General features: G+C 27.3%; 48 protein-coding genes. 27 read left to right on the forward strand and 21 right to left on the reverse strand.

Going from position 1 to position 50,260, the window contains the following annotated elements:
* Together CRU91_RS09860 and CRU91_RS09865 are read left to right on the forward strand one after the other, a co-directional pair.
* Window positions 1-1,091 (forward strand): TonB-dependent siderophore receptor (locus tag CRU91_RS09860; RefSeq protein ID WP_113895055.1); only part of this gene is annotated, 1,091 nt, incomplete at its 5' end.
* A gap of 73 nt (window positions 1,092-1,164) precedes the next feature.
* Entirely contained in the window at window positions 1,165-2,790 is a 1,626-nt protein-coding gene (locus CRU91_RS09865; protein WP_113895056.1) for a PepSY-associated TM helix domain-containing protein, read from the forward strand.
* Between the two features lie 29 nt (window positions 2,791-2,819).
* Here CRU91_RS09865 and lpdA read toward each other — a convergent pair whose 3' ends face one another.
* From lpdA to aceE, 3 genes are read right to left on the reverse strand one after another with little or no spacing between them, the layout of a single operon-like run.
* The gene (lpdA, locus tag CRU91_RS09870; protein ID WP_113895057.1) at window positions 2,820-4,253 is read right to left on the reverse strand and encodes a dihydrolipoyl dehydrogenase; all 1,434 of its coding nucleotides are present in this window, start codon (window positions 4,251-4,253) and stop codon (window positions 2,820-2,822) included.
* A gap of 10 nt (window positions 4,254-4,263) precedes the next feature.
* Window positions 4,264-5,922, reverse strand: coding sequence for a dihydrolipoyllysine-residue acetyltransferase (locus tag CRU91_RS09875; protein WP_113895058.1), 1,659 nt, complete (start codon window positions 5,920-5,922; stop codon window positions 4,264-4,266).
* Window positions 5,923-5,932: 10 nt separating this feature from the next.
* Window positions 5,933-8,605 (reverse strand): pyruvate dehydrogenase (acetyl-transferring), homodimeric type, encoded by a 2,673-nt coding sequence (gene aceE, locus CRU91_RS09880; protein ID WP_113895059.1) that lies wholly within the window; start codon window positions 8,603-8,605, stop codon window positions 5,933-5,935.
* A gap of 104 nt (window positions 8,606-8,709) precedes the next feature.
* Here aceE and CRU91_RS09885 point away from each other — a divergent pair, with 104 nt between their 5' ends.
* The 3 genes from CRU91_RS09885 (at window position 8,710) to CRU91_RS09895 (ending at window position 12,122) form a co-directional block, all read left to right on the forward strand.
* Window positions 8,710-9,423 carry a lipoate--protein ligase family protein gene (locus tag CRU91_RS09885; RefSeq protein ID WP_113895060.1) on the forward strand — a complete coding sequence of 238 codons (714 nt, stop codon included), beginning with the start codon at window positions 8,710-8,712 and terminating at the stop codon, window positions 9,421-9,423.
* Window positions 9,424-9,429: 6 nt separating this feature from the next.
* Window positions 9,430-10,323 (forward strand): lipoyl synthase, encoded by an 894-nt coding sequence (lipA, locus tag CRU91_RS09890; protein ID WP_235826993.1) that lies wholly within the window; start codon window positions 9,430-9,432, stop codon window positions 10,321-10,323.
* A 152-nt stretch (window positions 10,324-10,475) separates the two neighbouring features.
* The gene (locus tag CRU91_RS09895; protein ID WP_113895061.1) at window positions 10,476-12,122 is read left to right on the forward strand and encodes a bifunctional diguanylate cyclase/phosphodiesterase; all 1,647 of its coding nucleotides are present in this window, start codon (window positions 10,476-10,478) and stop codon (window positions 12,120-12,122) included.
* A gap of 1 nt (window position 12,123) precedes the next feature.
* Here the strand turns inward: CRU91_RS09895 and CRU91_RS09900 are convergent, their stop codons facing one another.
* Entirely contained in the window at window positions 12,124-12,381 is a 258-nt protein-coding gene (locus CRU91_RS09900) for a helix-turn-helix transcriptional regulator (RefSeq protein ID WP_113895062.1), read from the reverse strand.
* A gap of 89 nt (window positions 12,382-12,470) precedes the next feature.
* On the opposite strand from CRU91_RS09900, the gene CRU91_RS09905 reads away from it, so the two are divergent.
* Window positions 12,471-12,836, forward strand: a complete 366-nt coding sequence (locus CRU91_RS09905; RefSeq protein WP_113895063.1) for a PAS domain-containing protein — start codon at window positions 12,471-12,473, stop codon at window positions 12,834-12,836.
* Between the two features lie 80 nt (window positions 12,837-12,916).
* On the opposite strand, the gene uvrA is transcribed toward CRU91_RS09905, so the two are convergent.
* From uvrA to CRU91_RS09950, 9 genes are all read right to left on the reverse strand, one after another.
* Entirely contained in the window at window positions 12,917-15,733 is a 2,817-nt protein-coding gene (uvrA, locus tag CRU91_RS09910) for an excinuclease ABC subunit UvrA (protein WP_113895064.1), read from the reverse strand.
* Between the two features lie 111 nt (window positions 15,734-15,844).
* Window positions 15,845-17,848 carry an AAA family ATPase gene (locus CRU91_RS09915; RefSeq protein ID WP_113895065.1) on the reverse strand — a complete coding sequence of 668 codons (2,004 nt, stop codon included), beginning with the start codon at window positions 17,846-17,848 and terminating at the stop codon, window positions 15,845-15,847.
* Between the two features lie 40 nt (window positions 17,849-17,888).
* Window positions 17,889-18,626: a sulfite exporter TauE/SafE family protein gene (locus CRU91_RS09920; RefSeq protein ID WP_113895066.1), complete on the reverse strand. Its 738-nt coding sequence runs from the start codon at window positions 18,624-18,626 to the stop codon at window positions 17,889-17,891.
* Window positions 18,627-18,628: 2 nt separating this feature from the next.
* Window positions 18,629-19,378 carry a serine O-acetyltransferase gene (gene cysE, locus CRU91_RS09925; protein ID WP_222718453.1) on the reverse strand — a complete coding sequence of 250 codons (750 nt, stop codon included), beginning with the start codon at window positions 19,376-19,378 and terminating at the stop codon, window positions 18,629-18,631.
* Window positions 19,368-21,182: a biosynthetic arginine decarboxylase gene (speA, locus tag CRU91_RS09930; RefSeq protein WP_113895067.1), complete on the reverse strand. Its 1,815-nt coding sequence runs from the start codon at window positions 21,180-21,182 to the stop codon at window positions 19,368-19,370. The genes cysE and speA overlap by 11 nt, the downstream gene beginning before the upstream one ends.
* A complete protein-coding gene (gene hisS, locus CRU91_RS09935; RefSeq protein WP_113895068.1) occupies window positions 21,172-22,413 on the reverse strand; it encodes a histidine--tRNA ligase in 1,242 nt (413 codons plus the stop codon). The genes speA and hisS overlap by 11 nt, the downstream gene beginning before the upstream one ends.
* Window positions 22,403-22,972, reverse strand: a complete 570-nt coding sequence (gene tmk, locus CRU91_RS09940) for a dTMP kinase (RefSeq protein WP_113895069.1) — start codon at window positions 22,970-22,972, stop codon at window positions 22,403-22,405. Before tmk ends, hisS begins: the two co-directional genes overlap by 11 nt.
* Window positions 22,963-23,454 (reverse strand): pantetheine-phosphate adenylyltransferase, encoded by a 492-nt coding sequence (gene coaD, locus CRU91_RS09945; RefSeq protein ID WP_113895070.1) that lies wholly within the window; start codon window positions 23,452-23,454, stop codon window positions 22,963-22,965. Before coaD ends, tmk begins: the two co-directional genes overlap by 10 nt.
* 2 nt (window positions 23,455-23,456) lie before the next feature.
* Window positions 23,457-24,011, reverse strand: coding sequence for a UbiX family flavin prenyltransferase (locus CRU91_RS09950; RefSeq protein WP_113895071.1), 555 nt, complete (start codon window positions 24,009-24,011; stop codon window positions 23,457-23,459).
* A gap of 176 nt (window positions 24,012-24,187) precedes the next feature.
* On the opposite strand from CRU91_RS09950, the gene CRU91_RS09955 reads away from it, so the two are divergent.
* From CRU91_RS09955 to CRU91_RS10030, 16 genes are all read left to right on the forward strand, one after another.
* Entirely contained in the window at window positions 24,188-24,823 is a 636-nt protein-coding gene (locus CRU91_RS09955; protein WP_113895072.1) for a recombinase family protein, read from the forward strand.
* A 57-nt stretch (window positions 24,824-24,880) separates the two neighbouring features.
* Window positions 24,881-25,327 carry a 50S ribosomal protein L9 gene (rplI, locus tag CRU91_RS09960; RefSeq protein WP_113895073.1) on the forward strand — a complete coding sequence of 149 codons (447 nt, stop codon included), beginning with the start codon at window positions 24,881-24,883 and terminating at the stop codon, window positions 25,325-25,327.
* Between the two features lie 2 nt (window positions 25,328-25,329).
* Complete coding sequence (hslV, locus tag CRU91_RS09965; RefSeq protein ID WP_113895074.1) at window positions 25,330-25,866, forward strand: ATP-dependent protease subunit HslV; 537 nt, start codon at window positions 25,330-25,332, stop codon at window positions 25,864-25,866.
* A gap of 7 nt (window positions 25,867-25,873) precedes the next feature.
* Complete coding sequence (gene hslU, locus CRU91_RS09970; protein ID WP_113895075.1) at window positions 25,874-27,202, forward strand: ATP-dependent protease ATPase subunit HslU; 1,329 nt, start codon at window positions 25,874-25,876, stop codon at window positions 27,200-27,202.
* A 50-nt stretch (window positions 27,203-27,252) separates the two neighbouring features.
* Window positions 27,253-27,558: a hypothetical protein gene (locus CRU91_RS09975; RefSeq protein WP_113895076.1), complete on the forward strand. Its 306-nt coding sequence runs from the start codon at window positions 27,253-27,255 to the stop codon at window positions 27,556-27,558.
* A gap of 9 nt (window positions 27,559-27,567) precedes the next feature.
* The gene (locus CRU91_RS09980; RefSeq protein WP_113895077.1) at window positions 27,568-28,356 is read left to right on the forward strand and encodes a TatD family hydrolase; all 789 of its coding nucleotides are present in this window, start codon (window positions 27,568-27,570) and stop codon (window positions 28,354-28,356) included.
* Between the two features lie 37 nt (window positions 28,357-28,393).
* Window positions 28,394-29,641: a lytic transglycosylase domain-containing protein gene (locus CRU91_RS09985; RefSeq protein WP_113895078.1), complete on the forward strand. Its 1,248-nt coding sequence runs from the start codon at window positions 28,394-28,396 to the stop codon at window positions 29,639-29,641.
* Entirely contained in the window at window positions 29,625-30,518 is an 894-nt protein-coding gene (locus CRU91_RS09990; protein WP_306458745.1) for a septal ring lytic transglycosylase RlpA family protein, read from the forward strand. Before CRU91_RS09985 ends, CRU91_RS09990 begins: the two co-directional genes overlap by 17 nt.
* An 8-nt stretch (window positions 30,519-30,526) precedes the next feature.
* The gene (gene hisB, locus CRU91_RS09995) at window positions 30,527-31,099 is read left to right on the forward strand and encodes an imidazoleglycerol-phosphate dehydratase HisB (RefSeq protein ID WP_113895079.1); all 573 of its coding nucleotides are present in this window, start codon (window positions 30,527-30,529) and stop codon (window positions 31,097-31,099) included.
* Window positions 31,096-31,593, forward strand: coding sequence for a KdsC family phosphatase (locus tag CRU91_RS10000; RefSeq protein WP_113895080.1), 498 nt, complete (start codon window positions 31,096-31,098; stop codon window positions 31,591-31,593). Before hisB ends, CRU91_RS10000 begins: the two co-directional genes overlap by 4 nt.
* On the forward strand, window positions 31,584-32,126 hold the full coding sequence (lptC, locus tag CRU91_RS10005) for an LPS export ABC transporter periplasmic protein LptC (RefSeq protein WP_113895081.1): 543 nt from the start codon (window positions 31,584-31,586) through the stop codon (window positions 32,124-32,126). The genes CRU91_RS10000 and lptC overlap by 10 nt, the downstream gene beginning before the upstream one ends.
* Window positions 32,123-32,608, forward strand: a complete 486-nt coding sequence (gene lptA / locus CRU91_RS10010) for a lipopolysaccharide transport periplasmic protein LptA (RefSeq protein ID WP_113895082.1) — start codon at window positions 32,123-32,125, stop codon at window positions 32,606-32,608. The genes lptC and lptA overlap by 4 nt, the downstream gene beginning before the upstream one ends.
* A 1-nt stretch (window position 32,609) precedes the next feature.
* The gene (gene yihA / locus CRU91_RS10015; protein ID WP_113895083.1) at window positions 32,610-33,212 is read left to right on the forward strand and encodes a ribosome biogenesis GTP-binding protein YihA/YsxC; all 603 of its coding nucleotides are present in this window, start codon (window positions 32,610-32,612) and stop codon (window positions 33,210-33,212) included.
* Window positions 33,202-33,663: an N-acetyltransferase gene (locus CRU91_RS10020; RefSeq protein ID WP_113895084.1), complete on the forward strand. Its 462-nt coding sequence runs from the start codon at window positions 33,202-33,204 to the stop codon at window positions 33,661-33,663. The genes yihA and CRU91_RS10020 overlap by 11 nt, the downstream gene beginning before the upstream one ends.
* Before the next feature lie 67 nt (window positions 33,664-33,730).
* Window positions 33,731-34,990: a putative Na+/H+ antiporter gene (locus tag CRU91_RS10025; protein WP_113895085.1), complete on the forward strand. Its 1,260-nt coding sequence runs from the start codon at window positions 33,731-33,733 to the stop codon at window positions 34,988-34,990.
* Window positions 34,991-35,002: 12 nt separating this feature from the next.
* Entirely contained in the window at window positions 35,003-35,491 is a 489-nt protein-coding gene (locus CRU91_RS10030) for a hypothetical protein (protein WP_113895086.1), read from the forward strand.
* Window positions 35,492-35,504: 13 nt separating this feature from the next.
* Here the strand turns inward: CRU91_RS10030 and CRU91_RS10035 are convergent, their stop codons facing one another.
* Window positions 35,505-35,762 (reverse strand): hypothetical protein, encoded by a 258-nt coding sequence (locus CRU91_RS10035; protein WP_113895087.1) that lies wholly within the window; start codon window positions 35,760-35,762, stop codon window positions 35,505-35,507.
* A gap of 86 nt (window positions 35,763-35,848) precedes the next feature.
* Between CRU91_RS10035 and thiI the strand changes: the two genes are divergently transcribed.
* From thiI to CRU91_RS10050, 3 genes are read left to right on the forward strand one after another with little or no spacing between them, the layout of a single operon-like run.
* Window positions 35,849-37,315: a tRNA uracil 4-sulfurtransferase ThiI gene (gene thiI / locus CRU91_RS10040; protein ID WP_113895088.1), complete on the forward strand. Its 1,467-nt coding sequence runs from the start codon at window positions 35,849-35,851 to the stop codon at window positions 37,313-37,315.
* Between the two features lie 45 nt (window positions 37,316-37,360).
* Entirely contained in the window at window positions 37,361-39,295 is a 1,935-nt protein-coding gene (locus CRU91_RS10045) for a hypothetical protein (protein WP_113895089.1), read from the forward strand.
* An 11-nt stretch (window positions 39,296-39,306) separates the two neighbouring features.
* Window positions 39,307-40,665, forward strand: a complete 1,359-nt coding sequence (locus tag CRU91_RS10050) for a YdgA family protein (protein ID WP_113895090.1) — start codon at window positions 39,307-39,309, stop codon at window positions 40,663-40,665.
* 17 nt (window positions 40,666-40,682) lie between these two features.
* On the opposite strand, the gene CRU91_RS10055 is transcribed toward CRU91_RS10050, so the two are convergent.
* The gene (locus CRU91_RS10055; RefSeq protein WP_113895091.1) at window positions 40,683-40,982 is read right to left on the reverse strand and encodes a DUF3817 domain-containing protein; all 300 of its coding nucleotides are present in this window, start codon (window positions 40,980-40,982) and stop codon (window positions 40,683-40,685) included.
* 105 nt (window positions 40,983-41,087) lie between these two features.
* Between CRU91_RS10055 and CRU91_RS10060 the strand changes: the two genes are divergently transcribed.
* The gene (locus CRU91_RS10060; RefSeq protein WP_113895092.1) at window positions 41,088-41,789 is read left to right on the forward strand and encodes a DUF481 domain-containing protein; all 702 of its coding nucleotides are present in this window, start codon (window positions 41,088-41,090) and stop codon (window positions 41,787-41,789) included.
* Between the two features lie 14 nt (window positions 41,790-41,803).
* On the opposite strand, the gene CRU91_RS10065 is transcribed toward CRU91_RS10060, so the two are convergent.
* From CRU91_RS10065 to CRU91_RS10080, 4 genes are all read right to left on the reverse strand, one after another.
* Window positions 41,804-42,658, reverse strand: coding sequence for a hypothetical protein (locus CRU91_RS10065; protein WP_113895093.1), 855 nt, complete (start codon window positions 42,656-42,658; stop codon window positions 41,804-41,806).
* Between the two features lie 50 nt (window positions 42,659-42,708).
* Window positions 42,709-43,812 (reverse strand): DUF808 family protein, encoded by a 1,104-nt coding sequence (locus CRU91_RS10070; protein WP_113895094.1) that lies wholly within the window; start codon window positions 43,810-43,812, stop codon window positions 42,709-42,711.
* A gap of 76 nt (window positions 43,813-43,888) precedes the next feature.
* On the reverse strand, window positions 43,889-44,653 hold the full coding sequence (locus CRU91_RS10075) for a polysaccharide deacetylase family protein (protein WP_222718452.1): 765 nt from the start codon (window positions 44,651-44,653) through the stop codon (window positions 43,889-43,891).
* A gap of 182 nt (window positions 44,654-44,835) precedes the next feature.
* Window positions 44,836-46,875 carry a TonB-dependent receptor gene (locus CRU91_RS10080; RefSeq protein ID WP_235826994.1) on the reverse strand — a complete coding sequence of 680 codons (2,040 nt, stop codon included), beginning with the start codon at window positions 46,873-46,875 and terminating at the stop codon, window positions 44,836-44,838.
* A 111-nt stretch (window positions 46,876-46,986) separates the two neighbouring features.
* Here CRU91_RS10080 and CRU91_RS10085 point away from each other — a divergent pair, with 111 nt between their 5' ends.
* Window positions 46,987-47,934, forward strand: coding sequence for a helix-turn-helix domain-containing protein (locus CRU91_RS10085; RefSeq protein WP_113895097.1), 948 nt, complete (start codon window positions 46,987-46,989; stop codon window positions 47,932-47,934).
* A 75-nt stretch (window positions 47,935-48,009) separates the two neighbouring features.
* Here the strand turns inward: CRU91_RS10085 and CRU91_RS10090 are convergent, their stop codons facing one another.
* Together CRU91_RS10090 and CRU91_RS10095 are read right to left on the reverse strand one after the other, a co-directional pair.
* Window positions 48,010-48,903 carry a DUF4198 domain-containing protein gene (locus CRU91_RS10090; RefSeq protein ID WP_113895098.1) on the reverse strand — a complete coding sequence of 298 codons (894 nt, stop codon included), beginning with the start codon at window positions 48,901-48,903 and terminating at the stop codon, window positions 48,010-48,012.
* A gap of 23 nt (window positions 48,904-48,926) precedes the next feature.
* Window positions 48,927-50,260, reverse strand: a 1,334-nt coding sequence (locus tag CRU91_RS10095; RefSeq protein WP_113895099.1) for a TonB-dependent receptor, incomplete at its 5' end; no start/stop codon positions are given.

The following is a 50,260-nucleotide window of genomic DNA, read 5'->3' on the forward strand; positions in this document are numbered from 1 at the left end:
TAAAACTAAATGGTAGTTTTGAACTATTTGGTCAAACTCATGATTTAGTAGCTGGATTTAATGGACAAAAAAGCAAAAGTCCTTATACATCTCTTAATAAATCAAATATATCTCTACAAGATATTAAGATGATTAATAATAAAGTTGTATTTCCTGAACCAACTTGGGGTGGAATATCAGGTACAGGTAATACTGAAACACAACAATATGGTGGGTTTATATCAACTAAATTAAATTTTACAGATGATTTATCAGCAATTTTAGGTGGAAGATATAGTGAATGGAAAACTAAATCTATTAGTAATAGTACTAGGGTTACAGATGATAGAAAATTTGATAATTTCTTACCATATCTAGCATTAACTTATGATCTTACAGATAACTTAACTACATATGCAAGCTATACAGAGATATTTAATCCACAAAATGCAAAAGATAGAGATGATAAATTTCTTGATCCTGAAACTGGATTTAACTATGAAGTGGGTTTAAAAGGCGAGTGGTTTGATGGAAGATTAAACTCTAGTATTGCACTTTTCCAATCAGGTAAAGATAATCTTGCCGTAACAGATGAAGATGCAAATGGAATTTGTTATAAAATTACAGATACTAATATTTGTGCTTCTAAAGCAGAAGATGATACAAAAAACAGAGGTTGGGAGTTTGAAATTGCAGGAGAGATTACTCCATATTGGCAAATTCAAACAGGGTTTTCTTCATCAATTCTTAAAAATAGTGATAAACAAAGATTAAATGCTGGTTATTTACCTACTAGGACTGCAAATCTATTTACAACTTATAAAGCTACACCACAATTAACTTTAGGTGGTGGAGTAAGATGGCAAAATGAAACTGGAGTTAATGGTACGAAAAATACTTATATTAGGCTAGGTCGTGAGGATTTAGTTGGAGAAGCTAAACAAGATGATTTCTTTGTTGTAGATTTGATGGCAAATTATGAATTCAATAAAAACTTAAGTTTACTTGTAAATATTAAAAATGCTTTAGATAAAGAGTATAAAACTAGCTTTGGAACATACTCTTATGGAGAAGAGAGAAATTGGATGGCTACTTTAAAATATAAGTTTTAAAGCATCTTATTAAACCTACGATTTTTTTATAAATCGTAGGTTGTGACTTACAATTTAAAGGAATAAAATAAATATGAATATAAAAATATCATGTAATGAAGAGAAATTAAAAGAAGAAGAAAATAAAGAGAATAGTAAACTTTTAAAACAAAGATTACAAAGAGTACATGTAGTAATAGGAATATGGTTTTCAGTATTTATGTATATAGCTTTGTTTTTTGGAATATTTGCAATATTCTTACCATATATAGCAAATTGGGAAAGACCATCTAATCATAAAAAAATAGTAAATATCGAAAATATAGATTTTGATAAAACTATACAAAAAGTTTTAGATGATAAGGAGTATCCTAAATATAATACTATTTTTGTAAACTTACCAAATAAATCTCCAAATTTAACTATATCTACTCAATTTATGGAAAGAAAAGTTTTTAATCCAAATACAAATGAAGAAGTAGAAAAAGTAAAGGAAGAATCAAATCTAGCTTGGTTCTTAAATGGTATGCACTATGGAGCACCTTTGTATAAAATATATATGACACAAGTTTTTGGCTTTGTTGCACTTGCAGGAATATTTTTAATTATTGGTGGATTGATACAAGTAAGTATTATAAAATATCAAAATGGTGGGAAAAGTGTATCAAGTAAGTTTTCAAATTGGCATAGAAAAATATTTATTTGGTTATTTTTGCCTTTTTTACTTATTGTTTGGAGTGGAGCAAACTTAAATGTTCCTATGCATTATGTTAAACAATCTTCCTTTATGACTTATGTAGTTTCAAAAGGAGAATTTAGTGACTATTGGGAATATAAAGAGCATCTCAATGAGTTAGAAAACCCAAAAAAAGAAGAAGTAGAAATAAGTGGAATAGAAGCTTCAATGCTAAGTTTAAATGAACTTACAAATAAAGCTTTACAAATAAATAAAGATATAGAGTTTAAATGGATAAGATTGACAAATTGGGAAGATAAAGATGCAAAAATAACATTTAGAGGACATAATCAATATGTACCATTTTTAAAAGATGAACAAACTTTTCCAAGTATTACTTTAAGTGCTGTTGATGGAAGTTTAATAGAAGAGAAGTTATTTGAAAATAGACATTATAGTTTTATAATATCTGATAGTATACATTATTTACATATACTTGTTAATCATGGAATTTGGTTGAGATTGTTTGTATTTATAACTATGCTTTTGTGTACTTTAGCTGTTGGATTTGGAGTATTGTTATATTTAGAAAAACAAGCTAGAAAATTTCCAACTACAACTCCTGTATATAACTGGGTTTCAAAGTTTTGCTTAGCTGGGATGGTTGGAGTTATTCCTGCAACTGCACTTTTATTTTTCTTACAATGGATACTTCCATTTGATATGGAAGATAGAGTAGCTATTCAACATGGACTATTTGCAACTTTTTGGATAGGAACTTTAACTTATTCTTTTTATAAGTTAAACTCTTATCAAACAGCTAAAGAGTTTTTATATATTGGTGGAGTATTGTTTGCTTTAAGTCCAATTGTTCACTTTATATTTAGTGGATTTAGTCCTATTAGACTTTTGAATGAAGAAATATATACAGTTTTAGCTGTTGATATAGGACTTTTTATCTTTGGATTGATATTACTTTATGTTGCTAAGAAGTTACCAACGGATAGAATAAAAATCCAAGAGTTTTGGAGTAAGAGATTGTAAACTAAAATCTTACAATTTGTAAAGAGAAATTATTTTCTCTTTACAGCTTTTGCGTTTGGTAAGTCTGTGATTGTTCCTTCGAAAATCTCAGCAGCCATACCAATAGACTCGTGAAGTGTAGGGTGAGCATGAATTGTAAGAGCCAAATCTTGCGCATCACAATCCATTTCAAGTGCTAAAGAGATTTCTCCTAAAAGTTCTCCAGCATTTTCTCCTACAATTGCTCCACCAATTAGTTGATGTGTATCTTTATCAAAAATTAGTTTTGTAAGACCAGTAGTTGAAACATCACTTGCTAGTGCTCTACCACTTGCACTCCAAGGGAAAGTTGAAACTTCATAGTTTATTCCAGCTTTTTTAGCTTCAATCTCTGTCATTCCTGCCCAAGCAATTTCAGGGAAAGTATATGCAATAGATGGAATTTGTTTTGGTTCAAAGAATACTTTGTGACCTGCAATAACTTCAGCAGCTACATGACCCTCATGAACAGCTTTGTGTGCAAGCATAGGTTGTCCTATAATATCTCCAATAGCAAAGATATGAGATACCTTTGTTCTCAGTTGATTATCAACTTTGATTAAACCTTGCTCATTTACTTCTACATTTGTATTTTCAAGTCCGATTTTATTTCCATTTGCACTTCTTCCAAGAGCAACTAAAACGGCATCATATAAAATTCCTTCTTTTGGAGCATTTTCACCTTTAAACTCTACATAAATTCCTTCATTTTTTGGAATTATACTTTGAGTTTGAGTTTTATACATGATATTAAATCTATTACTATTTGCTTTTGTATAAAGTTTTATCAAATCAGCATCTGTTCCTGTCATAAGTTGATCTCCACGAATTGCAACATCAACTTGGCTTCCTAAAGTTGAGTAAACTGTACCCATCTCTAACCCTATGATTCCACCACCAAGAATTAAAAGTTTTTTTGGTACTTCTTTTACTTCAAGTGCATCTGTTGAATCCCAAATTCTTGGATCTTCATGTGGAATAAATGACATTTTAGAACTTTGACTACCAGCTGCAATAATACAATACTCAAAAGTGATTTTTGTTTTTTCATCACTATTTGTAAGAGCTACTTCAACACTATGTTCATCTAAAAATTTTGCATATCCTTGAACATGGTTTACTTTTCTCATTTTAGCCATTGCATCTAAACCACCAGTTAGTTTTTTTACAACTCCACTTTTATATTCTGCAACTTTTTTTATATCTATTTTTGGTTCTTCATAAAAGATACCAGCTTTTTCTATATGTTTTGCTTCTTCTACAACTTTTGCAACGTGAAGTAGGGCTTTTGATGGAATACAACCAACATTTAAACAAACTCCACCTAAAGTTGAGTATCTCTCAACTATAGTTGTTTCTAATCCTAAATCAGCACATCTAAAAGCAGCTGAATATCCTCCAGGTCCTGCTCCTATTACTAAAACTTGAGTTTTTATTTCTGTCATAATAAACTCCTTATAGACTTAATAGTCTAATATCACTTAAAAGTTGTGATACTGTTGTAGTAAATCTAGCACCATCTGCACCATCAATTACTTTGTGGTCATAAGATAAACTTAATGGTAAAATCAATCTTGGTTTAAACTCTTTTCCATCATAAATTGGTTTTATTGAAGATTTTGAAACACCTAAAATTGCAACTTCAGGGGCATTTATAATTGGGGTAAAGTATGTTCCACCAATTCCACCAAGACTTGAAATTGTAAAGCATCCACCGCTCATATCTGCACTTGTTAATTTTCCATCTCTTGCTTTTTTAGAAATTTCAGCCAACTCAATAGCTATATCTTTGAAACCTTTTTTATCAACATCTTTTATTACTGGAACTAATAAACCATTTGGTGTATCAACAGCAACTCCAATATTGAAGTATTTTTTCATAATCAATTCTTGCCCATCACTACTCAAACTTGAGTTGAATTTTGGATGAATTTCTAAAGCTTTTTGAACAGCTTTAATGATAAATACTAAAGGAGATAGTTTAAAATCAACAGCTTTTGCATTTTGTGATTTTCTAAACTCTTCAAGTTCTGTAATATCAGTTTCATCAAATTGTGTAACATGAGGCATTGATAGATAGTTTTTATGTAAAAATGGTCCAGAAACTTTTTGAACACGGCTAAGTTCAACTCTTTCAACTTTACCAAATACAGAGAAATCTATCTCTTTTGATTCTGGTAAATTAAATCCAAAACCAATACTTGAAGCAGATGCAGGTTTATTTAGTTGTTCTTTTACATAAGCTTTGATGTCATCTTTTAAGATTCTTCCTTTTTCACCACTACCTTTTACAAATCCTAAATCAACGCCAAACTCTCTTGCTACTTTTCTAACAGATGGTGAAGCATAAACTTTTGTAGCTTTTTTAGATAAAACTTTACTATCTTCTTTTTCTATACTAATAGCAGCAACTTCTTGAATTGTAGGAGTTGAACTTGTAGCTTTTTCAACTTTTGTAGGAGTTGAGTTTGCTGCAAATGCTGGAGTTGGAACTTTGTCTTCAACAACAACAGTTTTAATAACTTTTGCTATTAAATCTCCACCATTTATTTTTTGTCCTTTTTGCACAAAAATCTCAATAACTTCTCCACCAAATGGTGCTGGAACATCCATAGAAGCTTTTTCAGTTTCTAAAGTGATGATACTATAATCTTTTACTATAATATCTCCAACATGAATCATAATTTCTATTAAATCAACATCTTTTTCTGCACCTAAATCAGGTACTCTTACTTCTTCAACAACTGATTTTATAGTTTGTTCTTTTACAAATTGTGTTGGAGTTTGAACAGCTACAGCTTCAACTTTAGGTTCTTCAACTTTTACAGCAGGAGCAACAGTTTCAGATTTTGGTTCATCAGCAACTGAATCATCTTCTACTTCAACTCTAGCTATTAAGTCACCACTATTTGCTTTATCACCAACTTTTACTAAAATCTCTTTAATAATTCCTGCATGAGTTGTAGGAACATCCATAGAAGCTTTTTCTGTTTCAAGAGTTATAAGTCCATCTTCAACTTCAACTTTATCACCAACTTTAACCATAATATCGATTAAATCAACATCTTTATCAGCACCTAAATCAGGAATAAAAATATCATAAACTTTTGCCATTATTTACTCCTTAAGCATTTCTTGGAGAGATTCTATTTGAATCAATCTCATATTTTTTCATAGCTTCAAGAGCAACTTTTTTATCTAATTTTCCAGCTTTTGAAAGTTGTGCTAAAGTTGTATAAACAATAAAGTTTGTATCAACTTCAAAGAATTTTCTCAAATTCGCTCTGCTATCACTTCTACCAAAACCATCAGTTCCTAAAGCTTTGAAACTTCCTTTTACATAAGGTCTTAATTGTTCTGAATATGCTTTCATATAATCTGTTGCACTAATAACAATATTGTCATCATTGCTTCCTAAAACTTTTTCTATATAAGGAACTTTTGCTTCTTTATCTAAATTTAAAAGATTTTCTCTTTCTGTATCTTGAGCTTCTCTTGTTAATTCATTGTATGAAGTAACAGAGTAAATATCTACTTTAATATCATATTCACTTGCTAAAATTTCTGCTGCTCTTATAGCTTCTTGGAAAATAGTTCCTGAACCTAAAAGTTTAACTTTGAAATCATTTTTTGCTTCAAAAGTTTTTACTTTATAAATTCCTTTGATAATTCCTTCTTCTGCACCTTCAGGCATTGCTGGTTGTACATAGTTTTGATTTAAAGTTGTGATATAGTAGAAAATATCTTCTTGGTTTTCTCCATACATTCTTTCAACACCATCTTTTACAATAACTGCAACTTCATATCCATAAGTTGGGTCATATGATATACAATTTGGAACAGTATTTGCTAAAATATGTGAGTGTCCATCTTCGTGTTGTAGTCCTTCACCATTTAGTGTTGTTCTTCCTGAAGTTCCTCCAACTAAGAATCCTCTTGCTTTTTGATCTCCAGCTGCCCAACATAAATCTCCAGTTCTTTGGAATCCAAACATTGAGTAGAAAATATAAAATGGAATCATAGGATAATCATTTACTGAATATGATGTCGCAGCTGCTATCCAAGAACTCATAGCTCCAAGTTCATTAATCCCTTCTTGTAAAACTTGACCTTTAATATCTTCTTTATAAAATGCAACTTGGTCTTTATCTTGAGGAATATATTTTTGTCCAGCACTTGAATAAATTCCATATTGTCTAAACATACCTTCCATACCGAAAGTTCTAGCTTCATCTGGAACTATTGGAACTATTTGTTTACCAATATTTTTATCTTTTAATAAAACATTTAAAACTCTTACAAATGCCATAGTTGTAGATATTTCTCTATCTCCACTACCTGCAAGAATACTTTCAAAATCACTTAAAGCAGGAATTTGCATTTTATTTGTGAATTTTTCTAATCTTTGAGGTACAAATCCACCTAGAGCAGCTCTTTTTTCTTTTAAGTATTGAACTTCAGGTGAACTTTCTTCTGGTTTATAGTATGAATATGATTCAACAGCTTCGTCACTGATTGGTAAATCAAATCTATCTCTAAATGCTTTTAGATGATTTACATCTACTTTTTTTACTTGGTGAGCGATATTCATACCTTCAGCAGCACTTCCCATTCCATAACCTTTTACAGTTTTTGCTAAGATTACAGTTGGTCTTCCCGTTGTTTCAGTTGCTCTTTTAAATGCAGCATAAACTTTTACAGGATCGTGTCCACCACGATTAAGTTTCCAAATATCATTGTCACTTAAATTTTCAACTAATTTTGCAGTTTCAGGGAATTTATTAAAGAAATTTTCTCTTGTATATGCTCCACCTTTTTGTTTGAAGTTTTGGTATTCTCCATCAACTGTTTGTTCCATTAGTTCAAGAAGTTTTCCTGATGTATCTTTCTCAAGTAGACTATCCCATAGTCCACCCCAAATAACTTTAAGAACTTCCCATCCAGCTCCTCTAAATTCACCTTCAAGTTCTTGGATAATTTTTCCATTTCCTCGAACTGGTCCATCAAGTCTTTGTAAGTTACAATTTATAACAAAGATTAAGTTATCTAAACCTTCACGTGCAGCCATTCCAATAGCTCCAAGAGATTCAGGCTCATCACACTCACCATCTCCCATAAAACAATATACTTTTTGTGCACTACAATCTTTTATTCCTCTATTTGTAAGGTATTTTAAAAATCTTGCTTGATAAATGGCTTGTAGTGGTCCAAGTCCCATAGAAACTGTTGGGAATTGCCAATAAGAAGGCATTAATTTGGGGTGTGGATATGAAGATAATCCATCATTAAATGCTTCTTGTCTAAAGTTATCCATTTGATTTTCAGTGAATCTTCCCTCTAAGAAACTTCTTGCATAGATACCAGGGCTTATATGACCTTGAAAAAATATTAAATCTCCACCATCTTTTTCATTTGGTGCTCTAAAAAAGTGGTTAAAAGCAACATCATAAAGTGTAGCAGATGATTGGAAAGATGCAATATGTCCTCCAAGCTCTAAACCTTTATTTGAAGCTCTTTGTACCATTATTTGTGCATTCCATCTAATAATAGATCTTATTTTTCTCTCCAAATCCATATTAGCTGGCATTTTAGGTTCTTCACTAGTTGGAATTGTATTAATATAAGCAGTTGTAGAATTATATGGTAAATGTGCACCATTTCTTCTTGATTTATCAATTAATTTCTCCAATAAAAAGTGAGCTCTCTCAACACCTTCTTCTTCAATAATAGCTTCTAAAGCTTCCATCCACTCTTGTGTTTCAAGTGGGTTAATGTCTTCTAATTGTTTTTTAGGCATAAATATCCTTTATAAAAGTTTTCTTAATTTTTAAAATTAATTTGCAATTTTAATCTATTATAAATTATAATTCACTTATATAAATTTTTTTAGGATAAATATAAATGATATTCAATAATAAATTTAGATTGATTATATCACATAATCTTAGTGCAAAGGTTAATTCAAATATAGATAATGCACTATTTAAAAACTTTAAAGATAATGATTTACCAATTTTAAGAATATATTCTTGGCAAGATTCTGTTACCTTTGGTGCAGGGCAAGATCCACAAGATTATAAAAATTTGATAGAAGATTATAAAAACAATTATTCAAAAAGGATAACTGGTGGTGGAGTTTTATTTCATGGACATGATATTTCATACTCTTTGATAGTTCCATCAAAAATGATTGAAGATAAAAACGTAAAAGAAACTTATGAATTGATATGTAAGTTTGTACTTGCTTTTTATGAAAATTTAGATTTTAAAGCATCTTTTGCAAAAGATATAAAAGAGATAACTTTAAGCAAAAGTAATTTTTGTCAAGTAGGATTTGAAGCTTATGATATTATAATTGATGGGCAAAAAATAGGTGGAAATGCACAAAAAAGAGCAAAGAAAGTAATTTTTCAACATGGTTCTATTCCCATAAAAAATGTAAAAAATGATAAAAAATATGGTAGTAGTTTGGAAAGTTTTGGTGTAAAATTAGATTTTAAAGAAGCAATAGAAAAATTAAAAATAGCATTTACTAAAACATTTAACTCGGAATTTATAAATTCTGAATTAAATGAAGATGAATTAAAAATATATAATGAATTATGTAAGGAATAAACTATTATGACACAACAAATGAATTTTAAGCAATCAGCAAATTTTAAAAAACCAGAATGGTTAAGAAAAAAATTAACTCCACATACACAAGTAGAAATGGAAAATTTACTTAAAGATGTTGGTGGACTTCATACTATTTGTCAAGAGGCAAAATGTCCAAATATAAGTGAATGTTTTGCAAATAAAAATGCAACTTTTTTAATTTTAGGAAATATCTGTACAAGAAGATGTACTTACTGTAATGTTACAACAGGACGACCAACTGAAGTTGATTTAAGTGAAATACAAAAAGTTACAACTTCAGTTTTAAGACTTGGGCTTAAATTTGTAGTTATTACAAGTCCAGCAAGAGATGATTTACCTGATGGTGGAGCAGAACAATTTTATAGAGTAACACAAGATATTTTGGAAAAATCACCACAAACAAAAGTTGAGATTTTAATTCCTGATTTTAAAGGTAAAGAAGAGAGTCTTAAAAGAGCTATAGAATCAGGTGCTACAATCATAGGACATAATGTAGAAACAGTTCCAAGTCTATATAAAATAAGAAGAAATGGAACTTATGAAAGAAGTTTGGAAGTATTAAAAAAATTGAAAGAACTAGGTGGCGATAAAGTTAAGACAAAAAGTGCTTTGATGGTAGGACTTGGAGAAACAGAAGAAGAAATGGTTCAAGTATTTAAAGATTTATTAAATGTTGGTTGTAAATTTTTAAGTATAGGACAATATCTTGCTCCTAGTGGAGATTTTGAAAAAGTTATAGAGTATGTAAAACCTGAACAGTTTTTAAGATATGAAAAGTTAGCTTATGATTTAGGTTTTGAGTTTGTAAAAGCAAGTCCTTATGCTAGAAGTTCTTATATGGCTCATCACTACTTGAATATGGCTTCGGCTTTGTAATTAATAATAATTTACAAAATATTATAATATAATCCCAACTCATTAAGTAATTTAAAAATTAATGATAAAGAAGATTTTTGTCTTCTTTATCTTAAAGCTTTTTTTTAGCTAAAATTTTTAAATTTAGATATTAAAAACCGTAAGGGGTCTTTTTGGGTGAGATAATAGATAATAAGACTCTTTTAAATGAAATTGAAGAGATTTTAGATAAGTTTACTCTTTTAAATCAGTATAAAAAAGCCTTAGATGAGAGTTCCATAGTTTCAAAAACTAATAAAAATGGTGTGATAACCTATGTTAATGATAATTTTTGTACTGTTTCTGGATATTCAAAAGAAGAGTTAATAGGTAAGAATCATAATATTATAAGACATCAAGATATGCCAATAGAAGTCTTTAAAGAGTTATGGACAACTATTTTAGATAAAAAAGTATTTAAAGCAATTATTAAAAATAGAAAAAAAGATGGACAATCTTATTATGTAGATACAACGGTATTTCCAATATTTGATGATAAAGATAATATTATAGAGTTTATGGCAATAAGATATGATATTACAAAAATATACGAACAAGAAAAGATAATTCAAGAACAATATTTAGATGAACTTACTAATCTACCAAATAGACAAAAACTTTTAAAAGATATCAAAAAATCTGAATTTTCAAAAGTAGCGGTTATAAACATAAATAGGTTCAGAGATATAAATAATTTTTACGGTTTTGAAACTGGAGATAAAGTTCTTCAAAAATTTGCAGATATTCTTAAAAAACTGACTCCTTCAAATTTGATTTTATATAAATTATCAAATGATATTTTTGCAATATTATCTAATGATAAAAATAGTTTAGATGATTTAAAGTATCTTTGTAAAAATATTATAGAAAATATTGCACAAAAACCAATTTTAGTTGCTAATAATAGTTTTTATATAAATGTTGCGATAGGAGTTGCTTGTAACTGTTTAGATAATAGTTCTAATTTACTATCAAAAGCTGAATTTGCAGTTCGGATTGCTAGAAAAAAAGATATATCAATACTATTTTTAGATGAAAACATAGAGTTATATAATAAATTGCAAGAGAATAGAACACTTGTAGAACAGCTAAAAAGTGTTTTAGAAAATAACAATTTATTATTGTATGGTCAAAAAATGATAAATAACTTTACAGGTGAAGAAAAATATGAAACTTTAATGAGATTGAAATTAAATGATAATACAATTTTATCTCCCTTTAAATTTTTGGAAGAAGCAAAAAAATCAAAATTGTATCTCAATATGACGCGAATGTTGGTTAAAAAAGCATGTGAATATTTTAAAGATAAAAATATACATTTTAGTATAAATTTAACATTAGAAGATTTAAAAGATACATATACTATGGATTTTATATACAACACACTTCTTAGAACAAAAACAGCTGAATTTATAGCTTTTGAGATAGTTGAAAGTGAAGGAATTGAAAACTTTGAAGAAGTAGGTAACTTTATTCGAAAAGTAAAACATTTAGGTTGTAAAGTTGCTATTGATGATTTTGGAACTGGATACTCAAATTTTGAATATATTATAAAGCTTGATGTTGATTATGTAAAAATAGATGGTTCTTTAATAAAAAACATTCATAAAGATGAACATCTTTATCTTACAGTTAAAACAATCGTAGATTTTGCAAAGGCTTTGAATATAAAAACTGTTGCTGAATTTGTACATAATAAAGAGGTTTTTGATATTGTCCAAGAACTTAAAATCGACTATTCTCAAGGATATTATCTTCACGAACCAGAAGAGTTAAAATAGTTTACTCTTCTTTAAAAAATTCTTCCATTGGTGTATCAAATAATTTTGATAATTTTAGTAAATGAACTAAATTGAAATGTTTTCCATGTGCATTATTTTCAGTATTTGCATAAAAACCTGAAGATTTTTGTCCAATAGACAAAGCAACTTCTAGCTGACTTAAATTTTTCTCTTTTCTCAATCTTTTAACATTTTTAGAAATTAGTTTAAAATATTCTTCAATCTCTTCTTCTGTAACTATCTCTGGTAAATTTAACATATTATTCCTATAGAAATTATTTCTATAAGAGTATTTTAAAAAGAACTTATATACAATCTTCTCAAGAAATCATTTCTATAGGAATAAATATGAATGAAAAAAAAGAGACAATTTTAGATGACTATGCTTTTTTAGTTAGTCAAACAGATGAAAAGGGAGTAATACAGTTTGCAAATGACGATTTTTGTGAAATAGCTGAATATAGTATAGATGAATTGATTGGAAAACCACATAATATTGTAAGACATCCTGATATGCCAAAAAGTGCATTTGAAGATTTATGGAATACTATAAAAAATGATGAAATTTGGACTGGTTATGTAAAAAATTCTACAAAATCTGGTGGATATTATTGGGTATTTGCCACAATTTATCCAACTATATTGAATAATGGAAAAAAAGGTTATCTATCTTGTAGAAAAAAAGCATCAGAAAAGAGATTGTTAAAGCTATAAATTTATATAAAAATATGCATTAAATACTAAATTTTTAATGATGCTATTTTAATAAACCAGAAGAGTTAAAATAAACTCTTCTAGTTTTTGTTTATCTCTTTATCTAAATAATATCCAGTATATGAACCACTATTTTTATGATTTGTTGCCATAAATTCAGGTGTTCCTTCATCTACAACTTTACCGCCTTTACTTCCTCCTTCAGGACCTATATCAATAACCCAATCAGAGTTTTTTATAACATCAAGATTATGTTCAATTACAAGAACAGAATTTCCTAAATCAACTAAATGATGAAGAACTCGTGTTAATCTATCAACGTCAGCAAAATGAAGTCCTGTTGTAGGCTCATCTAATACATAAAGAGTATTTCCTGTATCTTTTTTACTTAACTCTTTACTTAATTTTATTCTTTGTGCTTCTCCACCAGATAGTGTAATGGCATTTTGTCCTAAAGTTATATATCCCAGTCCTACATCACTTAAAGTTTGAAGTTTTGCTTTAAGTTTAGGAACTTTAGTGAAAAATTCTAAAGCTTCATCTACACTCATATTTAGAACATCAGATATATTTTTACCTTTGTACATTATCTCTAAAGTTTGAGCATTGTATCTTTGTCCATGACAAGCATCACATTTAACCATAATATCTGGTAAGAAGTGCATTTCTATTTTGATTTCACCTTCTCCTTGGCATTTTTCACATCTTCCACCTTTTACATTAAATGAAAAACGACCTATTTTATATCCTCTTAGATTTGCTTCTTTAGTTTTAGCAAATAAATCTCTTATTTCGTCCATCAGTCCAGTATAAGTTGCAGGATTACTTCTTGGAGTTCTTCCTATTGGGCTTTGGTCAAGATAAATAACTTTATCTAGCTTTTCTAAGCCTTCTATTTCTACTCCATCAACTTTTTTTACTTTTCTTGCACGATTTAAAAGCTCTTGGGCAACAGGAAGTAATGTTTGTAATATAAGTGATGATTTTCCACTTCCACTAACTCCTGTTATTGAAACTAGATTTTTAAGTGGAATTTTCACATCAAGATTTTTTATGTTATTTATATTTACATTTTTTATCTCTATAAACTCTTTTTGTGGGCGATTGTGAGCATACTCAATTTTTTTTGCTTCAGTTACATATTGTGCTGTCAATGTTTTTGCTTTTTTCATCTCTTTTAGTGTTCCAGCAAATACAACTTCTCCACCAAATTTTCCAGCATTTGGACCAATATCAACTATAAAGTCAGCTGATTGTATAGTCTCCTTATCGTGTTCTACAACAATAACTGTATTTCCTTTTTGTTGTAATGCTCTTAAAGTGTTTATTAGTTTATTGGTATCTCTTTCGTGAAGACCAATAGATGGTTCATCAAGTACATACATAACTCCTGTTAGTCCACTACCAATTTGTGAAGCAACTCTTATTCTTTGTGCCTCTCCCCCACTTATTGTTCTTGCATCTCTTCCTAATGTTATATATCCTAAACCAACATCAAAAAGAAAAAATATTCTCTCTTTTATCTCTTTTAAAATGGGAGCAGCAATCATTTTATTTTGTTCAGATAAGTAATCAAAGTTTTTTTCATCTTGAAAGAATTTATGTGTATCTTCAATAGGAATATTTAATAAATCTGGAATATTTTTTTGTGCTACAAAAACACTTTGAGAAGATGGTTTTAATCTGTTTCCAGAACAAGAGTCGCATTTTTTCTCTGTCATATATTCAGCCATCTCTTTTTCATCTTTTATCATATCATAGGCTAATTTTATGATACCTTCCCACTTTCTAGAAAGTTTGTGTCTTTTCCAAAAAAATGAGAACTCTTCAGCACTTCCATGTAAAATTGCTTTTTTTTGATGTTCTTCGAGCTCTCCAAAAGGTATTTTTATATTTATTTCTTGACTTTCACAAAATGCTATAAGCATTTTAAAGTAAAATCCTTTGTTAAAACCATAAATTATTTTTATAGCTCCATCTTCAATAGGTAAATCTTCATTTATAATCTTTTTCATATCAAGAGTGTATCGAATACCCAATCCATCACAAGAACTACATGCCCCTTTTGGTGAGTTAAAAGAAAATGACAATGGTTCAAGTGGTTCAAATGATATTTTACAGTCAAAACAAGCCATATGTTCAGAGTAATGAATACTTTTTTGAGTACCTAGATCTTCAAAATTTGCTATTTCAATTTCTAGTTCTCCAAAACTCTCTTTTAGCCCTTTTTCAACATCTTGAGCTATTCTATCACGGTTTTCTTCTTTTACTGTAACTCTATCTATAACCACTTTTATAGTGTGCATTTGTGTTTTTGATAACTCAATATCTTCATCAAGTCTTACCATAACCCCATCTATCATAGCTCTAACATAACCTTTATTTCTAAGGCTTTCTAGTAAATCTGCAAAGCTTCCTTTTTTTCTATTTATAAGTGGTGCTAAAATGATAAGTTTTGATTCGTCTGGTAAAGATAAAACTTGCTCTATAATATCACTAACGCTCATTTGTGAAATTGGCTTTCCACATTGATGACAGTGTTGTTTTCCAACTCTTGCATATAAAAGTCTAAAATAATCATAGATTTCAGTAATTGTTCCAACAGTTGAACGAGGATTTTTTGATGTTGTTTTTTGGTCAATTGCAATTGCTGGAGTTAAACCTTCTATTCTTTCAACATCAGGCTTTCCAACTTTGTCTAAAAACTGTCTAGCATAAGAAGATAAAGACTCTATATATCTTCTTTGTCCTTCTGCATAAAGTGTATCAAAAGCTAAAGTTGATTTCCCACTTCCACTAAGTCCTGTAAATACTATAAGCTTATTTTTTGGGATTTCTAAGTTAATATTTTTTAGATTATTCTCTTTTGCATTAAAAATTTTTATTGTATCACTCATATATTGCCTTTAAAATTTTAAAGCCATTATTATAGGATAGTTTTGTTTAATAGTTTTGAAGTTGCAAATTATAAAATTATAATTTCATATATTTTTATAAAATAATTACTTTTAATTCTCTCCCAATTCTGTAAGACATAATTCAGCATTTGCTAATTGTTGAATCCAAAATCCATGTGCTAAACCATTTGAATAACTTGGAGTTTCTGTTCTGATTCTTTGAATTTCAGTTCTAGCAGATTGTTTTAATTCTTTCAAAGCCTCTTTTATTGTATCTATTGAAATATTTGTTAAATATGATTGAGGAATTAAATGTGCCATTAATCTTCCTCTTTGTTCAATTGAATCAAATCGTGCATCATGTTTTATAAAATTAGTGTCATCTGCCCGAATTTTCAATAATTTCATCAAGTGTAATGTGTTAAAAACAATAAAACCATTACTATGAGGTAGTTCACCTATTGGAATTAAACAATCTTCAATCAATAATAAATAACCATCACTTTTAAGTAATTGTTTTATATTAGAAAAAATTGAATGCCATTGTGAATGTGGTATTTCATGGAGAACATTACTTAAAACTACTACATCAAAGTAATTATCATCTACTTTTGTACGAAGAGTTTCTATTGAAGTATGATATCTATTTTCTGCATCATCATAGCAAAGAGCAATATTTTTTAGGCAATCATCTTTATTTGTATCAAATGGTTCAAAAGCATGATAATTAAGAGTTTCTTTTGATACAGTTGGATAATCAGATAAATTAGCAATCATACGACCTTTACCCGCACCAAAATCTAAAAGATTAATTGAATTTTTGTTATTCCAGATAATTTTTAATTGTTCATTTAATTGTTTTGATTGAGGGTCTCTTGAATCTGTTTCTAGAACCATTGGCGGGCATAAACATTCAAAAGTAAAACGATTTCTTGCTAATTCACTTGGTAAACTTGTAAAATCTCTTAATTTTTGGATTCTATCTTCATCTCCAAGAAGACTTTTTAATACAAGTTCAGGTTTTTTCCCTGAATGTTTTACAATACCATCTTCTACAAACCAAAGAGAAGAAGCATCAAAATGTGAAAGTAAAGGAATAGAATGAGTTGCTATCCATATTTGACCATTTGGATTATGTTTTTTTATAGTATCTAATAAATCAATTACAGCAGATGGATGTAGATGATTTTCTGGTTCATCCATAAAAATAATATAATTTGATAAATTTCCACCTTGTGCAAAAATTGCAACACAAAGTTGTAGTAATACTCTTTGACCAGCAGAAAGTTGCGCTTGAGCGATAGGTTTACCAAACAAAGTAGAATAACCTTCTTTATTCCATCCGATTTCTGCACCTATAAATGATTTGATTATACTTTGAAGTCTTTCATACTCTGCAACAGCAAAATCTTTTTCTTCTTGAGAAATTTCTGTCATTGGGTGAGTAGTGTTAAACCAAGTTTCCATGACTTTTTGAATTAAAGGTATTGTTGATTGATCTAAATGTAAAACTCCAATATTTGTTGCTTGATTTGCTATTTGCATCCAAGATTGTTTGCTTTTATTAGCCCAGTCTTCTAATTGAATTCTATTTGGAACAAAATCAACAACAGCAACATTTAGTTGGTCATTTTCAAGAATGATAGGAATAGGAGTTTTTAATAGTTCATCTAATTTTGCAATTTCTTTTTCCCATTTTTCTTTTTCTTTAGGTTGATTTTCAATTTGTTGTTTAGAACTATTAATACTATTCTCATATTGTTGGATATTTAATTTAAGTTGCTGTCTTTGTCCAACTTGATTTTCAATTTGTTGTTTTAAAGTATTAATACTATTCTCATATTGTTGGATATTTAATTCAAGTTGTTGTTTTTGTCCAACTTGATTTTCAATGTTTTTTCGATATAAATCAATATTCCTTTTTGCATTATTTCTTTGATTTATTTCATTTTGAATATTTTCTGCTTGACTTCGTATAATATTAAGTAATCGAGTTTTTCCAGAACCATTTTTACCAGCGAGTAAAACCATATTCCCAATTTTTTTCATTGAAATTGGATTTAATCCAACTGGATTTGTAATATTTTCTATTAAATTAACTTCAGTTATTTTCATAAATTTGCTTTTTATTATTTTTTCTTTGTATCTTATAATATTAAAATACAGTTTTATATATAGTTACTACCAAAACAAGAAGATTTAAAAGTAAAACAAAAGTTTTGTATGAAGTTGCTTGTGTTTTTTCTTTTATTTTTATACCAAAATATACACCAATTAGTGAACCAATACCTATTATTGCACCTTCATAATATAGCATATTCCCATATATTGAAGTAGATATAAAACCACCAATAGAAGAAAAAATCACAAAAAATAACCCTAAAGCAGTTGCAATTTTTAAATCATATTTTAAAAATCCAACTAAAATAGGAAGTAATACTAGTGAACCACCAATTCCTATACTCATAGCTAAAATACCAACAAAATAACCAATAGCTAAAAGTACATATACACTTTTATCTTCTTTTTGTATATTTGAAGATGCAGGAGCTTTAAATAGAGTATATATTGTATATAAAAGTGCTGTTATGAAAAGATATTGAAGATAAATATCTGGAACTTTTGGTAAAAAGTAACCACTTGTAGCTCCACCTAAACTAGCCCCAATACCTAATATAACACCATCTCTTACTAAACCTTTTATTTTTTTTGAGTTTAAAAAAGAGCCATAAATAGATGAAAAAACCATTTGCATAATAGATATTGCAACAGCTTCTTTCATACCATAATTAGCAAGTAATAACATAGGAATCAATATACTTCCTCCACCAATTCCAAAAAAACCTGATGTAAAACCAGTAATTAATCCAAATGCTACTAGTTCAAATTCCATTATTAACCTTTTTTATTTGTTTTTAATGTTTCAATAAAAGATTGGTATTCTTTTTCTAAAACTTCATTTTTTTCATTTATATTGCAATTTTCATTTTTTACATTACTTTCTAAAATAGAAATTCTTTCAATTAGATATTTAAACATCTCTTTATTTATATCTGGTAATTCATTGTGAGCTAGTTTATCTTTAGAGTTGTCTTTTTTGATAATTCTTGCAGGAACTCCAACAGCTGTTGAATTTTCAGGTACATCTACAACCACAACAGAGTTCGCTCCTATTTTTGAGTTTGCCCCAATAGTAATATTTCCTAAAACTTTTGCTCCACTACCTAAAACTACATTTGATTTAACTGTTGGGTGACGTTTACCTTTATTTAGGCTAACTCCACCTAAAGTTACTCCTTGATATATCAAAACATCATCTTCAACAATAGCAGTTGATCCAATAACAACTCCAATAGCATGATCAATAAAAACTCTTCTTCCTATCGTTGCAGCTGGATGTATATCTGTTTTTGTACAAATAGAACAAATACCAGTAAGAACTCTTGCTAATTTTTTAAAACCTTTGTAATATAGTCTATTTGCAATTCTATGATTTATGATAGCCCAAACACCAGGATAATTAAAAAATATTTCAAAATTTGATTCTAAAACTGGGTCATTTAGCTTTGGAACAGAAAAATCTTCTTTTATTTGTTGCCATAAAGATAATTTTTCACCATTTTTTATCTCTTCTTCATTCATCATCATAATAACTCCAAATAGTTTTTAAGTAACTATTGTCATTTAGATATTTTTGTAATACTTCATAAGTTTCAAGAGGTAAACTTCTTCTTAAAATTGTTTGTATCTCTTCTGTGTCATAATCAATATCTTCTAAAATATCGATAATTTTTTGAGATTCTAAAATCTTTTCAAGTTGAACTTCTCCATCTTTAAATACAACATTTACTTCTGTTGGATGTGAAAATAAGTTGTGTTTCATTCCTAAAGTATCTTGATATGCTCCAACATTAAAAAATCCTAAAAAGTAATCTTCTTTATTTAAATTTACATCATGTAAATATAGAGGTTTTTTCATATCAAATGGTATCTCTCCATCACTATCACAAGTAATATCCCATAAAGATGCACTTCTTGTTGGTTTTTCATCAAGATGTGTTATTGGCATAATTGGAAACTCTTGATTTATTCCCCAATAATCAGGTAATGATTGAAATAAAGAGAAATTTAGAAGATACTTTTCTTGAATATTTTTATCAAATCTTTTTAACTCTTCATAATCATCAATTTGAAGTAATGAAATAGCTTTTTTTATGATTTGATGAGTTAATATTTCAGCATTTGATCTATCTTGTAAATCAATATATCCTAAATCAAATAATGTTAGCAATGATTCTAAGTGGTCGATACTATCGTGCATAAACTCATAAGCTGTTTTTTTAGTCATATCTTTATATAATTCATTTAATTCTGCAATTAAAGGAGGATTTTTCTCTTTTAATTTTAGATGATTTAACTCATATTCTGCTGAAAAGAGTTCTAAAACAGGAGTTATAAGTACAGTTGAAGCAGCACTTATAAATCTTCCTGATTCGGTAAAAATATTTGGCTCTTCAACGCCTTTTTGTCTTGCAATCTCTTTTAGTGTAAATACAACATCACTTGCAAACTCTCTTAGTGAATAAAATCTAGTTCTTTCATAAGAACTATATTCTACACTTAATCCACCACCAATATTGATTGAAGATAGATTTTTTGCACCTAAATTTTTAAGTTCTGCATAAATATGTCCAGATTCTCTTAGAGCTTTTTTAAGAGGTTTTATAGAGTTCATAGCTGAACCTATATGAAAGTGAATCATTGTTAGTAAATCTTCAAGGTTATTATCTTGCATAAGTTCAAAAGCTTCTAAAATTTCTGTTGAAGTTAAACCAAATTTAGAGTCAATTCCACCACTTTTTGCCCAAACACCACTTCCTCCACTGTGAAGTCTTACTCTTAAACCAACATTTGGAGCTTCAAGTTTTGTTTCTTTTAAAACTTCCACAATCATCTCAAGTTCATTTAAACCTTCAATTATAACTGTAATATCATGTCCCATACTTTTTGCTATAAAACAAAGGTGTATCATCTCTTTGTCTTTGAAACCATTGATAGTTATTGGACTTCCCATATTGTTATAAGTCATAGCAATGATTAATTCTGCTTTACTTCCTGCTTCAAGTCCATAATTGTATTTTTTACCAGCACTTATTAATGGATGAATAAAATTTGGTAATTGATTTACTTTTAAAGGAAAAACTGCATTAAAAGTTCCTTTATAATCATATTCTTTCATACTTGCATTAAAATTACTAAACAGAGTTTTTATCTGTTTTTTTGTTATATGTGGAAATCTTAGAAGTAAAGGACCTTTAAATCCTTGTTTTCTTACATTTTTTACGATTGATATTAAAGATGGATTACTATCATAATCAACTTTTACAACTCCATCTTCAATAAAAAAATTATTATCAGACCAAATGTCTATACCATATTTATTCTTCAACTAAAAACTCCTCTAATGCAATGTTTTTTTCTTCTTTTGTATCTAAATTTTTAATAAAAATTGTACTATTTTTTAACTCATTTTCTCCAATAAGTGCAACAATATTACAATTTAGTTTCTGTGCAATTCCAAAGTGTTTTCCAAAACTTCTAGGATTGTACTCTATATGAGTTTTTGTATTTTTTCTTTTATTTATTGCTATTTTGAAAGCTTCATTTAAACAATTTTCATCTAAAGCACCAATATATACAAAATCTTCTTTAAACTCTTTTATTTTTACTAATTCAAGCAATCTTTCTATTCCTATTGCAAAACCAATTCCAGCTGTACTTTTACCACCTAGAAACTCAACCAACCTATCATATCTTCCTCCACCAGCTATTGCACTTTGTGATCCTATTTCATTGCTTACAAACTCGAAAGCAGTTTTGTTATAGTAGTCAAGTCCTCTTACTAAATTTGAATCAATTTCATAAGAGATATTGTTAAAATCTAAAATCTCTTTTAATTTTTCAAAATCACTATTGCAAGAATTACACAAATTATTTGTTATTTTTGGTGCATTTATCAATAAACTTTGGCATTTTTCATTTTTACAATCCAAAACTCTAATTGGATTTGTTAAAATTCTTCTATTACAATCTTCACAAAGTTCATTTACAAAAGTTGATATATGTTTTACTAAATTTTCCTTATATGATGGCATACACTCTTTGCAACCTAAAGAGTTTAATTTTAAAGTAAATCCTATGCCAAAAAAATCTAAAATCTCTTTTATCAGCATTATGATATTTGCATCTTCATAAACTGAGTCTATTCCAAAAACTTCACAACCAAATTGGTGAAATTCTCTAAGTCTTCCTTTTTGGGGTCTTTCATATCTAAACATTGGTCCATAATAGTACCATTTATAAGTTCCACCTGCACGGTCAAGTTTCTTTTCTACAAAATGTCTTACAACTCCAGCTGTTCCTTCTGGTCTTAAACAAACATCATTTTCACCTTTATCGATGAATTGATACATCTCTTTATTTACAATATCGCTACTTTCACCAACACTTCTTTTAAATAAAGCAGTTTCTTCTAAAAGTGGAGTTTCAATATATGAAAAACCATATTTTTTTGCAATTTTAGAAGCATTTTCTATAAAATATGTAAATAAAACACTCTCTTCATTTACAATATCTTTCATACCTCTTAAACTTTGAATATTTTTTGTGCTACTTTGCATCTACAAAATCCTCTATTTGTTTTTCAATAACTTCTATTTTTTCACTTGCATCAATGATTATATGATTGATATTTATATTTTTTATAACTTCTTTCATTCTACTTTGAATTGATAGTAAATAATCAATTCCTCTTTGTTCTATGCTATCGTTCTTTTTTTTTGAAAGTCTATTTATCAATTCATCTTTACTTAATTCAAGTAGGATTATTTTATTTGGAAAATTATTTTGAGTTGCTAATTTATTTAATTCAATTAATTTTTCTATATTTTCTTCTAGAGCATAAGCAATTCCAGAAATAAATGATCTATCTGAAATGATAAGTTTGTCTAAATTTGGAATAATAATCTCTTTTGTATGTTCAGCACGATCTGCTAAAAATAAGAACATTTCAGCAATATTTGAATTTGCTTCTCCATTTAAAATCATTTGTCTTAATTTTATTCCTAATGCTGTTCCACCAGGTTCTTTTGTGAAAATTGCATCTGGAAATTTATTTCTTAAAATATCTAATTGTGTTGATTTTCCAGCTGTATCAATTCCTTCTATACTTACATACATTCAATAATCCTTTTTGGAACTAAATGTTCAAAATTCCCTTTAAATCTGATGATTTCCCTAACTATTGTAGAACTTACAAAAGCATGTTCAAGAGTTGGCATCAAATAAACAGTTTCCAAATTTTTATTTATCGATGAGTTTGCATATCCCATTTGAAGTTCAAATTCAAAATCACTAACAGCTCTCAATCCTCTTATTATAGTATTTATTTTAAGTTCACGTGCAAAATCAACAAGTAGTGTATCAAAGCCAATAACTTGCACATTATTTAAATGTTCCGTTGCAGCTTTTACAAATTCTACTCTTTTTTGATGATTAAACATTGGCTTTTTTAGTTCACTTTTTGCAACGCTTATTATAACTTCATCAAATATTTTTGTTGCTCTTTCGATAATATCTAAATGCCCAATAGTTATAGGGTCAAAAGTTCCACTATAAATAGCTTTTTTATATGAGCCTGTATAATCATATTTATTTTTCATATTTATTTCCATCTTTTATATAAATTATTCTCAACTTTTAGTAAATCAAGCCATTTACCAATTATAAAATTTTCCATCTCTTCTAAACTTTGTTGAGAACTATAATATCCCAAAATTGGAGGAGCAATAGTAACTCCTAATTTTGATAGCTTTAACATATTTTCCAAAGAAATAGTATTAAAAGGAAGCTCTCTAGGAACTACTATAATTTCTCTTTTTTCTTTTAGCATAACACTAAAAGCTCTTGTTATCAAACTATCAGCTATTCCTATTGAGCATTTTGCTAAAGTATTTTGGCTACATGGAATAATAATCATCTTATCAATTTTAAATGAGCCAGATGCTATTGATGCACCAATATTTTTATCTTTAAAAATTGTAATATTTTCACAATCTTTAAAAATATCTTTAGAATTTATTCCATTTTCAAGTTTTAAAGCTTTTTTTGCACTTTTTGAAATCACAACAAAAAGTTCAATATCTTTAGGAATTTGTTTTATAAATTTTAGTGCAAGATTGACTCCACTAGCACCACTAATTGCAACTGTTAATCTCAAAAAAACCTCTAAGTTTATTAAATTATAAAAACATTGATGTTATCAAAAAAAAGCTTTGAGTTTTATTTATATTACAATTTTTTAAATAGTCTGTGTATAAGCTTTTGCTAATGAATAAATAGATAACATTTTGTATAAATTAAAATAGTAATATTTTATAAAATTAGGAGAAAAATATGTCTAAAATATTTACCTATATAAGAAAAAATCAAAATAATGAAACTTATACAAAAGAACAAAAAGATTTTATAGATAGCTATGTCAATAAAAATAAATTAGTTATAAGTAAAAATATTGAAATAGAGATAAATCGCCCTTCACAAGAGAAAAATATTGTACATTTTTTGGAAAATTGTGAGAAAAACTCTACTATAATTATTTCAAATTTAAATGTGTTTGGTAGAACAATTGATAGGATTTTAGAAATTGTAAAATTTTTACTTTCAAATAAAATTAGAATAGTTGTTGTTGAACAAAATTTAGATTTACTTGATGACAATGACAAACTTACACAAATGATTTTAAATATTATCTCAATAACTGTAAATTTAGAAAAAGAGCTTATGAGTTTACGAACAAAAGAGGCTTTGAATGCTAAAAAACAAGATGGAATAGCTTTGGGGAAACCAAAAGGAACTATACAAAAATCAAAATTTGATACTCAAAGAGAAAAAATTGAAGAGCTTTTAGGTGTTGGTTTGAGTGTTAGAAAAATAGCTAAACTTCTAGGTTATAACAATCATATAGGATTAAACAACTATGTTAAAAAAAGAGCTATAAAAGAGCATGTTAAGGCTTCTAAAGAAGCCTAAAATACTATTTTTATTAAAAATAGTGTAGAATTAAATATCAAATTAAATGGAGTTTTTATGAAAGTATTATTGTTAAAAGATGTAAAAAGTTTAGGAAAAGCTGGAGAAGTAAAAGAAGTAGCTGATGGTTATGGTAAAAACTTTTTAATTGGTAAAGGATTAGCACTTCATGCAACTACTGAAGTTTTAAATAGACATAAATCAGAACAAAAAAAATTAGCTTTAAAAGAAGAAGAAGAGATTGCAAAAGCAAAAGAGTTAGCAGAGAAATTAAACTCAACAAAACTAACAATTAGACACAAAGTTGGGGCAAACGACCAACTTATTGGAAGTATTACAAATAAAGAGATCAGTGAAGAACTTGAAAAACAGTTTTCAATTATGATTGATAAAAAAAATATAAGTATAGATAACAAAATAAAACATATAGGAATTTTTGAAGTATCTTGCAAATTGGGACATTCTATAAGTGCCGTTTTAAAAATTGATGTTATAGCAGGTTAAAAATGTTTCATGCAACTACAATACTTGCCTATAAAGGTGCAAATAAAGCTGTAATTGGTGGTGATGGACAGGTTACTTTTGGAAACTCTGTTTTAAAAGGAAATGCAACAAAAATAAGAACACTTTATCAAGGAAAAATTTTAGCTGGATTTGCAGGAAGCACAGCAGATGCTTTTAATCTTTTTGATATGTTTGAATCACACTTAGAAGCTTCAAAAGGAGATTTGCTAAAATCTGTTATCTCTTTTTCAAAAGAGTGGAGAAAGGATAAGGTTTTAAGAAGATTAGAAGCTATGATGATAGTTTTAAATAAAGAAAAAATATTTATTTTAAGTGGAAATGGTGATGTTGTAGAACCTGAAGATGGAGAAATTGCAAGTATAGGAAGTGGTGGTAATTTTGCAATTTCTGCTGCTAGAGCTTTAGCTAAACACTCAAATTTAGACGAAGAAGATTTGGTTCGTGAGAGTTTAATGATAGCTGGAGAGCTTTGTATATATACAAATCAAAATATTAAAATATTAAAATTAGAGGAATAGATATATTATGGATATGACACCAAAGCAAATTGTTGCTTACTTAGATGATTATATCATTGGTCAAAAAGATGCTAAAAAAACTATTGCATTAGCTTTGAGAAATAGATATAGAAGGATGAGGGTTGAGCCAAAACTTCAAGAAGAGATTATGCCAAAAAATATTCTAATGATAGGAAATACAGGAGTTGGTAAGACAGAAATTGCTAGAAGATTAGCAAAAATGATGGGATTACCTTTTGTAAAAGTTGAAGCTAGTAAATATACTGAAGTTGGTTTTGTAGGACGAGATGTTGAATCTATGGTTAGAGATTTGGTTTATGAGTCGATTGCTCTTGTTACAAAGGAGTATGAAGAAAAAATAAAAGATAAAATAGATTCAGAAGTTACTAAAAGAATAGTTGAAAAATTAGTTCCACCTTTACCTGAAACAGCAAGTGATAGTGCAAAAGAGTCTTTTATAAAAACTTATAATTTAATGGAAACAAAGTTATTAAGTGGTGATTTAGATGATAAAAAAATAGAGATTGAAGTCCCTAAAAAAGCTCATGTTGAGATAATAGATTCAAGTATTCCATTTGATATGAGTTCAATGCAAGAAAGTCTTAATAAAATGCTTGGAAGTTTAAATAAAGATAAAATTAAAAAAGAAGTTACAATAAAAGATGCAAAAGTTTTATTAAGAGATGTTGCAAGTGAAGGTTTACTTGATACTGAAGCTATAAAAATAGAAGCTATAAAAAGAGCTGAAAATGGTGGAATTATTTTTATTGATGAGATAGATAAAATAGCAACAGGAAAGAAAAATAATGGAAGTGATCCATCAAAAGAAGGTGTTCAAAGAGATTTACTCCCTATTGTTGAGGGAAGTAATGTTCAAACAAAATTTGGACAAGTAAAAACTGACCATATATTATTTATTGCTGCTGGTGCTTTTCATGTTTCAAAGCCAAGTGATTTAATCCCAGAGTTACAAGGAAGATTTCCTTTAAGGGTTGAGTTGGAATCTTTAGATGAAGAGGCTTTATATAAAATATTGACAAATACTAAAAATTCACTTTTAAGACAATATAAGGCTCTTTTAGCTGTTGAAGGAGTTGAATTAGATTTTGATGATGAAGCTATAAGAGCTTTTGCTAAATACTCTGTTTTAGCAAATGAAAAAACTGAAGATATAGGAGCAAGAAGGCTTCATACTGTTATTGAAAAAGTTATAGAAGATATATCTTTTGATGCAGATGAAAAAAATGGTTCAAAAGTGACTGTAGATAAGGATTTAGTTTCACAAAAATTAGAAAAAATTGTGGATAATGTTGATATTACTAGGTACATATTGTAATTTAATAATATTTTGATAAAATACATCTTAATTAAAAAATTGGGGGATATATGAAAATAATAACTTTTTGTCAAATTGATGAGACAATTTTTAATCCAGATTTTAGTGTGGAGTCTTTTCACTCTAAAAGTGAAGATAAAGCTGATATAGCAATTTTAGATATTGAATCAATATTTGAATATGAAGAGAATAAGCATAGTGTTTGTAAAGATAAGTTTGTAAGTATTGCTGTTATTGAAGATGAAAGTGACTATGATGCCTTTAAAAATTTCGGAATTGATGCTTGGATTAAAAGTGCTGATATATCTCAAATAAATAATCTTATAAATCTTTTAAATAAAAGATTTTTATCATAAGGATTTTTCATTATTATTGATACACATTGCCATTTAGATAACTCTCAATATTATAATGATATTGATGAGGTTATCAAAAAAGCTTTAGAAAATGGTGTAAAAGCTTTTTTAATTCCAGGTGCTGATTTGAATGATTTACCAAGGGCTGTTGAGTTGTCTGAAAGGTATGATGAAGTTTATTTTGCTGTTGGAGTTCACCCTTATGATATAGATGGTTTTGATGAAGAGATTATGGAAAAATATGTAACACATCCTAAGTGCATAGCTATTGGTGAGTGTGGTCTAGACTACTACAGATTAGCTGAAAATGAAGAAGAAAAATTAAAAAATGTAGCAAAACAAAAGGAAGTTTTTATTTCTCAAATAAAATTTGCTATAAAATACAATAAACCTTTGATTATTCATATAAGAGAAGCTTCAAATGATTCAAGACAAATTTTAATAGATAATGATGCAAAAAAAGTAGGTGGTGTTTTACATTGTTATAATGCAAGTGAACATCTACTTATGTTATCTGAACATAATTTTTATTTTGGAATAGGCGGAGTCTTGACTTTTAAAAATGCAAAAAAGCTAGTTGAAGTTTTACCAAAAATACCACAAGATAAATTACTAATAGAAACAGATGCTCCATATTTGACTCCACATCCATATAGAGGTATAAGAAATGAACCTTATTATACAGTTTATGTAGCAGACAAAATGGCCGAACTTTTGGATCTAAGTAAGGTTGAAATAGAAGATCTTACAACAAAAAATGCTAAAAAATTATTTAAAGAATTTTCTAATATTTCTTAGATATAATCTAAAATATTTAAAATAAAGAGAGGTAGTTTTGAAAAAAATATTCTTTATAGTGTTGTTTTTAACTACTTTACTTTATTCAAATTCATTTCAAAATGAAGATATTAAGGTTTTGGATGAAATAGGAGTGCCCAAAGAATTTTTAAAGGAATCATCTTTTCTTTTAAAGTACAAAGACCTATCCTCACAAAAAAAAATCAGATATTATGATAATATAATAAAAAAATCTATCTTAAATGCAAAAATAGTAAGAGAAGAGTTAGAGTATGAAAAAATGCCTAGCTTTTTATTTTTTGTACCATTAATTGAGTCAAGTTATGTTAATCAAATAAGTAAAAAAGGACCTTCAGGTCTTTGGCAAATTATGCCACTTACTGCAACTAACTTAAAATTGAGAAGAAATGATTTTGTAGATGAAAGGCTTGATCTAATAAAATCAACTCAAGCAGCAACTTCTTACTTACAAAAGTATTACAAAAAATTTGGTGAATGGTATTTGTCTGTATTAGCTTATAATGCAGGTGAAGGAAGAATTATTCATGGTTTAGCACGAGCATCTTTAGATAATTATTTAGAAAAGAATCCAACAATGTATCACGATAAAGTTATAAAACTTTATAATATTTATATAAATGATTATAGAAAAAGTAAGAAAGGAATAGATAATCTTTTCACTATTTATAGAGATTTAGGTAAAAAGAATGGACATTTTGACTATATGTACCTCCTAAAACATAACAATAAAAGAGATTATCTTCCTAAAACAAGTATAAACTACATTAATACCCTTGTTGCATTTTCTATTTTGGCAAACAATGATAAATTTAAAAATTTAGATAAAAATTCAAGATATGAGCTCGAAAAGATAACTGCTTCTAAAGGATTAAGATTAAAAACTATTTCAGATGCAATATCTATGGATTATAATGAATTAAAAGGTTTAAATAAACATCTTTTAAAAGAAGTAATACCAACAGATAAAAATAACTATAATTTATATATTCCTCATACAAAAAGTGAACTTTTTAATTTAAAACTAACAAATATTAAAAGTTTGGTGGCTACTGATGAAAAAGTTGTTGTATCGAAAGATGCAAAACAAGAAGTAGCTAAAAAGAATTTGCCTAAAGCTAATAAAACTATACATATTGTAAAACAAGGGGATACTTTAGAAGCAATATCAAAAAAATATAAAGTAAGTGTAAAAAAGATAAAAAGTGATAACAAAAAGAAGACAAATATGTTGAAAATAGGAGAAAAGATTGAAATTTACAAATAGAATGATATATTTTATAGGAGTATTGTTATGTTCAGTTTTTTTATTTACAGGTTGTTCAACAAAACAAAGTGCTGATTATAGGACTTTTCATAAGCAAACAGGAAATACAAATATAAATAATTCAGATGCTATGCATAGGGCTACTATGCGACCTTATGATGTATTTGGCGTTCGATATTATCCATTTGTTGCAAATGTTGGTGATGTTTTTGATGGTATTGCATCTTGGTATGGTCCAGATTTTCATTCAAAAAAGACTTCAAATGGTGAGATTTACAATATGTATGCAATGACAGCTGCCCATAAAACTTTACCTATGAACACTGTTGTTCGAGTTGATAATTTAGACAATGGAAGATCTACTATTGTAAGAATAAATGATAGAGGACCTTTTGTTGCGGGAAGGATTATAGATTTATCAAACAAAGCAGCACATGAAATTGATATGATAAGAAAAGGAACAGCCAAGGTTAAAGTTACTGTTTTAGGGTACAATGGCTTAGTAGATGATAAAAATGCGCCATCTGTTTCAACTGTTGAGAAAAAACCAAAAGTAGAGCAAATAGATGTAGTTGAAGATGTTATTGTAACAACAGATGTTAATACAAATGTTGGGGTACCAATACCAAATCAAAATTCTACAAAACCAGTTGTAGGTAAAGGAAAGTTTAGTATTCAAGTTGGGGCATTTAGTTTACAAACAGGTGCTTTAAAAACTGTAAATGACTATAAGATTAAATTCCCTTCAAGAAAAATAGAATATAGTGAAAATGGTGGAATATATAGAGTTTATATTAGAGGTTTCTCATCTTATGAGGATGGACAGAAATTTAAAGAAAACAATAGTTTAAATAGTGCAATTGTAGTACAAAATTAGGATTTAAAATGGTAGAAATAAATAGAGTTACAAAAGAGACAGATATTAAATGTCAATTGAATTTAGACGGTTGTGGACAATTCTCTATAAATACGGGAGTTGGCTTTTTTGATCATATGCTAGAAGCTTTAAGTAAACACAGTGGAATAGATATAAATCTTGAGTGTAAAGGGGATTTACATATAGATTATCATCATACAGTTGAAGACTGTGGAATTGTTTTGGGACAAGCTTTAAAAAAGGCAGTTTTCCCTATAAAAGCAGTTGAAAGATATGGGAATGCAACAGTTGTAATGGATGAAGCTGCAGTTTCATGTGCATTGGATTTATCAAATAGACCATTTTTAGTTTATGAAATAGATGTAAATGAAAAAGTAGGGCTTTTTGATGTTGAACTTGTAGAGGAATTTTTTCATGCATTAAGTGGAAATTTTGGGATAACTTTACATTTGATACAAGATAGAGGAAGAAATAAACATCATATTATTGAAGCTACATTTAAAGCTTTTGCCGTTGCATTAAGACGAGCATTAGCTAAAAATGAAAAGATAGGTATTCCTAGTACAAAAGGTGTTTTATGATAGAACTTTTAGTTTTTGATGTAGATGGAACTCTTACAAATGGTGATATTATGTATTCAAGTAGTGGAGAAGAGTTCAAAACTTTTAATGTAAATGATGGATTTGGAATAGTTTTTTGGACAAAGTATTTAGGTAAAAAAGCAGCTATTATTACTGGAAGAAACTCTGTTATTGTTGAAAAAAGAGCAAAAGAGTTGAATATCTCTCATCTTTATCAAGGTGTAAAAAATAAACTTGAAGTGCTAGAAGAAATTTTAAGAAAAGAGAGTTTAGAACTATCTCAAGTTGCTGCTATTGGAGATGATTTAAATGATGTTAGGATGCTTAAAAGTGTAGGGATCTCTTTTGCTCCACAAAATGCTATACAACTTGTAAAAGATAGTGTAAATATAGTTTGTGAAAAAAATGGTGGTAGTGGAGCTGCAAGAGAAATGATAGATTATATACTAAAAAAAGATGATTTAGAAGAGGAGTTTTTAAACGCATGGGTTTAAAAATATTTATTACCTCTATTTTTTTTATAGCAATATTTTTCTATTTTTCTCCTATACAAGATACAAAAAAAGATATTAAAAATGAAGATATACCTTTATTTATTTTTGAAAAACCAGTTATGTATAGTTTTGATGAAAGTGGTTTAAATAGAATAATTATTGCAAAACAAGCAATTAGATATGAAAATAGAGATGAAATGTATTTTGGGGATATTACTTTAAATAATAGTAACGAAAAAAAAGAGTTTAATAAAGAAAATATTAAATCAGATTTTATAGTAAAAAGAGGCGGGATATATACTCTAAAAGAGAATGTTGAATATAAAAGAGATGATTTTATTAAAATATATACAGATCATTTAATTTATGATGATTTAAATAAAATTGCAAAAAATAGTAAACCATTTAAAGCAGAGTATTATACTCATAGATATAATGGAGAAAATTTATATTTTGAAATAGAAAAAAATATTATAAATTCAAAAAATACACATTTTGAGATAGATATGAACAATAAAGAGGTAAAGAGATGAGAATTTTAGCTGGATTATTTATTTGTTCTATACTTTTGTTTGCACAAAGTGAAACTTTAGTAATAGATGCCCTTGATTTTAAAGCAGATGATAATAAAGGAATATCTACATTTACAGGAAATGTAAAAGTAAGAATGGGTGAAGATAAATTAAATGCAAATAGAGTAGATGTATTTTTTGAGAATGAAAAAAATTCAAAAAATAAAATTGCTACAAAATATGAAGCAACTGGAAATGCAGATTTTGAAGTTATTTCAAATGATAAACATTATGTAGGAAAAGGTGATAAAATAGTTTATAGCCCAATAAAAGAAGAATATACTATTATTGGTAATGGTTTTGTTCATGAAAAAAATGATGATAGAAAAGTTTATGGAGATAATATATATATAAATCAATTAACAGGTGAAGCAAAAGTAAAAGGAAGTGAAAATAAACCTGTTAAATTTATTATAAATGTAGAAAGAGGAGATAAGAATTAGTATGAATTTAATTGATGCTACATTTTTACAATCAGCCCAAAGTATAGTGGACTCTCCTGCTCCAAATATTGCTGAAGTTGCTTTTTTAGGTCGTTCTAATGTTGGAAAATCTTCTTTATTAAACTCTTTAACAAATAAAAAAGGTTTAGCAAAATCTTCTTCAACACCTGGAAAAACACAATTAATAAATTATTTTGATATTAAGTTTAAAACAAATAGTGAAGAAATGCCATATTTATTTGCTAGATTTGTAGATTTACCAGGATTTGGTTATGCAAAAGTTGCAAAAAGTTTAAAAGCTGCTTGGAATAAAAATTTAACTGGATATCTACAAGATAGACCTAATTTACAAATCTTTGTACATTTAATAGATTCAAGACATCCAGAACTTGAAATAGATAAAAATGTTGATGAATTTTTGAAAGATATAAAAAGAGGTGATCAAATAATAGTAAATGCTTTTACAAAAACTGATAAGCTAAATAGTAGTGAATTAAATAAATTAAAAAGAGATTATCCTAATGGAATTTTTATATCAAACCTTAAAAAAAGAGGTATAATAGACTTACAAAATAAAATTACAGGACATTTGTTTGGAAATTAAATTTTATAAACCTACAGTTATTGATATACCAAAAATGCAAGAGCTTGTAAAACCTGAAGTTGAAAGTGGAAAAATTTTACTTAGAACTGAAGATGAGATGGCTACAACAATTCGTTCTTATACTATTGTTGAAGTTGATGGAGAAATGGCTGGGTTTACTGCAACGCATATTCATTCTCCAAGACTTGCTGAAGTAAGAAGCTTGATAGTGAAAGAAAAGTTTAGAGGTTTAAAACTTGGTAAAAAACTAGTTGAAGCCTGTGTTGAAGAAGCAAAATTTTATGGAATCAAACAAGTTTTATCATTAACATATGAAAAAGAATTTTTTTTAAGATGTGGTTTTATACAAATAGAAAAAGAAGATATTCCAGAACAAAAGATTTGGGCTGATTGTATTCGCTGTAAACTATTTCCAATCTGTAATGAAATTGCAATGGTAAAAGATATTTAATATGGTTAAGGTTATATTAATTTTTTTTTAGTAAAATCGGGCAAAATTCAACCTAAAGGAATACTTTATGCCACCTACTACCTTGCAAATTATCGCACTTGTTATTTTTATTCTAGCAATTATACATATATTCTCAGTTAAATATTTTGAACATTTATCACATAGAAGCCAAAAACACTCTGGACTTTTTCACTTACTTGGTGAAATAGAAGTTGTTTTTGGTATTTGGGCTATGTTTTTAGTAATGTTTATGTTTTTGTTACAAGGAAAAGAAACTACAGTTTCTTATGTAAATAGTAGAAATTATATCGAACCAATGTTCGTTTTCGTAATTATGGTTATTGCTGCAACACGACCAATTTTGCATACTGTTATTGCTTTTGTTAAACGATTATCAAATATATTACCTGCAAAGGGTGCAACAGGATTTTATTTTGTTGTATTAGCTATTGTCCCACTTTTAGGTTCTTTTATAACTGAACCTGCTGCTATGACTTTAGCTGCGCTTATTTTGAGTGATAAACTATTTTCTCAAGGTATTTCAACTAAATTTAAATATATGACTTTAGGAGCATTATTTATAAATATATCTATTGGTGGTACATTGACTAATTTTGCTGCTCCTCCAATATTAATGGTTGCTCAAACTTGGGATTGGAGTACTTCATTTATGTTTACTACTTTTGGATGGAAAGCTATGATAGCTGTATTTATAAATACAAATCTTATGATAATCTTATTTTATAAAGAGTTATCAAAAATAAACATAAGAACAACAGTTAGTGATAGAGAAAAGATTCCTTTTGGTATAGTTTTAGTACACTTTACTTTTTTAATATTAGTAGTATATTTCGGACATTATCCAGCATTTTTTATGATTTTATTTCTACTTTTTTTAGGTGTAACTTATGCTTATCAACAATATCAAGATAGATTGATGTTAAGAGAAGGTCTTTTAGTTGCATTTTTCTTAGGTGGGCTTGTAATTCTAGGTGGACAACAAGAGTGGTGGCTAACAGGTATTATATCAAGTTTAAGTAATATTGAAGCTTTTGTAGGGGCTATTACTTTAGGAGCTTTTACAGATAATGCTGCTATTACATATTTAGGTTCATTGGTTCCAAATCTAAGTGATGAATTTAAATATTATTTGGTTGCAGGAGCTGTATCTGGTGGTGGATTAACAGTAATTGCAAATGCACCAAATCCAGCTGGTGCAGCTATTTTGAAAAGTCATTTTGAAGATAATACTATAGATCCAAGATATCTATTTTTAGGTGCATTAGTACCGACAATAATTGCTAGTATATGTTTTATAATTTTATAAGGGAAATTTTATATGATTACACATTTTGCCAAATTTGCAAGAACTAATAAGAGTTTGATAGTTTTTTCAAACTCTTTTAGCCATATAGAGGTTTTTAAAAAGTTTTATAATGTAAGGGTTAAGCCAAAAGAATTTGGGTTTTTAAAGATAAATGAAGATAGAGTCTGTTTATTAGAAGAAGATTTAAAGTGCGATTTAATTCAAGGTAAAACGGATGCCTTAATTAGAAACAAGCTTCTATCTTCATTTGCAGTTGAATCAAGGTATATAATAACATCTACAAAGTTTATAATTTTCCCTAGAAAATTTTCTTTTAAAAGAGTAGCAAATAGACTTTTTACAGACTATGTTATACAAGGTGCGGGAGAAGTGACTTTTGAAAAAAATGATAACGAAATTTTAATCAAATGTTTTGGTGGTGCAAAGGATTTAAATATTAAAAGTAGAGAAATTGATGCTTTAATTTTAAAAGATGAATTAGAAGCAAATTGCGATGAATAAGTGATAAGGAGCTTTAGTACTCCTCTTCATCCTCGGCTTCGCTATCAAAACAATAAATACACTCTTCATCAAAGAATGAATATTCATCATAACAATAAAATCTCTCACAGCTATCACATTTAAAGCAATCGTACTCTTTTGCTAATTTATGTTCTAACTCTTCGCTTGTTAAGTTGTTCTTTGTAGCATAGTCATCAAATATTTTATAAACATTCTTGTTTTTGTCAGATTTAAGCTCTTTTGCTAAATCTTCTAGATTATCTATATCCATACTTTTACCTTTAGTTTTTTGTGAAAGCTATATTATCTCAAAAAATGGTATAATCACACCTTAAAAAATTTAAGGCTTTGGAAAAAATGGTTGAAAATGATATAAAAACACAAAAATTTATAGTTAAATACTTCACTGAAATAATGATAAAAGGTGACAGTGCTAAAAAACAGATGATAAATCAGCTTTATCAAAATTTACAAAAAATATCTTCAAATATCTCAAAAGATATACAAATCAAGAAATTTTTTGACAAGATTGAACTTGTAACACCTTTACAATTTGTAGATGATTTAAGAGTAAAACTTTTAGAAACTTCAGGAATTGAACAAGTTTTAGAAGCAATACAAGTTGATAATATGGAAACACTTGATGATATAAAAATAAAAGTTGATGAATTTATGCGTCATACAATAGATAATAAGACTTTTGTTGTAAGAGCAAAAAGAGTAGGAACTCAAGATTTTAAATCTACAAATATAGAGCAAACTGTTGGTGGATATATGTTGGCTATGAATAAAAATAGTAAAGGTGTTGATTTAAAAAATGCTGATGTTACTATAAACTTGGAGCTTGAACACAAAAAACTAAATATTATTACTAAAAAATATTTCGGTATGGGTGGATTTCCATTGGGGACACAAGGAGATATTTTATCTTTGATGTCTGGAGGATTTGATTCTACTGTTGCTTCATATTTAGCTATAAAAAGAGGGGTGAAAACTCATTTTATATTTTTTAATTTGGGTGGATTGGCTCATGAAATAGGAGTTAAACAAGTTGCTTGGTATTTGTGGAATAGGTTTGCAAGTTCTCATCAAGTATCTTTTATAACTGTACCTTTTGAAGATGTTGTTTCTCAAATATTTAAAGATATAAGCCCGTCATATATGGGAGTTATGCTTAAAAGGTTGATGATACAAGCTTCTCAAAATATAGCAAAAGATTTAAAAATTGATGCTCTTTTAACAGGTGAGAGTGTTGCTCAAGTTTCTAGTCAAACTCTCAGAAATTTAAGTTTGATTGATAGTGCTTCAAATATGTTGATTTTAAGACCTTTAGCAATGATGAGTAAACCAGATATTATAGATATTGCTACAAAAATAGGAACTAGAAAATTTGCAGAAGCTATGCCTGAATATTGTGGAGTTATATCTCAAAATCCAGTAACTTTTGGAAGTTACGATAGAGTTGAAAAAGAGGCTAAAGCTTTTGATTATTCTGTTTTAGATGAAGCTGTAAAACAAGCAAAAATAAAAAATATAAATGAAGTTTTAGATGATATTTGTGAGATTGGAAGTTTGGAAGTTGTAACAGAACCAAGTAAAGATGATATTGTAATAGATATAAGGCAAAATATTGATTGTATAAAAACTTCTGTTGAAACTTTGAAAATACCATTTTATAATTTGAAAAAAGAGTTTAAAACTCTATCAAAAGAAAAAACATATCTTTTGTATTGTGATAAAGGAGTTTTAAGTCAGCTTCATGGACAGTTTTTAAAAGATAGTGAGGGATACTCAAATATAAAGGTTTATCGACCAAAACAATAAGTTTAATAATGATAAAATCAATTTTAATTTTATAAAAGGATATAAATGAAAAAAATAGTTATTTCAATAGTTGCTATCTTTATAGCACTATTTCTAATTTGTTTTATGATTACTAGTTCAGCAAAAAGTAGTATTCAATCTAAAGTAGATGAACTAAATTCAAATGGTTTTTATGTAACAAATAAAAATTATAGTGGATTTTTCAAAACAAAAGGTAAAGGTAAAATAGAAGTTTCAAATGCTTCAAAAGCTATTGAATATTTTATGAATAAAAAAGAAAATTCTCAAATGAAAGATGAATTTGAAACGCTTTTAAAACTTTTATCAAAAGAGGATAAAGATAGTTTGATAAATGGATTAACTTTTGATTATGATTTTATAGTATCAAATTTTAGTTCAAAAATGAATTTAAATTTATATTTAACAAAATTACCTATAAAAAATACATATAATTTGATGAAAAATTCTTATGCTATTTCAACTATAAATGAGATGTTGAAAAATAAAGAAATTCAAGTAAATATAGATGAAAAAGGTAAATTTAAAGTTTCTGATTTTACTTTTATTGCACAAACAGGTGGAATATATACAGTAAGAGGTATGAAAGGTGATGATAAAAGTTTACAAATATCTTTTATTGATTTTGAAATAGGAAACTACTATTTGGATGATAAAATAGTTATGGAAGATATTAATTTCTTTTATAGTGAAGATAAAAATAAGAAAATTGATTCAAAATTTGATATTGGAAATCTTAAATATAAAAATACATATACTCTAAATGAATTTGATATAAAAAATTTAGAAATATCATCTTTTTCTATTCCAAATGGAGATTATTTAAAAGGTGATACAAAAATATCTTTTGATTCTTTAAATTTTAAAAATACAGATTATTATACAAAAGAAGATAAAAATAGTACAAATTTAAAAAATACATCTTTTTTTGTTGCTTATGATAAGTTGCCATACAAAGAGTACAAAGAATTTACAAAATCTTTAGGGATAGAAGCATATTCTTTAACACCTACGACAAAAACTCAAGAAGCTGATAAAAAATTCTTTGAAGTTTTAGCAAAATCTGATTTAACTATAAATATAAATGGTGAATCAAAAGATTTAGATGTAGATAAAAATAGTTTGTATAAAAGCTTGAAATTATCTGGAAATCTTGTATTAAGTAAAGAATTTGATTTTAATAAAATTGATATTTTAAATGATATTTTTAGTGTTTTAAAAGCTGATATTGAAATAGATAAGGAATCAGTAGATAAATCTTTACAAAGTCTTGATGAAAATTTGAAATCTCAACTTAAATTTGAGAATGCTAGTGATGAAAATTTCAAAAAATTACAAGTAGAATTAAAAGAAGATGGATTATATACGAATGGTATTTTGACTTTACCAAAGTCTGAATTAAAACTATTTCCAAACAAATATAAACCTTATGCTTATGATACAAATAGTTCTTATGATGGAAAAGAGTCTAGTATGGATAATGTATCTTATACTTATGAGTTAGTTTCACCAAATCTTTTAAGAGTAAATTTTAAATATAAAACAGGTTTGAAAGATGTATCTTCTGGTGGAATTTCTGTATCTTTCCCTCAATTTAAAGATGATACTAGAGTAAAAGCTAAAAATACAAAAACATTTGAGAAACTAGATGTTTACAAAAAAGGTGATACTCTTTATAGTGGATTGTTAAAAGAAAATGTAACAGGTGAGTATTTGATGATTGAAGGTTGGGATGCTTCTTGGAGTGATAAAAATATAGAAAAAGAGTTTAGTGTAGATTTAGATATTACAGATTTAAGTAATGTTTTAGAGATAAATTTAAGAGGGTATTCAACACAAGCTAATAAAATAGATTATGAACTTATCCCAAATCAAAATCAAAGTTTTACTCAAGATCAACAAACATATCCTATAAAAATAGCTGATATAGATTTGTATTCTTTAAAAAATAAGAAAAAATAAGAAAGGTTTGAATGAAAAAAATATTATTAGGGCTTATCGCCCTTATTGTCGTTGTAGTTGCTGTTTGTTTCTTTTTAAGAAATAGTGTTAGTTCAAAAATTGAAGCAAAGATTGAAGAACTTAAATCAAATGGATTTAATGTAACTTACAATGAAAAATTTGTACCACTTAAAATAGTTGGAGATGGTCAAATTGAAGTTGTTGATTCTTCAAAAGTTACTCAATATATAGTGCAAAGCCAAAAAGGAGAAGCTAAAAAAGCTTTAGAAAGACTTGTAGATAATGAAAAGTTATTTTTCCCAGATGTTGATTTGTCAAAGCTTATTTTAGAAGGTGCAGTTTTTGACTATGATTTTAGTTTGACTCTTTTAACTGCAAATCTTGATTTGAACTTTTATTTAACAAAATTTTCAACTAAAATGATGGAAGATTTACCAAAAACTTTTGATGATATGTTAAAGAATAGAGATTTTCATGTCAATATAGATGAAGATTATAACTATAAAATTAAAGATATCAATATTGTTGCTCCAGATAATGAAGCTAAATTTAGTCTTCTTGGAATGACTGGAAATAAAACAGTTTTTGATATGGAAAGTTTTAAATTTGATGTTCCAAAAGATAAGATTTCTATTAGTTTATATGGAATAAAAACTTCTTATGAAGAACAAGCTAATAAAACTATTGATTCAAGTTTTGATATTAAAACTATACAATTTGGTGATGAAAAAGCACAATTAGATATAAGTGGTTTAAAAAGTTCATCTTCTCAGAAAATTTTAAATGATTTGTTAGATGGAAATACAAAAATATCTATTGATTTATTATCTTTTAAAAATAATCTTACAAGTGTAAATTTAAAAGATACTTCTTTTGGTCTTGGAATTGATAAGCTACCTATGAAAAAATATGAAGAGTTTATCGATAGCTACTATAATGTTTCTGAAGATATCAACAACGAAATGCATAATAAATTAAAAGAACTTTTAAAAGAGATTGCACAAAATGGTTCAGAAATTAAAATAGATGCAAATTCAAAAAATCTTAATTTCTTAGGTCAAGATTGGTTTGAAGAAATTGACTTAAAATCAAATATTACTTTTAGTAGTAAATTAGGTGATATGCAATTCCAAACTATTGATGATGTTGTTAAAACTGTAAATGTAGATTTAAAAATTGATAGTAAATCGGCTCAAAATATTTCAAATATAATTGGATTAAGTAGAATGGGTATAGATTTAGTTGATTCAGATGATAAAAAATTTAAAGTTTTAAAAGCTCAACTTAAAGAAGATGGTGTTTATGCAAATGATGTTTTAATTTTACCAAAAGCTATGCTACAAATTCCACAAGGAATGGAAATAAAATAAATATTTAGGCTTTTTGCCTAAATATTTTCTCTCTTTTTTAAAATCTCTTTTTCTATTAGTATAAAGAAAAATGGAATTAAAGAGTATATAAATAGTCTTAAACTAAATAAAAACTCCCATTTGTATTGTCTCATAGCATTGAGTAATGCTATACAAAAAAGAATAAAAAATATACCATGCATCATTCCAAATATTTTAACAGCAAGTGGTTCTGCAAAAAAATACTTTAATGGCATTGCTATAAATACCAATATTAAATAAGATATTCCTTCAATTATTGATATTGCTCTAAATTGAGAAAATTTTGTTCTTAACATATCTAACCTTTTGATTTTTGTCCAAGTATAGTAAACTATTCTTTATAAAAGGTTAATATAACACCACTTTTAGTAAAATCCAAAAATTTAAAAAAAAGGAAAAAAATGAATAAAGTTTTAAAATATTTATTGATATTACCAATTTTGTTTAGTTCTTTGAGTGCATTTGATATAGATAGAAGATTGGAATTGTCTTATATAAATACAAGTGGAAATACTGATACAAGTTCACTTTCTGGAAGACTTGGATTAAATGCAAAGTTTGATGAACAAGAACTAAAAGCAAAAGGAAGTATTTTAAAAAGTAAAGATAATAATAAAAAATCAGCAAATAAATATGAATTAGAGTTAGATTACGATCATATGATAGGAGATAGATTATATACATATTTAGGAGCTCACTATATAAATGATGAGTTTTCAGATTATGATTCAAGATTGAATGTAGGTCCTGGACTTGGGTATAAATTTATCTATACAGATGATGAAGTTTTAGATATCCAAGGTGGATTTGACTATGCAGTAGATAAGTTCAAAAATGGGAAAAAAGATGAGTATGTTGCACCAAGAGCTGAACTAAATTATAAATATAAAATAAAAGAAAATATTGAATTAAAACAGATGTTAAGTTATCTTATATCTGCTGAAGATAGTGAAAAGTACTTCTTCTCTAGTGAAACAGGTGTTGCTGTAAAGATGATGGAAAACCTATCTTTAGGAGCTAGTTATAGAATAGATTATGTAAACTATACTGAAAAAGAGAAAACAGATAAAAAGTTTTTAACATCTTTAATTTTTGACTTCTAACATTTAAAAAATCTTTATTTACTTTTTGTAATATAAATAAAAGTAGATAAAGATATTATGATTACTCCTACACCAATTATTAAATATAAAGCATTTATCATTTGACTATAATCATCTATTGCTATTTTAAACACTACTAAAAGGGCTTCAATTAAAAGTGCTATTATAATTGTAATCATAAATTTTGTTAAAACTTTATATTCTGATTTCTCATTTTTATCATAACTTTTAAATAAAACTTCTTGTTCTAGTACTGTTTTTGCTAAATCAAATATAGCCAAACCTAGTGTTAATGCAATAATAGGTTTAAAAATATACTCAATAGAAATAGTATGATTTAATATTGAGTTTATAAAATCATATAAAGAGTAGAATATTGTAAAAAGTGATAAAGCTATCATCAAAACACAAACAATAACATAAAATGTCTTATTCAACAAATTAAAGTTTTTATTTATCTCCAAAAAGCCTAATTTTTTTAGAATAGATTGTAAATTGAAATCTAAAAATATTATGCAATCTTCTAATTTTATGATAGTTGTGATACATGTTTGTGCTGTTGCACTACTAACATAAGGTTTTGTAATAGCTATTTTTTCATCTTTTAAATTTATATTATCTAGTAAATATTGTCTATTTCTACCTATTGGTTTTTCTACAATTTTATCTTTGAAAATATTTGGTGAAGTTTGATTTAAACTATTTATATCTGCAATGTATATAAGCTCTAATGAAGGAAATATTTTGAAAAGTTGTTGATAGTTTTTTGAAGATTTTGATTTTATATCACCTATATTGTAGATACTTTCTTTGATAAAAATCTCTATATTTTTTTGATTTTTATTATATATTTCTATAAATTCTTGCATAAGAAATCCTTTTAGATAGTAAAATTGTATCAAAAGTTTCTATAAATAATTTACTTATTTAATTTTACTTTTTTTGCTACTTTTGAAAATATAGGCATTACTAAAACAACAATATATCCAACAATCGCACCTAAAATTATTTCACTAAAAAATCCACCAACTGGAATAGCTTTTAAAGTTTCATCAAATGAGCTTAAAATATGTGTTTCGTGTGCAATTATCCCACCACCAACAGCAAGCATAGCAATAGTTCCTAAAACACCAATAGTTTTTATAATATATGGCATAGATTTTACAAAACCATCTCCGATTTTTTGTATAGCCTTACTTCTTTTTTCTTGTAAGTAAAAACCTATATCATCTAGTTTTATGATAATTGCAACTATTCCATATACAAAAACTGTTGTTAATATCCCAACGCTTATTAAAACAAAAAGTTTAGTTAGGAAATCACTATTATCAAGTAAGCTTAAACTAATAACAATAATTTCAAATGAAAGAATAAAATCTGTTTTAATAGCACTTTTTACTTTTTCATCTTCAAAGTTTTCATTTGAAACATCTTTTTTATTAGCTTCATTATGAGCTTCTTGATGAAAAAATTTTTCTATTATACTTTCAACACCTTCATAAGCTAAATATGCTCCACCTATGATTAAAATAGGAGCTATTGCCCAAGGTGCAAGATAGCTTAAAAGTAAAACAACAGGAATGATTATAAATTTATTTATAAAACTTCCTTTTGCAATTTTATAAACTATTGGAAGTTCTCTAAGAGCAGCTTTTCTTTTTGCTTCAAGCATTGCAACATTTCTTATATGTTCTAACTCTTCAATAACTTCTTGTTGAGACTTTTCATCTAACTTTTTTATATTTTCTTGTAAATCTTCAACAGATTTTGCTTTTTCTAACTCTTTTTTTAAAATTTGTGAAGTTGTTTCATTTGTAAAATTTGCAATAGCTGCAAGGTCATCAACTAAAAGCCCACTTGATTTTACACTTGCAAGTTTTGTATAAGTTGCAATATCATCAAAAAGCAGTCCAATATCATCAAGTGAAGTTGCAAGTGATTTGGCAGTTGTTGCCATAGTTTTTCCTGCAAGTGATCCAATATCATCTGCTAAGATAGATAAATAGCCTAATATCCCAGCCATTAAAATCCTTTAATTGATTTTTTAAAGTGGAATAATATACAATCTTTCCTAATAAAATAAAAATTATTGAGTAATTTTAGTAATTTTCGATACTCTCAAAACTCCAACCACTGTTTTTTAAAAGAGTTATTAAAGTTTTTAGATTTTCTTCACCTTCAAAATGGCTAGAAAACATAATATCATGCATCAAAAGGATTACTTTATTTTCTTTGATAGTTAATTTACTTTTGTAAATCTTTTCCATAGAGTAAAATATTTGTTCTGGAGTCTGTTTTGGTTCTCCATCTACATCATATTCCCATTCTAAATCCCAGCCATAAATATGAAAACCTTCATTAAAAATATCATCATAAGCAACAGTTTCTATATTTGTTTGTTCTTTTGATATTGCATAATCATTTATTTTTATTTCTGATAGTCTAAAAACATTTCTTCCTGCAAGACGAACTGGTAAAATAGATTTTTCATTGTTTGACATTAAAGAGTTTGATTTTTTTATATCTTCAAGAACTGAAGTAGGGTTGCTATAAAACTCTTTATATCTATTGTTTGCATGAGAATATGTATGATTTGCAATAGTAATATTTGATTCTTTTAGAGCTTTTTTATAAATATTATTTGCATTTTCTACTTGATAACCAATAAAAAACATAGTTACAGGGATACTTTCTTCTTTTACTACTTTTAAAATGTTTTTTGTTGCACGTATTGGACCATCATCAAAAGTAAGAAGTGCTATCTTTTCATTTTTTGCTTCTTTAATAGTAGAATTGTTTTCAAAAAAATTAGTAATCGCAGATAAATTTAATGATAAAAAGAGAGAAATAAAAAAAATATGCACAACAATCCTATGTATTTAAAATCAAGTTTTTATAATACTAAAATTTATTTAAAAAAAAGAATATATGAGTAAATGTTTGTTATATGTTTTTACAATGTGAGATTTTGTATCAATCTTCGTTCATTTATAAGATTGATACAAAAATATAATAATATTCTTATTTTGTTGCTTTTTAAAATTTGTTAAAACTTATAAATTGCACCAATACCAAATCTTCTTGGTTCATTAAAAGTGATTATATTTGAATATACAGAAGTAATATAATCTTCATTTGTTATATTTTTACCAAAAGCATATATATCAAAATCTCCTATTTTATATCCAATTTTTGCATTTGCTGTGATCCCACCATCAGCTTTTTGGAATGCTCCTTGTGTAATAACAAAATAGTTAGTAGTACCTCTTGCATTTAAATCTAACCTTCCATATATTCCACTATTAGCTAAATATGAAATTCCTAAATTTGCTGTATAATTTGGAGTATTTTCTATTTTTTCTCCATCATATTTATTTACACCATCAAAATAATCATCATATTTTGATTGGATTAATCCTAAACTTCCTGATATACTCCAATTGTCTGTTATAAAATATGTTCCATCAAGTTCTATACCTTGAGAGTGAGCTTTTTTAGCATTGCTAGTGTCATATCCTGCTATTCCTTGTGTATATACTTGAAAATCTTCGATATTCATATAAAAAATTGCTGTATTCAAAGCAAAATTATCACCTATATATTTTGCTCCTATTTCATAACTTATATTTTTTTCAGGTTCAAAAGTATTTGGACTACTATTTGGAGTATTAGGAAAATAGTTATGTCCTCCTGGCATATAACCTTTTGATATTGAAGCATAAGTTGTTAAGTTGTCATTTATCTTATATGTAAGAGCAACTTTTGGTAAAAAACTATTCCAAGTTTTTTCATCTTTATATGGCATAGTTGATTCAAATCCACCCCAATTACTATATTTCATAAGATCAATATCTTTTTTAATTTTTTGTAATCTTCCACCTAAAGTTAATTCAAAACTATTACCTAAAGGAATCATAGTTTGACCAAAAATAGCATATGTTTCTCCATTTCTTTTAGAAACAAAGTTATCACTACCAGCAGCAAATGCATATCCACCTTTTGGCATATCTTTTTCTTCTTTTTCAAAATACAGTCCAGTTACCCATTTTATATCTTGATTTTTACTAGATATTTTAAGTTCTTGAGCCCAAATATCACTATCTGTATAATTCCATTGTTTTGAGCCATCATTTGCATTGTATGCTAAATAATCTGTGTCAAATATTGCATCATAAATAGATTGTTTATGTGTTGAAACAGATTCAAATTTAACTTTGTCAAGTTCATAAGATAGATTTAAAGCTTGAGATTTTACTTTTATTTTCTCTAAAGTTGGCATATCAAAACTAACATTTTTTTCATTATCTCTATCTAAACTATTTATTCTAACACCAGTTGGTGCTGCAAAACCATCAATAAAATTTCTTCTTTCATAATTATCAGAGATTGTTAATTTTCCAGAAAAATTATCTGTCGGTTTAAACATTAAATAAGCACTTGTTTCTCTATCTTCTTTTCTATTGGCATTTTTATTCATTCCTGAATAGTTGTTTTTTATCCAACCATCATCATGCATATAAGAGCCATTAATTCCTGCATATAGTTTATCATCAATGATTGCTCCGCTTGTATTTATAGTAGTATATGAATAGTTCTGGTTTCCAAATTCTGTTCCAATTTTTGCTTTCCATTTATTTGTTGGGGCTTTTGTAACTATATTTATAACTGCACCATTTGCATTTTTCCCATATAGTGTTCCTTGTGGACCTCTTAAAACTTCAACTTGTTCTACATCTGCTAAACTTGGATTAAAATCTAACATATCATAATATGGAACCCCATCTACATAAATAATAACTGGATTAGTATTTCCAAATACAGTACCATTTAAGCCTCTAAATGAAACACCATTTCCAACCATAGGATTTATACTCATATTTGGAATTTCTTTTATTATATCTTGAACAGTTTTTATACCTTTTTGTTCAATCTCTTCTTCAGATATTACAGAGATACTTTGAGGAACATCTTTTATATTTTCCTCCATTTTATTTGCACTAACTGTTATTTCTTCTAGCTTTGTAGTTTCATTTGCAAATATTAATGAACTTACAAATAAAGATATAAAAATTATCTTCTTTTCCATTTTCATTCCTTTAATCAATATATTAATGAGTTTGAATTATAATGATAAATATTGTTAGTTTCAAGTAAAAACTTCCTTTAGAAGGATTAAATTTTAGTAGTAAGGTGTAAAATGTCTTATCGTATAAATATAAATAACATAGATGAACTTTTAAAAAACATAAAACCAAGTAGCCAATATTCTATAAATTCTGAAGACAATAATAGTTTAATAGAAGCAAATAAATCTATAATTTCAGATGATATTATTTTGTTTAAAACACAATCTTCAATGAATCAAAATGTAGTTGTTCAATCAAATCAAAAAGTTAGTGGGCTTTTTATCTCTATTATTTTAGATGGAGAAATAGTATATAAGGATAATTTTTTAAATAAAAAAGAAATTTTGAAAAAAAATGATATAAAAATAGCATACATAAATGAATATGATATGACAACGAATTTGGATAGATCATCTGGAATTAGTATATATATAAAAAATCATTTTATAGAACAAAACTTATCTAAAATTCTTGATATTCACTCAAAAGATTTTTCTTCTCTTTCTAGTATAACTTTGAAAAATCAAACTTCAAAAAATATTCGTATTGCAAATGATTTGTATAATTCATCTTTTGATGGAGAATTACAAAATATTTATATACAAAGTAAAGTTTTAGAGCTAATTTACAATGAATTTAGTGAAATACTAAATAAAGAAGAAAATGATAGAAAAGTTAAACTAAATCAAGATGATATTGAAGCTTTACATAAAGTGAGAAATCTTATTTTATTAGAAAATGATTTTTCAGATTTGATTACTTTTTCAAAAAAAGTAAGAATAAATGAGTTCAAACTAAAGTATGGCTTTAAACAGTTATTTAATACAACAATAGGACAATTAATACTAGAACAAAAAATGACTTATGCAAAATATTTACTAGAAACTAGTGAATTTTCTATATCTGAAATTTCTTATTTTGTTGGCTATGCACATCAACAAAGTTTTACAAATGCTTTTGTTAAGTTTTTTGGATTTCCACCAAAGGATTTTATGAAAAACAGAAAATACTACTATTGATTTTATATTTTTATAATGTGAGATTTTGTATCAATCTTTGTTCATTTATAAGATTGATACAAAAATATATTAAGGTTATTCTTTTACATTAAAAGTAATTGTAGATGCATTGAAAACATACTCTACTTTACCAAACAGATCTTTTAAAACTCCATCTTTTGATACACTATCTTTATGACTGCAAGAAACTCTCCATTGTCCTACACTTTGTACTCTAAACTGTGCTTTTCCATTTTCTATATATGACATTAAAGAAAAACCGTCATTTTGACCAAAAGAGTTACTACTAGCAGTTATAAAATCTATGCTAGAAGCACTTACATTTAAAGGTTTTCCTTCAAATAAAACTTCAAATTCTACTAAATCCCCAACTTTTACATTTGATAAATCTGTTTTTGGGATGATTTCAAGTCCTTTATTTGTTGCTTTTTGTTCTTCCCATTTGTCAATAGTCAAATAAGATTTTGCAAAAGCTTCAAATTTAACAGACATTAAAATTTTTTGTATATCATTGAGTTTATCTAAAGTTGTTAATTTTAATCTTGTATTACCTTTTGTATCTATATATTGAGTATAAAAAGTAGGTTTACTTTTTGCTTCTATTTTATAAACACCTTTTTGACTATTCTCTTTTAATGCAATTTTTTGTAATCCCATATCTGCACTAAAAACATCAAAATTATTAGCTTTTTTAATTGCTTCTTGAGGTTCACTGCTTGGAATATCAAGATTTATAACTTCACCATTTGGTGAAGTTATTTTAAATTCTTCTACAATAACTTTACCATTTGGAGAGTTTAAAATATCATCCATTGGCATTGAATGACCCCAAGCCAAACCAACGATAATATGACCTGGTTTATGAGAAAATGACTCAAAAGAGTTTACCCAAAAATTATGAGCATTTAGATTCGTAAAACCTAAAGACAATATTGTACTAATAAACACTAATTTTTTTAAATTTTTCATTTTTTATCCTTTGTTTTTTTATTTTAAAATTTATAAATTGCACCAATTCCAAATCTTCTTGGTTCATTAAATCCAGCTACCACAAATCCTTCTTTTGCAGAATATCCAGCTACATAACCTTCATCTGTAATATTTGTTATATAACTATAAATATCCCAATCTTTTAATTTATAGCCAATTTTTGCATTAGATATTATTCCACCATCATCTTTTAGCATTTCATGTTTTACAGCATCATAATAATATGTTGTTCCTCTTGCACTTAAATCAACTCTTCCATAAAGTCCACTATCAGCTAAATAAGATATTCCTAGACTAGCAGTATAGTTTGGAGTATTTTCTACCTTTTCTCCATCATATTTTCTAACTCCACCATCATAATCATCATATTTTGCTTGTACTAATCCAACTGCACCTGAAACACTCCAATTATCAGTTAAAAAATAAGTTCCATCAATTTCTATACCTTGCGAGTGAGCTTTTTTAGCATTATCTGTTGCATAATTATTTGTAATAGGGTCAATTTTATAAATATGAATATCTTTTATATCCATTCTAAATATTGCAGTATTAATTGCAAAATTATCTCCTATATATTTTGCTCCAATTTCATAATTTATTGATTTTTGTGCTTCAAAAGTATTATCAGCATCTGATGTAGAACTTGGGAAAAAGTTAAATCCACCTGGCATATAACCTTTTGATATTGAAGCATAAGTTGTAAGATTGTCATTGATTTTATATGAAAGTGCAGCTTTTGGTAAAAAACTATTCCAAGTTTTTTCATTGCTATAATTAAAATTAGGTAATTGATAATGTAATGTATTTGTAAAAGTTTGTCTTACATCTGCACTTATATCTTTTTTTATTTTTTGATATCTTCCACCTAAAGTTAATTCAAAACTTTCTCCTAAAGGAATCATTGTTTGTCCAAAGATAGCATAAGTTTTACTATTTGTAAGGGAATCGCTATTAGAGTGATATATTCCTGGTACATAAGTTCCTGTTCCATCATTTAAATTATAAAATCTATCTTCACCATAAGGACCTTGGTCTCTTTCTTCTTTATCAAAATATAATCCAGTTACCCATTTTATATCTTGATTTTTACTTGAAAGCTTTAACTCTTGAGTCCAAGTATCTATGTCTGCATAGTTATATTGTCTTAATCCATCATCATTGTTATTGGCTTTATAATCTGTATCATAATCTCCAATAAAATTTGTTTTTTTATGAGTTGTAGTTGAGTCAAATTTTACTTTTTCTGTTTCATAAGAGATATTTAAAGCTTGAGAATTTAGTTTTGTTTTTTCCGAAGTTGGCATTTCAAAACTTACATTTTCTGCATCTTTTCTTT

The organism is Aliarcobacter vitoriensis (assembly GCF_003316695.1).
GTDB classification, from domain to species: Bacteria; Campylobacterota; Campylobacteria; order Campylobacterales; family Arcobacteraceae; genus Aliarcobacter; species Aliarcobacter vitoriensis.

Excerpts from the sequence above, each read along its gene's own strand:
- CRU91_RS09865 (WP_113895056.1), top strand. The coding sequence starts at position 1,165 with ATGAATATAAAAATATCATGTAATGAAGAGAAATTAAAAGAAGAAGAA.
- lpdA (WP_113895057.1), bottom strand. The coding sequence starts at position 4,253 with ATGACAGAAATAAAAACTCAAGTTTTAGTAATAGGAGCAGGACCTGGA.
- CRU91_RS09875 (WP_113895058.1), bottom strand. The coding sequence starts at position 5,922 with ATGGCAAAAGTTTATGATATTTTTATTCCTGATTTAGGTGCTGATAAA.
- aceE (WP_113895059.1), bottom strand. The coding sequence starts at position 8,605 with ATGCCTAAAAAACAATTAGAAGACATTAACCCACTTGAAACACAAGAG.
- CRU91_RS09885 (WP_113895060.1), top strand. The coding sequence starts at position 8,710 with ATGATATTCAATAATAAATTTAGATTGATTATATCACATAATCTTAGT.
- lipA (WP_235826993.1), top strand. The coding sequence starts at position 9,430 with ATGACACAACAAATGAATTTTAAGCAATCAGCAAATTTTAAAAAACCA.
- CRU91_RS09900 (WP_113895062.1), bottom strand. The coding sequence starts at position 12,381 with ATGTTAAATTTACCAGAGATAGTTACAGAAGAAGAGATTGAAGAATAT.
- CRU91_RS09905 (WP_113895063.1), top strand. The coding sequence starts at position 12,471 with ATGAATGAAAAAAAAGAGACAATTTTAGATGACTATGCTTTTTTAGTT.
- uvrA (WP_113895064.1), bottom strand. The coding sequence starts at position 15,733 with ATGAGTGATACAATAAAAATTTTTAATGCAAAAGAGAATAATCTAAAA.
- CRU91_RS09915 (WP_113895065.1), bottom strand. The coding sequence starts at position 17,848 with ATGAAAATAACTGAAGTTAATTTAATAGAAAATATTACAAATCCAGTT.
- CRU91_RS09920 (WP_113895066.1), bottom strand. The coding sequence starts at position 18,626 with ATGGAATTTGAACTAGTAGCATTTGGATTAATTACTGGTTTTACATCA.
- cysE (WP_222718453.1), bottom strand. The coding sequence starts at position 19,378 with ATGATGAATGAAGAAGAGATAAAAAATGGTGAAAAATTATCTTTATGG.
- hisS (WP_113895068.1), bottom strand. The coding sequence starts at position 22,413 with ATGCAAAGTAGCACAAAAAATATTCAAAGTTTAAGAGGTATGAAAGAT.
- tmk (WP_113895069.1), bottom strand. The coding sequence starts at position 22,972 with ATGTATGTAAGTATAGAAGGAATTGATACAGCTGGAAAATCAACACAA.
- coaD (WP_113895070.1), bottom strand. The coding sequence starts at position 23,454 with ATGAAAAATAAATATGATTATACAGGCTCATATAAAAAAGCTATTTAT.
- CRU91_RS09955 (WP_113895072.1), top strand. The coding sequence starts at position 24,188 with ATGTCTAAAATATTTACCTATATAAGAAAAAATCAAAATAATGAAACT.
- rplI (WP_113895073.1), top strand. The coding sequence starts at position 24,881 with ATGAAAGTATTATTGTTAAAAGATGTAAAAAGTTTAGGAAAAGCTGGA.
- hslV (WP_113895074.1), top strand. The coding sequence starts at position 25,330 with ATGTTTCATGCAACTACAATACTTGCCTATAAAGGTGCAAATAAAGCT.
- hslU (WP_113895075.1), top strand. The coding sequence starts at position 25,874 with ATGGATATGACACCAAAGCAAATTGTTGCTTACTTAGATGATTATATC.
- CRU91_RS09975 (WP_113895076.1), top strand. The coding sequence starts at position 27,253 with ATGAAAATAATAACTTTTTGTCAAATTGATGAGACAATTTTTAATCCA.
- hisB (WP_113895079.1), top strand. The coding sequence starts at position 30,527 with ATGGTAGAAATAAATAGAGTTACAAAAGAGACAGATATTAAATGTCAA.
- CRU91_RS10000 (WP_113895080.1), top strand. The coding sequence starts at position 31,096 with ATGATAGAACTTTTAGTTTTTGATGTAGATGGAACTCTTACAAATGGT.
- lptC (WP_113895081.1), top strand. The coding sequence starts at position 31,584 with ATGGGTTTAAAAATATTTATTACCTCTATTTTTTTTATAGCAATATTT.
- lptA (WP_113895082.1), top strand. The coding sequence starts at position 32,123 with ATGAGAATTTTAGCTGGATTATTTATTTGTTCTATACTTTTGTTTGCA.
- yihA (WP_113895083.1), top strand. The coding sequence starts at position 32,610 with ATGAATTTAATTGATGCTACATTTTTACAATCAGCCCAAAGTATAGTG.
- CRU91_RS10025 (WP_113895085.1), top strand. The coding sequence starts at position 33,731 with ATGCCACCTACTACCTTGCAAATTATCGCACTTGTTATTTTTATTCTA.
- CRU91_RS10030 (WP_113895086.1), top strand. The coding sequence starts at position 35,003 with ATGATTACACATTTTGCCAAATTTGCAAGAACTAATAAGAGTTTGATA.
- CRU91_RS10035 (WP_113895087.1), bottom strand. The coding sequence starts at position 35,762 with ATGGATATAGATAATCTAGAAGATTTAGCAAAAGAGCTTAAATCTGAC.
- thiI (WP_113895088.1), top strand. The coding sequence starts at position 35,849 with ATGGTTGAAAATGATATAAAAACACAAAAATTTATAGTTAAATACTTC.
- CRU91_RS10045 (WP_113895089.1), top strand. The coding sequence starts at position 37,361 with ATGAAAAAAATAGTTATTTCAATAGTTGCTATCTTTATAGCACTATTT.
- CRU91_RS10050 (WP_113895090.1), top strand. The coding sequence starts at position 39,307 with ATGAAAAAAATATTATTAGGGCTTATCGCCCTTATTGTCGTTGTAGTT.
- CRU91_RS10055 (WP_113895091.1), bottom strand. The coding sequence starts at position 40,982 with ATGTTAAGAACAAAATTTTCTCAATTTAGAGCAATATCAATAATTGAA.
- CRU91_RS10060 (WP_113895092.1), top strand. The coding sequence starts at position 41,088 with ATGAATAAAGTTTTAAAATATTTATTGATATTACCAATTTTGTTTAGT.
- CRU91_RS10065 (WP_113895093.1), bottom strand. The coding sequence starts at position 42,658 with ATGCAAGAATTTATAGAAATATATAATAAAAATCAAAAAAATATAGAG.
- CRU91_RS10070 (WP_113895094.1), bottom strand. The coding sequence starts at position 43,812 with ATGGCTGGGATATTAGGCTATTTATCTATCTTAGCAGATGATATTGGA.
- CRU91_RS10080 (WP_235826994.1), bottom strand. The coding sequence starts at position 46,875 with ATGGAAAAGAAGATAATTTTTATATCTTTATTTGTAAGTTCATTAATA.
- CRU91_RS10085 (WP_113895097.1), top strand. The coding sequence starts at position 46,987 with ATGTCTTATCGTATAAATATAAATAACATAGATGAACTTTTAAAAAAC.
- CRU91_RS10090 (WP_113895098.1), bottom strand. The coding sequence starts at position 48,903 with ATGAAAAATTTAAAAAAATTAGTGTTTATTAGTACAATATTGTCTTTA.